This window comes from Pantoea sp. OXWO6B1, assembly GCF_001641135.1.
In the GTDB taxonomy this organism is placed as follows: Bacteria; Pseudomonadota; Gammaproteobacteria; order Enterobacterales; family Enterobacteriaceae; genus Pantoea; species Pantoea allii.
In genome coordinates this window covers 2,209,819-2,266,471 of the sequence record NZ_LWLR01000001.1, presented here as the reverse complement: position 1 = coordinate 2,266,471, position 56,653 = coordinate 2,209,819, and the positions used below count along the sequence as shown (strand labels likewise).

The window sequence follows — 56,653 nt, the reverse complement described above, 5'->3', positions numbered from 1 at the left end:
ATGCCAAACAACCCGCGTGCGGGTGGGATTTCACGTCGGATTGAAGGTGATGACCGTACCGAGCTGAAAGAAGCCTTGTCGGCACTGGAACTCCCGGATGGCATGGGGCTGATTGTTCGTACCGCTGGCGTCGGCAAATCTGCCGAATCCCTGCAGTGGGATCTCAGTTTCCGCCTGAAGCACTGGGAAGCCATCAAAAAAGCCGCTGACAGCCGCGCTGCGCCTTTCCTGATTCATCAGGAAAGCAACGTAATCGTGCGCGCGTTCCGCGATTATTTACGTCAGGATATCGGTGAGATTCTTATCGATAACCCGAAAGTCCTGGAGCTAGCTCGTCAGCATATCGCTGCCCTGGGTCGTCCGGACTTTACCAGCAAGATTAAGCTCTACACCGGTGAGATCCCGCTGTTCAGCCATTATCAAATCGAATCGCAAATTGAATCCGCTTTCCAGCGCGAAGTCCGCTTGCCTTCCGGCGGGTCGATCGTTATCGACAGTACCGAAGCGCTGACTGCCATCGATATCAACTCCGCACGTGCGACTCGCGGCGGTGATATTGAGGAAACCGCCTTTAATACCAATCTTGAAGCCGCCGATGAGATTGCCCGTCAGTTGCGTCTGCGCGATCTCGGCGGTCTGATCGTTATCGACTTTATTGATATGACGCCCGTTCGTCACCAGCGCGCGGTTGAAAACCGTCTGCGTGAAGCCGTACGTCAGGATCGCGCTCGTATTCAAATCAGCCATATTTCACGTTTTGGCCTGCTGGAAATGTCCCGCCAGCGTCTCAGCCCATCGCTGGGCGAGTCCAGCCATCACGTCTGTCCGCGCTGTAGCGGCACCGGCACCATTCGTGATAACGAATCCCTGTCATTGTCTATTCTGCGCCTGATTGAAGAAGAAGCGCTGAAGGACAACACCAAAGAAGTGCATGCCATTGTGCCGGTTCCGGTTGCCTCTTATCTGCTGAACGAAAAACGTGAAGCAGTGAATGCTATCGAGAAACGTCAGGGCGGCGTGCGTGCGGTCATCGTTCCTGACGACAGAATGGAAACGCCGCACTACTCCGTTTTACGCGTGCGTAAAGGTGAGGAAACCCAGACGCTGAGCTACCACCTGCCGAAGCTGCATGAAGCTGAGATGGCGATGCCATCAGAAGAGGAACATGCCGAACGTCGCCGTCCGGAGCAACCTGCGCTGGCAGCGTTTGTGATGCCTGATGCGCCGCCGGCACCTGCGGAAGCCTCTCCGGATGTGGTTACCGCTGCTCCAGCGTCGGTTACTGAGACCGCCCCTGCTGCTTCGGCAGCACCTGCCAGTGCGGGCCTGGTAAGCCGTTTGTTAGGTGGATTGAAAAAACTGTTTGCTAGCGAACCTGCTCCAGCTGCTGCCGAGCCTGTTGCTGAGGTTTCTGAACCGCAGAAAGCCAGCGAAGAAGAAAATGGCAATCAGCGTGGCGATCGTCGTAACAACCGCCGCAACAACAATCGTCGCGAGCGTACGCCACGTAATGGCGACAGCACGCAGCAGCGTGAATCCCGTGATAACCGCGAATCTCGTGACAACCGTGACGCTCGTGATAACCGCGAGCCTCGCGACAGCCGCGAACCGCGTGAAGACAATCGCCGCAACAAGCGTCAGGCACAGCCGAATGAAGCGCGTGACGATCGTCCGGTACTGAGCGACGAAGCCCGTCAGCAACGTGATGAGCAGCAGCAACAGCGCCGCGAACAGCGTGCTGAACGTCAGCGTCGCCGTCAGGAAGAGAAACGCGCCCAGCAGGATGTCAGCACCACGGTTGAAGAAGCCGTTGAGGTTGTAGCCCCGGTCGCTGTGGATGCGCAGGAAGATGAGCGCGTGCAGGTAATGCCACGCCGCAAACCACGTCAACTGACGCAGAAAATCCGCGTTGGCGAAAACACTGACCAGCCTCAGGTGGCGGCTATTGAGTCAGCTGAACCTGTTGAAGCTCGTCAGGTTCAGCCTGTTGTTGAAACCTCGCAGGTTGAGGAGACGGAGGAACATGACGGTCGCGATAATGCCAATATGCCGCGCCGTTCACGCCGTTCGCCTCGTCATCTGCGTGTCAGTGGTCAGCGTCGCCGTCGTTACCGTGATGAGCGTTACCCGACGCAGTCCGCCATGCCGTTAGAAGCCGCCTCGGCTTCTCCTGAAATGGCCTCGGGCAAAGTCTGGGTTCGTTATCCGGTCGCGCAAACGAATGAAGAGCAAACCCTTCAGGACACAGCGAAAACGACGCCAGATTACCACCGCGAAGAAACGGCACCAGCCATTGCACTGCCTGTCGTGACTGATGAAGCCCCTGCTTCCCAGGCTGCACCGGTGCAAATTGCTGAACCGCAGGCTGAAACTCCGGTTACTGTGGTGAATACTGATGATACCCACGCGATTGATGCGCCGGTGAATCATGAACCCGCGGTAATTCCAGCGGCCGTTGAAGCCCGTGCTGAAGAGATTGCGCAACAGGCACAGCCTGCTGACGTTGCCGAAGAACCTGAGGTTAACGCACCAACCGCAGTAGCATCCGCCGCAGTAGAAACGGCGCAATCTGCAACGGCAGAACATGCCGGCACCGACGTGAGCGCAGCGACCGAAGCCCAGGTGGAAGAGGTCTTAAACGCGCCTGTCGCCGCTGAGGAAACCCTCACTCCGGTTAGCGAACCTCATGCGCCGGTTGCCGCACGCGATGTTCCTGTAGAGGCGGTTAACGCCAATGTCGAAACGCGCTGGAAGCATTTTGCCTCTGCGCCGATGACTAAGGCACCTGCACCTGCATGGCAACCCGAGCCTGCGCCTCAGAGTGACTGGCAGCGTCCTTCTTTCCAGTTTGATGGCAGAGGATCGGCGGGCGGCCATAGCGCCACCCATCAGGCCACTGCACCTGCTACCAAGCCGTAAGGCCAGGTAACGGTATCGACAAACCCGGCTCCGGCCGGGTTTTTTATTGCCTGTTGTCTGCTGTATTACGAAGAGAAAGCCACTTTTGTGCCCTGGCGACTGCATGTGGAAACTCCGGGCTTTGTCGCCAGACAGTCAACCCCTCTGCCAGCCTTCGTAGCCGTCCATTGCCTGTCCCCTGCTAGCAGCCTTACCTCTTCATCGTCGGCGAGCCAGCTTTCCCCCTTATCCCACCACCAGCGTGTCGTTATGCCGGGCAGAGGATTTAGCCTCAGCCCTGACTGATACGCCACCGGACGCATCAATACCGACCTCCGTGAAAGGGCGAATATCCAGGCAAAAAAAATCCCACCATCCCTTATCGGGAAGGTGGGAAAAACTAAGCGCACCCGGTTAAAGTACGCCCAAATTTCGTTTTATGAATTTAACTGAAACAGTGACATCTGAGACATATCGGTAAAGGTCTTGTAAGAAGCCTGCAGCGCCTGCTGTTGCATGGTGTAGCTGGAGATCGCCTGGGTGTAATCAACGTCCACCAGGCTGCTCATCTGGGAATCATAAATTACCTTGCGATCGTCCCCCTGTGCATTCAACGTATCTAACTCTTTCAGCTGGGTACCGATCTCGGAACGGACGCTGAGCACGTTGTTAAGCGAGTTGCTCAGGCCACGGCTGGTTTTATCCATTGCCGCAGAAAACGTGGCTTTCGTCGCATCGTCCGCGCCGTTTTGCGGCACTTTCAGCGCACTGATGGCGCTGTCCAGCATGTTAAACACGTTCGTTTCACTGGTACCGCCGTTAGGCTCTTTCACCGCATTGCTGGTAATCGACATCACGATGCTGTTGCCGGTGTGACCGATGGTCATCGTACGGTCAGTGTCCACTTTCTGGGTAATCGCATCGGTTCCGCCCTGATAAGTGACGCCGCCCGCACCATCCACAAACGGTGGGCTATCCGTTTTGTAACCTGCAAAGATATAACGTCCGTTGGCATCTTTGCTGTTTACCTGATTGAGTAACTGCGCACGAACCCCTTCCAGCTGCGTGGCATAAGAAGCACGGTCGTCGTCGCTTAAGGAACCATTAGCGGAGGCCACAATCATCGACTGCGCGCTCATGATGCTGTTCGTGACGCCATTAAGGGTGTTTTCTTCCAGCGATAATCCCTGGTCGGCAAAGGTACGCGCGACAGAATACTGGCTTGCCTGCGCCTGCGTTTGCGACAGCACGACCGCACGAGACGCGGCAATCGGGTCGTCTGAAGGATTAGACACTCTGAGTCCGGTGGAAAGCTGTTTTCCCGCATTTAACCAAGAGGACTGCGCATCGCTAACGCCGCGAACCTGCTGGTCAAAAATCATATTTGTACTGAGTCGCATGATGTCCTCTGCTTTTAGTTGATGCTAAGCAGGGCGTCAAAAACGGTGCTGGCCGTTTTTAAAACCTGCGCATTCGCCATGTAATATTGTTGGTATTTCGTCAGGTTCGCGTACTCTTCATCCAGGTTCACGCCAGAAACAGATTGCTGGCGGTTGGTTAGCTGCGTCACCACGTTTTGCTGCGTCGTGCTGGCGGTTTTGAGTGCCTGGGTTTTGTTGCCGACGGTACTCACCATCGCGCCGTAAGCCTGGGAAATCGTCGCGTTGCCGTTAACGACTTTGGCATCCTGCAATGCCAGCAGCTTTTGCGCATTGCGGTTATCACTCTCACCGCCGGTCGCGGCCGCCGCGGCGATTTGTGATCCGCTGGTAATAGCAACCGACATGCCGTTAACCACGTTCTGAACCGGTTTCACCAGGAAACTGTCTTTGGCGTTTGGCGTGCCGTTGACCGTCAGGCTCATCCCATCCAGGTTAAGCGTCGTAGCGCCGCCCGAGGTAGTGGGTGTGAGCGTGGTTTTGGTGTTATCTGACAAACGTGTCGCTGACCAGTTTGTCCCGTCATAGCTGACGGTATAGTTTGATGCCTGCAGGGCACTGGTGTCAGTCCACGCTGCCGTCAGGGTGGCAGAAGAGGTATTTTTGCTGTTCCCCTGCACCGTAGGACTGCCGATATTAAAGAAGTCGACGCCCTGATTACCGTTGCTGTCGAAGCCTTGCTTGTGCACGGTGTTAAAACTGGTCGTAAAGGCAGCCGCTAACTGGCCCAGTTGGTTTTGTGCCAGGTCCAGATCCTGCGAACGGAAGCTCAGCATACCGCCCAGCGACCCCGTGGTCAGAGACGATTCCGGAATCTCCACGTTGCCAGCCTGAGGGTCGACATAACCTACTGTGGTGCGCGTCAGGTCACTGCTGGACGGCATGGCCACCAGCTTGGTGGACTGAAAACCATTCACCAGTGACGTGCCGTTCGCCATCGAAACCGTATAGCTGCCGTCTTGCTGTGACACTGTCACACCAACGATATTATTCAGGCCGTTCACTAACTGATCGCGCTGATCAAGCAAATCATTCGGTGTTGCACCGTTAGCCGTGCTTAGTTTGGCAATTTGCTGGTTAAGATTCGAGATCTGCGTGGTGAAGGTATTAATCTGATCGACGTTAGAGGCAATATTGGTGTTCACGCTGTTTTGCATGTTGGTCAGGTACTGCGCCTGAGTCTGGAACTGGTTAACCAGCCCCTGCGAGTTGCTGAGCATCGACTGGCGCGCCGCCGGATCGTTGGCGTTACTGACCACGTTTTGCATGTTGCTGAAGAAGCCCTGAATCGCCGTTGACAGGTTAGTGGTCGACGTCGACATCAGATCATCAATATTAGATACCTGCGAATACTGGGTATTCGCCGCATTATAATTGGCCGACGATCCGCGCAGCTGAGCGGCGATAAAACCGTCATATTCACGCTGAACACCGGTGACGTTAACACCATTGCCGTAATAGCTTTTCCCCTGCAGGGTACTGTTTGCTTCGGCCAGAATGGTGGTCTGACGCGAGTAGCCCGCGACAGTGTAATTACTGATATTGTTACTGGTCGTGCTTAAGGCGGCCTGTGCGGCACTGAGCCCGCTCATTGCGGAGTTAATTATGCTGGACATCTCGGTTCCTTACATTCCCCCGTTGGACGGGTCGCTGTCATCAGTGTGGTCGCCAACGTACGCTGGCGCGCCTGGCTCTTGCTGTTATTATCGGCATGCTTAAGTGAAACTTGAGGCCGAATAATCAGAACAGGGTGCTTAAATCCTGGCTATACGCTTTAACCACTTTTTCACCCATGCTCTTGAATTGCTGAATCATTCCAACCAGTTTCTGTGCATATTTTGGATCGGTCGCATAACCGGCAGCCTGCAATGCCTGTGCGCCCTGCTCCGCGCTCTGCGCATTTGTTACGGCCGCATAACGTGGATTGTTTGAAATCAGTTTGACGTAGTCATTCAACGCTTCGAAATACGATCCGTAAACGCGGAAGCTGGCGCGCACTTTTTTTGCTTCGCCATGCTCGTATTCCGTGGTCATGATATCGGTTGTTTCACCCTTCCAGTTGGCGCTGGCTTTAATGCCGAAGACGTTGTAACTCGGCTTACCGTCACGGGTCAGGATTTGACGTTGCCCCCAGCCGGACTCCAGCGCAGCCTGCGCCAGAATCAGGTGGTGCGGAATCCCGCTCTGCTGGCTGGCAGCCTGAGCAGGCTGCGTCAGTTGGGCAATAAAATCGCGGCTGTCGCCGGGCAGTCCCGTTGGCGAGGCTGGCGGCAGACGCGGCATGGCTTTGCGCACCATCTGCTCCAGTGGCGTTGCCCCGATATTGCTCATAATGAAACTGTTATCCAGTTTCATCGGAACGGTGCCGGCGGTCTCATCCGGGGCTTTGGCGGGTTCCATCTGTTTCACGATGATATCCGCCAGGCCCAGGCCACGTTTTCCGATGTCTTGCGCAATCTGCTGATCGTACATTGAAGTAAAAAGTTTGGTCTGTTCATTGCTGAGTACGCCGTCCTGCGGTAACGCATCGCGCATACTCTTTAGCATCATCTGAACAAACATCCCTTCGACCTGCTGTGCCACCTGCAGCGCTTTTCCTTTCGGATCGGCGGTGACCTGGCGTTTAAGGTCGTTCAGTGAGCGGCTGTCAAAAGCCGCATTCATCAGCGATTGCGCATCATTCATCAGATAATTTCCAGTTTAGCGCGCAGGCAACCCGCGCTCTGCATTGACTGCAAAATAGACATCAGCTCGATAGGCGATGCGCCCAGGGCATTCAGTGCACGTACCACGCTGTTCAGGTTGGCGCTGGAATTCACCCGTTGCAGGGCACCGCCGCTCTGACGCAGGTCGATCTGTGTATTGGTGGTTGCCACGGTTTGTCCACCCGCCAGCGGTGTATCAGGCTGGCTGACGTTCTGCTGCTGATTAACCGTCACAGACAAGTTGCCCTGCGCCACTGCACAGGTGTTCAGTTTCACTTCACGATTCATCACGACAGAGCCGGTACGCGAGTTGATAATGACTTTGGCATCTTCAACCGGGACAGACACATCGATGTTCTGAATCTCGGCCAGCAAGCGAACCTGTGCACCGTTGTTAGGTGATACGCGTACCTGAACGGTGCGGGCATCCAGCGGCTGCGCAGAGCCGTAGCCGCCACGTCCATTGATCGCATCCGCAATACGTTGCGCCATAGAGAAATCGGCGGTGTTGAGCTGCAGGTTAATGGTGTTTTGCGAGCCAAAGTTGCTCTGCAATTCACGCTCAACCGTCGCGCCTTCGGTAATACGTCCGCCGTTCAGTTGGTTAACCTGAACACTACTTCCCCCGGCAGAAGCACCCGCACCACCGACCAGGATATTCCCCTGAGCCAGGGCATAAACCTGGTTATCCACGCCTTTCATCGGCGTCATTAATAACGTCCCGCCGCGCAGGCTTTTGGCATTACCCATGGATGAGACAACCACATCCAGCGTCTGTCCCTGACGGGCAAACGAGGGCAATTTAGCCGTGACCATTACAGCCGCTACGTTTTTGAGCTGCATGTTAGTGCCGGGCGGCACGGTGATGCCCAACTGGGACAACATGTTGCTGACAGTCTGCGTCGTAAAGGGTGTCTGAGTGGTCTGGTCACCCGTACCATCCAGACCCACCACCAGCCCATAGCCCAGCAGTTGGTTGTCGCGCACACCTTGTACGGTGGTTAAATCGCGGATCAGATCGGCGTGAGCCATCAGACTTACGCCTAACAGTAACCACAGACCGACACGCCATAATGCTAACTTTTTCATTGAAACCTCTTAGAACGGCGAGATGTTCAGGAAGAAACGCTGCAGCCAACCCATGGTTTGCGCTTCATTGATATAACCATTTCCGATGTACTCAATACGTGCATCGGCGACGGCCGTTGACAACACCGCGTTACTGGCACTAATGGTGCGTGGGTTAACCACGCCCGAGAAGCGGATAAACTCGGTGCCCTGATTAATGGCAATCTGTTTTTCACCGACCACGTGCAGGTTGCCGTTCGACAGAACCTGATCCACGGTCACGGTGATGGTGCCGGTAAAGGTGTTGTTGGCAGACGCGCCGCCTTTACCTGCGAAATCATTTTTGCCACCTGCCGCAAAGTTGGCTTTTTCACCTGCAGCGCCTGCCAGACCGGCAAGGCCCGTAGGTACGGCGGTAATGCCCAGGCTACCGCTGCCGTTTCGGCTGGCGTTAGAGGACGAACTTTTGCTGGCGCTGACGTTTTCTTGCAGCGTGATGGTCAGCGTATCGCCGATATTACGTGGGCGACGATCCTCAAACAGCGGCTGATAACCGTAGTTGAGCGGCGCGACGCCCTGAAAAATTGAACCGTTCACCACCGGTGGTGCAGATGGCAACGGCTGAGCCGTGGTCGCCCCTTGCACCAACGGCGTGCGCGGTACCAGTGCACAACCGTTAAGAGTGAGTAGCAGGCTTGCTACTAACCAATGTCCAGGCTTGAGAATATGTTGCATCGCCACGGAGTCACGACCTTATAAATGACTATTCTTCAGGCCAGCCTGAGCCGGCCCTGTTCGCATTACAGCTGAGTTAACTTCGCCAGCATCTGATCGGAGGTGCTGATCGCTTTGCTGTTAATTTCATAGGCGCGCTGCGTCTGGATCATGGTGACCAGTTCTTCAGCAACGTTAACGTTGGAGGTTTCGGCATAACCCTGATACAGCAGACCTGCGCCGTTCTGGCCAGGCGTGCTGTCAGTCGGTGCACCGGATGCCTGGGTTTCTTTGTAAAGGTTTTCACCTACGCTATCGAGACCGGCGTTGTTGATAAAGGTGCTCAGGGTTAACTGCCCGACCTGCGCGGCCTGAGTTTGCCCCTGCTGCGTGACACTGACGACACCATCACGCGACACAGTAATGCTGGTGGCGTTGGCTGGAATCGTAATGCCTGGCTGTACCGGGAAACCGGAGTTGGTCACTAACTGACCATTCTGATCCACCTGGAACGAACCATCACGGGTGTAAGCAGACGTACCATCTGGCATCTGGATTTGGAAAAAACCCTGCCCGTTAATGGCAATATCTTTCGAGTTGTTGGTCTGCGACAGGTTGCCCTGTGTATGCAAACGCTCAGTCGTCACCGGACGCACACCGGTACCAATTTGCAAACCTGATGGCAGCGTGGTTTGTTCTGATGACTGGGTACCCGGTTGACGCATTGTCTGGTACATCAGATCTTCAAATACCGCACGTGAACGCTTAAAGCCATTAGTACTGACGTTTGCCAGGTTGTTGGCGATAACGTCCATGTTCATCTGCTGTGCATCAAGACCGGTTTTCGCGATCCATAAAGAACGAATCATGTATTTATCCTCGTGCCTTAGCTGCCGATGCTCAGCAACTGATTGGCTTTTTGTTCGTTTTCGTTGACGTTAGAAATGACCTTCATCTGCATCTCAAAACGTCGGGCATTGGCGATCATATCGACCATGGTCTCGACCGGTTTAACGTTACTGCCTTCCAGAACGCCAGGCATCACCTGCATGGTGGGATCGGCCTGCAGCGCCGCGCCGCGTGTAGCCTGCGTCGCGGCGGTTGGACGGAACATGCCATCATCCCCGCGCTGTAACTCTTTACCTGTTGCCTGAACCAGCTTCAGACGACCCAACTGCACCGTGGCATTCGGTGAGTCGCCTGCGTTAAGTCCGGTAATAGAACCGTCAGCCGCAATGGTGACCTCTGTGCCTTGTGGGATCACAATCGGACCACCGTCGCCCATGACGGGATTGCCCTGCACCGTCAGCGTGCCGTCCGAACGGATTTGCATATTACCGTTGCGGGTATAGGCTTCGCTGCCGTCTGCCGTTCGTAGTGCAAGCCAGCCGTCCTGCTGCATCGCCACATCCAACGGACGTTCGGTGTAGTCCATTGCACCCTGACTCATATCGGCGCCCGGCGTGGACGCCGTTACCAGCGTACGCGTTGGCAGCGACCAGCCAGTAACCGGTACAGCACGCAACGCGTTCAACTGCGCCCGGAAACCGGGCGTTGATGCGTTGGCGAGGTTGCTGGCGGTAACCGCCTGCTGATCCAGTGTCTGACTGGCCGCGCCCATCGCGGTATATATCGCGTGATCCATAGAGCAATCCCGTTAGCGAATTAACGTAAGTTGACCAGGGTGTTAAGGATCTGGTCCTGCGTTTTGATGGTCTGCGCGTTCGCCTGGTAGTTGCGTTGCGCGACGATCATGTTGACCAGCTCTTTACTCATATCAACGTTCGAGGACTCCAGCGCACCGGCGGTCAGTGAACCAAATGTTCCGGTGTTCGCCAGGCCAACTGCAGCCTGTCCAGACGCATTCGTTTCCGACCAGACGTTGTCACCCTGAGATTTCAGGCCTTCCGGGTTAGAGAAGCTCGCCAGAACGATTTGTCCCAGCAACTGAGTACGTTGGTTGGAATAACTGCCGGTGATGGTGCCGTCATTATTAATGGCGTAGCTGGTCAGGTCGCCTGGGGCATAACCGTTTTGCGTGGCGTTACCAAAGGTGGTCGCACCGGTGTTTTGCTGCAGGCTGCCCACAAAGTTCAAGGCCACGGTCGTGCCATTTGCGCCATTGACACCAGGAATGGTGATACTGGCTGTGCTTGGCGTGGTTGAACCCGCGACAACGGCGCCTGTCGCATCCAGGCTGGACACACCGGTCATTTGACCGTTGGCATCGTAGGACATCTGGTAGTTACCCACAGCGGAACCCGCGGTTGAGTCAATGCCATGAATCTTCCAGGTGTTGTTTGCCGTCTTAACAAAATACATGTCAAGCGAGTGGGCGTTACCCTGCGTGTCGTACATGGTAATTGTGTTTTTAGCACTGTACGTCGTCGGGTCAGTGGCTGAAAACTTGGTGTCATCCAGCGTTGCAGACGTTGAGTTCAGCTTTGCCACCTGGTTAGCCGTGGTGGTCGCGTTCGCAGACATCTGCGTGGTTGGGATTTTAATCGCAACCGGGTTAGCACCGCTTTGAATCGTTGGCGGCACGCCTGATGCCGGATAACCGGTTACATTCAGACCCTGGGTATTCACCAGGTTACGGTTCTGATCGAGTGTGAACTGGCCGTTACGTGAATAGGAAACCGCGCCCGCAGAGTTGGTCAAACGGAAAAAACCGTTTCCGCTCAGCGCAACATCCAGTCCACGGCTGGTGGTGGTGGTTGAACCATCGTTAAAGTTCTGGATAACGGCGGCAACTTTTGTACCCAGACCTACGTTAGAGCCGGCGAACATGTCGGCAAACGCGATGGTACTGGATTTGAAGCCCGCTGTGGCGGAGTTAGCGATGTTGTTACCGATAACATCCAGGTTACTTGAGGCAGCGCCGAGACCGCTGACCGCTTGTGAAAATGACATTTAAACCTCTCCTGTCTACAGGTGAATCAGAGAATCTGACGTACGTCGTCAAGGGTGGCGGAGCCCATGGTGCCGAGATCCAGTGTTGCGGTATTACCCGCCGTGCTTACGCCATTGACGTAGGCATAATTAAGTGGCTGTGCTACCTGTTGACCGCTGCTGTTACTGGCAGCAATCGCAACTTTGTATTTACCATCTGGCGCAACGCTGCCATCAGGTAATTTTCCGTCCCACGAAAAGGTGTGAACGCCCGCAGTGAGTGAACCCAAGTCCTGGGTACTGACCACATTGCCTTGTGCGTCACTGATCGTCGCCGTGGCGGTGGTCGCTGCGTTAGTCAGCTCAACGCCAAACGGTGTCGTGGTGCCTTTGCCTACCAGGATCTGGGAGCCATTGACCATCACCCCATGTCCAATCAGCGTGGAGCTCTGCAGAGACTGGCTGGTGCTGATCTGGCCGGAAATCGATCCCAGCGTGGTATTCAGTTTTTCAATACCGCTCAGGGTGTTGATCTGTGCCAGCTGCGTCGTCAGCTGACTGTTATCCATTGGATTTGTCGGGTCCTGGTTTTGTAACTGTGTGACCAGCATGGTCAGGAACTGGTTTTGCAGGTCCTGAGAACTGTTCCCCGTGCCGGTGCTGGACGAACTCAGTACCGTGGGGTCCAGCTTTTCATTAACGCCTACCGAGATAGCCATTATTTTTCTCCGTTACTGACCCAGGGTCAGCGTTTTCATCATCATCGACTTCACGGTGTTCAGTACCTCGACGTTAGCCTGGTAGCTGCGTGACGCCGACATGGTGTTCACCGTTTCGGCTACCACATCCACGTTAGGCATTTTCACGTAACCTTTGTTGTCTGCCATTGGGTTACCTGGGTCATAGACCAGTTTTGCCGGCGTAGGATCGTCCACGACCTGCGCCACTTTCACACCACCTGTCGCAGCACCGGGAGCAGCATCGGTCTGAAAAACGACCTGTTTTGCCACATACGGCTGTCCGTCCGGGCCGGTCACGCTGTCGGCGTTAGCCAGGTTACTGGCGCTGACGTTTAATCGCTGTGATTGCGCGGTCATTGCTGAGCCGGCAATGTCAAAAATATTAAGCAAGGCCATAATTATTGCCCTTGTAACACGCTCATCATGCCTTTGATTTGGCTACTGATAAGCGTGAGGTCGGTTTGATATTTCAGGCTGTTATCCGCGAACTGCGTACGTTCGCGGTCCATATCCACGGTGTTACCGTCGGCAGATGGCTGATCCGGAATGCGATACAGCATATTCATTGACGGTGCCGAGTTCGTCTGCGCTTCAATGTGACGCGACGAAGTGACTTTGAGCGCCAGGCTACTGCCTTCAGCACGTCCATTCGCCATTGCCCGATTCAGCTCGCTGGCAAAGTCGATATCCCTGGCCTGATAGCCCGGGGTGTCGGCGTTGGCAATGTTAGATGCCAGAATCTCCTGACGTTGAGCTCGCAGGTTAAGGGCTTCGGTACCGAAATGTAGCGCCGCATCGAGTTTGTCGAGCATGCTTCCTCCGCAAATGAGAATTTCGAGTTGGCAGCTTAATCGGGAAAAAGCAAGAGTCATCGTCTGAATAACGCCTCAAATCGTCGCTATTTTTGCTCTTGAGTTTTTTTTTAAGCGCGTACACTCGTTGACATCATCAGTGAGGAAAAGCACATGCGTGGATATCCAGCCCTGTTAGCCGGCCTGCTGGCCCTGTTTGCCTTACCCGTTATGGCAGGCGATTTCAGTGCCCAACTGAACCAGTTTTTTAAGGCGCGTGATCCCCAACACGCGGCAGGCATGAATGTGGTTATCCGCACGCCGCAGACGCAGTGGCCAGCGTGTGACGCACCACAATTTACCCTGCCGGGCAACAGCCGGGCATGGGGCAACATGAGTGTGGCGGCTAACTGCGGTGAGAATCGCCGTTATATTCAGGTGCAGGTACAGGTCACTGGGGCGTATCTGGTCGCTAAAAACGCCATTCCCCGTGGCAATACCGTTAGCAAAGATGATTTCCGCATTGAAAACGGACGTCTGGATACGTTGCCTCCGCGCACGTTGCTCAACGATGAGTCAGTAGCGGATGCGGTGGTCTTGCGTGATATCCAACCGGGGCAACCTGTAAGTCAGTCTATGTTGCGCCAGCCATGGCGCGTTAAAGCAGGCCAGGATGTGATGGTCGTGGCCAGCGGAGACGGGTTTGACGCTAGCGGTGAGGGCAAAGCGTTGAACAATGGCACGATATCGCAGTGGGTTCGGGTGCGTATGGGAAATGGTCAGGTTGTGAGTGGTCGTGTGAGCGATGATGGGAAAATTCTTATAACACTATAAAACATTAAAGAAGCCTGTTTATCTGCCGATAGAAGAATCAGCTAAGCGATTACGCTATTATGATTCAGGTGGCAGACTCCCCTGACCTCACAGGAGCCCGAATATGAGCATCGACAGAACACAACCGTCTAAGCCCGCAAGCACCGTGCAAACACGTGACAGCAGCGAGCAACAAACTGCCCGAGTGCGTCAGAGCAGCAGTACAACTGCAACCACGCCTGCAGCCGCCCAGGTTAACCTGAGCAGTGCACAAGCACAGCTTATGCAGCCCAGCAGCCAGGACATTAATGTCCAGCGCGTAGAACAATTGAAAACCGCCATTCGTAATGGCGAGTTGAAGATGGATACTGGCAAAATCGCCGATGCGCTAATTGCCGACACTAAGGCGTATTTAGAGGGTAAATAATCCCCATGAGTAATTTGCTGACCACGTTAGATAAGATGCAGGAAGTGCTGGTGTCTCTGGCCACCGTGCTGGATGAAGAGCAACAACAGCTGTCGTCTGGAATGATCAACAGCAACAACTTGCAGCGCATTACAGAAGATAAAAGTGCGCTACTGAGTACGTTGAATTATTTAGACGAGATGCGTCGTAGTAACGAGAAAAGCCTGGGTACATCTGCCCCTTATCGTGGTCAGAGTGACATGGCGCGCCGCTGGGAAGGTATCCAGCAGCACACGCGTCGGTTACACAATGCAAATACTCACAACGGTATTTTGTTGCAGCATCAAATTACCTTTACCCATGACGCTTTAGACGTTCTGAAACCTCACCAGACGCAGGCGTTTTATGGCCCGGACGGGAAAGGACAAGGGCAGGCAACGCTGAGCCGTAAAGGCTGACCGGTGTTGCTGTCACTCCCCAGAGACAACCTGTTGTCTCTGCTGGGTGATGACAAACCTTAAGTCATCCGTCTTGAAAAAACCGTCATCTCACAGGGATGACGGTTTTTTTTATATCCCAACGCCCGGGTCTGAACGCGCCTGCGCGCTGCCGTATCGATTCTTTCGGCGCGGGCGCCTCGCCATTTATGAAATTGCAGACTGATATCAGGCTTGCCTGAGACGTGGCAATAAACACAGGCAATTCCGTCTGATCATGGCGGCTTCACCCGCCATGTCCTTCGCGCTGGAGATAATAGCCGCTTAAGCCTGACGTGCATCTCACCCAACGAGAAGACACGCATTCCGTCAGTCACTCTTGCTCCTGCTTAAAAGGCCTCCCAGTTTTCATGTCCGACGTCAGGCACAGTCAATACTGCGTCAACGGATTTGGCTACCGCAGAGAAAGGGGGAAGGGAATGGGTTACAGAGTGGTTTTCGATTTTGAAAACTGAAACGGCCTGGGTCAGTTTATCGGCCTGATCTTCGAGCGAAGCCGCCGCCGCCGAGGCCTGTTCAACCAACGACGCATTCTGCTGTGTCACAGCATCCATTTCGGTAACAGCCTGACTAACCTGCTGAATGCCCTTGCTTTGTTCATCGGAGGCCGCCGCGATTTCAGAAATAATGTCATTCACCCGGCGAAAGGACTCAACTGTTGCCATCATAGTACTGCCCGCGTCGCTGACAAGCGCAGTGCCGCCGTTAATCAGCCCGACAGAAGCCGAAATCAGTGTTTCGATTTCTTTTGCCGCCTGCGCGCTGCGCTGCGCCAGGTTGCGCACTTCACTGGCAACAACGGCAAAACCACGGCCCTGTTCCCCTGCCCGCGCGGCTTCTACCGCCGCATTCAGCGCGAGAATATTGGTCTGGAAAGCAATGCTGTTAATAACACTGGTGATTTCTGCAATCTTTTTCGAGCTGCCGGAAATGTCGTCCATCGTTTTTACAACGCGGTTCACAATGTCGCCGCCCGTCTGGACTTTACCCGACGCGTCAGATGCCATCTGACACGCATGATGAGCATTGTCTGCGTTTTGCTTCACCGTCGCAGTCAGTTGCTCCATGCTCGCCGCCGTCTGTTCCAGTGATGCGGCTTGCTGTTCTGTCCGGGACGAAAGATCGCTATTGCCGGAAGAAATTTCTCCCGCACTCTGGAGAATCGCGATTGCGCCAGTGCGCACCGAGCCGACCGTATTCGACAAGGAGGACTGCATCAGTTGAAGACTGGACAACAGCCGGCCCGGCTCGTTGCGTCCACAGGCGGAAGGCCTGGCGGTCAGGTCGCCATGGGCGATCAGGTCAATACGGAACAGAGACTGCCGTAACGGGGTAATCACCACCCTTTTGAGTAACACAAAAGCGAGTAGCACAACCAAAACTGACGACACAAAAGCCGCTAACATGGTGATATAACCTGTCTTAACCTGCTCTACGGCCTGCTGTTTTATATCCTGAGAGCGCTGATTCCGCATCTGAATCGCTTTCATCAGCACATCTTTATAGGCCCTGTCGAGGGTGTCGGCCTCGGTTTCATCTGCAATGATCTCTTCAAAACTGCCCTGTTTGGCCGCCTCGATCATCGGCAGCAGTCCCTTATGAAGATAATCGTTAAATCGGGACTGAAGCTGCGCATCAAGATCGATCCCGGCTTGCGTCTTAACGGCGCGGCTAAGATAAATGTTGAGTCCTTTCTCGGCCTTCTTAACGCTGGCATCGGTGGCGAGTAAAAACGCGTTATATTTGTCGGTGTCCGCAATGCGCGTGGCAGCACCCGCCTGAATGATATTCAGCCTTGCTGAACGCATGTGCGTTGAACTGTCAAGCAGCCCCTGCCGGACCTCAATTTCATCAGTCGAAACGTCAAGCGAATGCCTGCCCTGGCTCAGAAACCAGGCGGAAATACTGCTGCTTAATACGAACAGAAATAAGATGCTGCCGAAGATCAGACTGAACAATGGAATAAGCTTGAGGTTGTGCCAGAGACTTAGCTTTTCGTTTTCAGTGGCGTTGGTGTGCATTTCCCTTCTCTCCTGTTGATGATTGACTGACTGTATTCATCGGCAGGACAGGAAAGGGTTTTATGCAAAAATCTACTTTTGAATCAATTTATTACAACATTAGCATTTTCACGATCCCGCTTTTCCAGATACGAAAGATCAACGAATAAACCGTGAATTATTGATGACAAATCTCAGTGAAACGCTTTTTTCTCGCTACATCACAGGTTTTACCTTCATCACAACGCTTTATTCATCAACCCTTGCCATAACGTGAGCCGGTATCACCTGCGCTTTATAGCGCAACCAGGAGCGTTGCATCATGGCTGTCATTGAGTGAGGCCGAGGGAACGCCGTACCTCACCCTGCTCTGCGCCTGGGCAGTAAAAAGCCGCAACGCGATCCGTTGCGGCTTGCATAAAGGGTTAACACATCACGCCACGCTCAAGGCATTTTTACATTCAGACGGTCGTGCGTCGCGCATAATCGCGCAGGCGAAAGCCCATCAGCCCAAGCGCCAGGAAGTAAGCGCCACCGCCAACGGCACAGACCAACGCCAGCCGCAGCAAACGCCACAGCATGTTGCCCTGCTCCCAGACAGGCATCCAGTAGAGCATCGCAAACAGCGCGGCAGCCATTATCACGACGGCCACCAATAAACGCAGTAAAAAACCTACCCATCCCGGTTGCGGCTGGAAGATCTTCTTTTTACGCAGTTGCCAGTAAAGCAGCGCGGCATTCAGACAGGCACCCAAACCAATTGAGAGCGCCAGCCCGGCATGCTTAAGAGGGCCGATAAAGGCCAGGTTCATAAGCTGAGTCACAATCAGCGTTACAATAGCAATCTTGACCGGAGTTTTAATGTCCTGACGTGAATAGAATCCCGGTGCCAGTACTTTCACCACAATCAGGCCCATCAGGCCGACGGAATAGGCGATCAGGGCGCGCTGGGTCATCGCCGCATCAAAAGCGGTAAACTTGCCATACTGGAACAACGCGATAGTCAGAGGCCCGGACAACATGCCTAACGCCACCGCACTGGGTAACGCCAGCAAAAAGCATAAGCGCAGGCCCCAGTCCATTAAGCGCGAATATTCATCATGATTGCCACTGGAGAAACTTTTCGCCAGTGACGGCAACAAAATGGTTCCCAGCGCAACACCCAGTACGCCGGAAGGAAACTCCATCAGGCGGTCAGCATAATACATCCAGGAAACGGAACCAGACACCAAAAAAGAAGCAAAAATGGTGTTGATGATGAGCGAGATTTGACTGACCGACACGCCCAGAATCGCGGGCCCCATTTGACGCATAACGCGCCATACACCGGCATCACGCAGGTTGAGACGCGGCAGGACCAGCATCCCCAGTTTTTTGAGATGGGGTAACTGGTAGCCCAGTTGTAACACGCCGCCCACCACTACGGCCCACGCCAGTGCCATAACCGGCGGATGAAAGTGCGGTGCGGCAAAAAGGGCAAAACCAATCATGCTGACATTCAGCAAGGTTGGCGCAAATGCGGGAACGGAGAAACGGTTCCAGGTGTTCAGTATCGCCCCGGCCAGGGACGCCAGGGAGATCAGCAGAATATACGGAAAGGTTACGCGCAACAGCGCGCTGGTGAGGGCGAATTTATCTGCGGTGTCCGCAAACCCCGGCGCGGTCACCAGAATAACCCAGGGCGCGGCAACCATTCCTGCCACGGTCACCAGGGCCAGTGCCAGGGTAAGCAGCCCCGATACGTAGGCCACAAACAACCGGGTGGCTTCTTCTCCCTGCTTACTTTTGTATTCCGCCAGAATGGGGACAAAAGCCTGCGAGAACGCGCCTTCAGCAAAAATACGTCGCAGCAAATTGGGCAGTTTAAACGCCACAAAGAAGGCGTCAGTGGCCATGCCGGCACCGAATACACGCGCTACAATGGCATCACGGGCGAAGCCCAGCACGCGGGAAAACAGAGTCATAGAACTGACCGCTGCCAGCGATTTCAACAAATTCATAATTGATGGGGCATCCTGAAAAGAATCGGCTAAATGCGTGACTTAGCACGGGTTAGGTCACAGCTCGGGCGATAGTCTACTGCCATCGTGCGAAATGACCAGCGATGAGTGTTACAAGGCATTATTCCCGTTCGGCATCGCGCCACATCGATTCGACCACGCGTTGCGCCAGCAGGGCCTGCTCGCCGCTGGTCTCCGGCTTTGTCTGATTTTCGACACATTGAATAAAATGTTCTGCCGCCCCGACAAAACCGCGTTGGGCAAGATGGCTCTGCCATGGCGCAGGCGGTGTCATGATCACGCCCGCCCCGCGCTCCTCCTGCCAGTCGCGCATATCCAGAATATCAATGCACTTGCCATCCCCTACCGCGCTGATGCGTTCACGCTGGCTTCCTGCGCGACGATGCATGCTGGTGGTCACCTGCACCTGGCCGGCATTGAAATGGTGCTCAGCATAGAGCATTTGTCCCTGTTCATTGGTGGCGATATGTCCCTGGCGGGGAAGCGTGCGCCCTCCGGCCAGCCACAGCGCGGTGTCGACGACATGAAGGTAATCATCCAGTAAGGTGAAGCGCAGATCATGCGGCCCTACGCTGTCGCCGCGATGTTTCTCAATACGCAGTGAGGCAACGGCGTCCATCTCCGCCTTGAGCTGCTGATAGCGGGGCGCAAAACGGCGGTTAAAGGCCACCATCAACCGGCGCTGTTTCTTTTCGGCCAGCGTCACCAGCATTTCAGCCTGGTTAAGGGTTTCCGCCAGCGGTTTATCTACACACACATCCTTTCCTGCCAGCAGCAGCGCATGCACCACTTCGTAGTGGCTGGCGGTACTGGTATGAACAAACACGGCATCACAGGCGGCAGCAAGGTCATTCAAAGACCCGAAACACGGAATACGATAACGTTCACAGACGACCTGCGCTTTTGCCTGATTAGGGGAAAAGGCACCGACCAACTGCCAGGATTGAGCCTGAGACAGAACCGGCAGCCAGGCCTTTTGTGCAATACCACCCATCCCGACTAAACCAATGCGAATCGTCATCTATTGTTCTCTTTCCAGTAAAAGCGCCAGTTGCGCCTGTAAGTCTGCAACAGACTGCTCCAGCAACGTCACGCGTTCCAGTAGCGCAGCATCATCCGGGACGGCATCAGCCTGAGAGGGTACTTGCTCCACGTCGCCGGCAAACAGGTGCATAAAACGGCTTTCACGTTTGCCGGGTTCGCGGGCCAGGCGCACCACCATTGCACCGTCTTCGCGTGATGCCAACGCTTCCAGGGTCTGTTCAACCTCGGTGACATCTGCAAACTCATGCAGGCGACCACTTCGCGTGCGCAGTTCGCCCGGGGTTTGCGCCCCGCGCAGGAACAGTAATGTGAGCACGGCGACTTCTGCACGACTCAGTTGCAAATGACCAAAAGCTGAATTACAGAAACGCTGTTCGTATTTAACGACCCGTTGACCGAAGCCGCTGTTAGACGTGACCAGGTGTTTTTTTACCAGTAGATCGAGTTCAGCCTGCACGTCGCTTTCGCTCAGCGCCATAACCGGTTCGCGGTTTGATTTCTGATTACAGGCGGTCACTACGCCGTTTAATGAGAGCGGATACTGTTCCGGTGTAGTGATTTGCTTTTCCAGCAGGCAACCCAGAACGCGCAGGGCCTGCGCTGATAAGGCCATCTTCATTCAGCATTCCTCTTCTTACCCACGACGATTAGGTGTCCATTCTTTGCAGGTTAACGCCGTGAGGACATGATCCTGCCACTGGCCGTTAATCATTAAATAATTTTTAGCATATCCCTCTTTTTCAAAGCCCAGGCGCGCCAGCAGATCACCACTGCGCTGGTTGTGCGGCATATAGTTAGCCATGATGCGATGAATATATTGTTGCCGCTGCATGTACGGGATCGCCGACTGCAGTGCCTCAAACATCATGCCCTGCCCCTGCCACTTCTCGCCGAGGGAATAGCCGAGATAGCAGGCATGAAACGCCCCACGCAGGACATTGCTAAAGTTCGCCACGCCGCGGACTTCCGTTTCGTTGCTGTCCATCAAAACAAAGTAGAAAGCTGAACCCTGTTTGTGCATCTCTGCAATCAGGCCCAGCCGGGCCTGCCAGCCAGACGGATAGCAGTGGCTGTCATCGCGTACCGGTTCCCAGGGTCTGAGAAAATCGCGATTTTCAGCATAGTAGTCCGCTAATCGCCACGCATCGCGTTCGTGAACCAGTCTTACCACCAGCCGCTCGGTAGTGAGTCGCACCCTCAGCGCGGCAGAACGATAGCCAAACATCATCTCTCCTGAAATCCATGGCGGGAAGGAAATGCCAGTCTTTGATAACATTCACTATAACCGCCGCCAGGTCTGCGGTAAAACGTTACACACACAATGGCCGCCGGGCTGTTTGTTTATCATCCGACACGCTGACCGTGAAGGTGATCGGAATGGTTTTACGCTGACCGGCATGATAAAGGCCGCGTCTGATGTCGCCGTGGTTTTCATCCCTTCCTTGCTTCGCCTTGACGGCATCAGCCCCTGAAGAAGCCGCCTGACTTGCGCCAGAAGGCACATTTACCGGACAAGATCAGGCTGTGCATTTATGCCTGTGGGATCTCCAGCGCCCTTGCTGAAAGGCACATACGGCAACGCCATCTCAGCCCATTCCTGATGACAGACTGCCTGCATTCAGGCAGGCTATGGCGTGATCTACTTTTTCATTTAAATGAGGGAAATATGAAGAAGGCTTTTTACGGGCTGATTGCCCTGTTTTTAGCGGTGTTGCTGAGCGGCTGTAATCAGTTAACCCAATACACCATCAGCGAACAGGACGTGAATCAGGCACTGCAAAAACACAATAATTTCGAAAAAGACATTGGTGTGTCGGGACTGGTTAATGCCCATATCGTGCTGAACAACCTCACCAGTCAGATTGGTCGTGAGGAGCCGGGTAAGGTCACGTTATCGGGTAATGCCAAGATCAATGTGTCCTCGCTGTTTGGCCCACAGCAGGCCGATATGCAGCTCAAGATGCGCGCCCAACCTGTGTTCGACCAACAGCAAGGTGCCGTCTACCTGCGTGATATGGAAATCGTGGATGCGCAGGTTCAGCCAGACAAGATGGCTTCTATCATGAAAACGCTGACGCCCTACCTGAATCAGTCGCTAAAAAGCTATTTTGACCAGCAGCCTGCGTATGTGCTGAGCGCCGACCGCAGTAAAGCTGAATCGCTGGCGAAAAAATTTGCTAAAGGTCTGGAAGTTAAACCTGGCGAACTGGTGATTCCGTTCACCGATTAATGCTTTACCGATGTCTTGATCCCGCTTCAACTCCGCGCTTTTCGGCGCGGATTTTTTTTGAGATGCAAAAACAGGTGCAAACGGTTGCCTGAGTCCTTATGCTTATAACCCGGCCCAAACACGCCATTCGTTTATCCTTCATGCCGGAGCCGTATTAATGACCGCACAACCTCAGCAACTTACTATCCGCCGCCCAGATGACTGGCATATCCATCTTCGTGATGACGATATGCTTAAAACCGTGCTGCCTTATACCAGCGCGGTCAATGGTCGTGCCATCGTCATGCCTAATCTGGTTCCGCCGGTGATAAGCGTCGCAGCGGGCGAAGCTTATCGCGATCGCATTCTGGCCGCGTTGCCTGATGGTCATGCTTTTACGCCGCTGATGACCTGCTATCTCACTGACTCGTTAGATCCTGAAGAACTGACACGCGGCTTCCGTTCCGGGTTGTTCACGGCAGCCAAGCTCTATCCTGCTCATGCGACCACCAATTCCAGTCATGGCGTCACCAATATTCAGTCAATTGCCTCGGTGCTGGAGCGGATGCAAACGCTGGGCATGCCGCTGTTGGTGCACGGTGAAGTCACCGACGCGCATATTGATATCTTCGATCGCGAAGCCCGCTTTATTGAAACGGTGATGGAGCCGCTGCGTCAGCAATTTCCTGCGCTGAAAGTCGTGATGGAGCACATTACCACTAAAGACGCGGCGGAATATGTGGAAAGCGCCAATGAAAATCTGGCCGCCACCATCACCCCTCAACACCTGATGTTCAATCGTAACCATATGCTGGTCGGCGGGATTCGTCCTCATCTTTACTGCCTGCCGATCCTGAAGCGCAATACACATCAGCAGGCTCTGCGTAAGGTGGTAGCCAGCGGTCATCCACGCGTCTTCCTGGGGACCGACACGGCACCGCACTTAAGTCATCTGAAAGAGAGCAGTTGCGGCTGTGCAGGCGTCTTTAATGCGCCAACCTCCCTGCCCGCTTATGCGACGGTATTTGAAGAGCTCGATGCCCTGCAGCATTTTGAAGCGTTCTGTTCTGAGAATGGTCCACGCTTCTATGGCCTGCCGCTTAATCAGGACCAGATCACGCTGGTGCGTGAGCCGTGGACAGTGGCAGAAACCATTGAGATGGGTTCACATCAGCTGGTGCCTTTCCTTGCCGGTGAAACGCTGAACTGGCGCGTAAAATAATTTCACTTGCCTCCCGATTAATAATACTGTAGTTATATACAGTATCTTATACGGAGGCTTTTATGCGTGTTGAAATTACCGTTGCCAAGACCCAACCTCTTCCCGCTGGCGCGATGGAAGCCCTGAGCCAGGAGCTGTCGCGCCGCATTGATGAACACTTTCCGCAATTCACGAACCACGTCAAGGTGCGTTACGCCACGGCTAACCAGTTAAGCGTTCTGGGTGGTGATAAAGATACGCGTGATCAAATCAGCGAAATCCTGCAACAAACATGGGAAAGCGCTGACGACTGGTTTACTACCGATTAACCGCTACTGTGCTGTTTTTTGCCGGGTTTCGCCGCCCGGTTTTTTTATCTTCATTTAAAGTCTGACTAACCGCTCGCCCCATCTGGACTCCGAATGATCAATGCCCTATGCTGGCGCTGATCATGCATAAAAGGAGTTGCATCCCATGACTACAGACAAACCAGAAGAAGCGATGACCTTTGGCGAGCTGTTAACGCTTATCGGTGAACAGCAGCGTCGTTTAACGGTGCTGGAAAATGCATTCTCCAGCCTGATTTTCTGTCTTGATGACCGGGCCAGTCAGTTACTGGTGCATAATCTTTCTCTTGAAGCGCAAAATCAAAACCATGATGAGCAGCTGCAGCAGCAGTTTGCCCGCCTGGCAGAGACGTTACAAAAGCGCAGCGGCACGACAGGCGCTGAAACCTCGCTTATCTGACGTGGTGTCAACGAGGGATAATAAGCCATTTTTATTGTTCAATTAGGACGATTACTGCCCCAGCATTCAGGTATTATATCTTCTCAGCCTTACCGTTTTAGAAACAAATATTCTGCTTTCAGGCGTTCCGTGATACGTTTAATCAGTAAATCGCTATTTTGCTGTTATAATTGTTTCGCAGTGGAAATTAAAAAGCCGCATTGAACCTCATCATGCACTTCGTTTAACGAGTAATAAGGAGGTTATAATGGACAGTCGCAAAGATGTAATTCAGACCCATCCACTGGTGGGCTGGGATATTAGTACTGTTGACAGCTATGATGCGATGATGATCCGTCTGCACTCCCTTTCGTCGCAAGATCAAACTGAAGAAGACGCAGACGTTGGCCCTACCTACTGGCTGACGACTGATGTAGCAAAGCAGTTCATCTCCATTCTTGAAGCGGGTATCGCTAAGATTGAATCTGCCGAGCAGATAGAACGACTACTAAAGAAGCATTAATACTGCTGCATCAGCAAGGCACCCTCCAGGGTGCCTTTTTTATTGGGCTTTCTGGTATGCTGTTGATTATGTAACCCTTTCAGGAGTTCCATTTTCATGATTTACGATCTTATTGTGGTCGGTAGCGGTTCCGTTGGCGCAGCCGCAGGCTATTACGCCACACAAGCGGGCCTCTCCGTGCTGATGATTGACAGCGCACATCCGCCCCATACTCAAGGCGCTCACCACGGCGAAAGCCGCCTCATCCGTCATGCTTACGGAGAAGGCGAACGCTATGTCCCTTTGGTTTTGCGGGCACAAGCATTATGGGATGCGCTGGAACAGCAGGCTGCCGAACGCATCATGCACCGTTGCGGCGTCTTAAATATCGCGCCCGCGCATTCCGAATTTATCCAAAACGTCATCAATAGCGCAAAAACCTGGCAGCTTGCTGTCGAGGTATTACAGGCCGAGGAAGTCCGAAAACGCTGGCCACAGTTTACCGTTCCCGATGGTTATCTGGGTGTCTTTGAACCTCAGTCCGGCTTTTTAAAAAGCGAACAGGCCGTACGAAGCTGGATTCAGCTGGCCGAAAAACAGGGCTGCGCGCAGCTGTTTAACTGCCCGGTGACGCAAATCAGCCGCGAAGGCGATTTACAGCAGGTCACCACTCTTGACGGCATTTATCGCGGTCGCAAGATGCTGGTGAGCGCAGGCACATGGGTGAGCAAACTGATACCTGACCTGCCGGTATCACCAACACGTAAAGTCTTTGCCTGGTATCAGGCGGATGGGCGCTACAGTGAAAACAATGCGTTTCCGGGGTTCACCTGTGAAATGGCCGATGGCAGCCAGTATTACGGCTTCCCCGCCGATAACAACGCCCTGAAGGTAGGCCGCCATGACGGTGGTCAGCTGATGACCCAACCGGAAGATCGCAAACCTTTCGGCAGCCTTGCCGCCGATGGCAGTGAAACATTTCGCTTTTTACGCCAGTTCTTGCCCGGCGTGGGCGTATGTCTGCACGGCGAAGCCTGTAGCTATGATTTCAGTCCCGATGAAGATTTTATTATCGATACCTTGCCGGGCGAACCCAATCGTCTGGTGATAACCGGCTTAAGCGGCCACGGATTTAAATTTGCCAGCGTGTTAGGTGAGCTCGCCAGTCAGTTTGCTCAGAACCAGCCTTTTGAATTTGATCTTTCGCCGTTCAGGCTGTCACGTTTTCATTAAAAACGGTGCGGCGAACGGGATTAACCTGGCGCCGCGCTGACATAAATTTACAGTCAGCGGTTTTTTTGCGTTTTATTCCCTTGTTATCTCTCCGTTACCGGCCTGTTTTGTCCCCTTTTTGCCTTTTTCATCCATTCTGGAATTTTCTCATTCAATAATATTGTGCTTACCCGATTCACTTCGCGAGTCGATTTCATCAGTACACAAGATATTTATAGAAAAGTAAGCATTATTGCTTTTGTGTTTCATTCTGTAGATTCTTATTTCCACTTATTCTTAAGATGCCGCTGCAAAATGTCGCTAAATAATTCATCCAGCCATTATGGATTGCTCTCTGTTTTCTTACACTGGTCAATGGCATTGGTCATTTATGCCATGTTCGCACTGGGTTTATGGATGGTCGGTCTGAGCTATTACGATACCTGGTATCACAATGCGCCAGAGATCCATAAAAGCATTGGTGTCATGCTGATGCTGGCCCTGATTATTCGTCTCCTGTGGCGCGTGATTTCCCCGCCGCCCAAACCCCTGAGCAGCTACTCTACCGCCGTGCGTATCAGCGCGGTCGTCGCGCATTGGTTACTTTACAGCCTGCTTATCGCCATTTTGTTCAGCGGTTATTTAATCTCTACCGCCGACGGCAAACCCATTTCCGTATTCGGGTGGTTTTCCCTGCCTGCTCTACTGACCGGCGCGGGCGAACAGGCAGATTTAGCGGGAGATATTCATTTATGGCTGGCATGGAGCATTGTGATCCTTTCGGGCTTACATGGCCTGGCCGCGTTAAAACACCACTTTATCGATCGCGATATCACCCTGAAAAGGATGCTGGGTCTGCGCATCCGATCAACCTCTGAAAAGGAAAAGTAATATGTTTAAGAAAACGCTTCTGGCCATCACAAGCGCCGGTTTACTGCTGGGTTCACTGACCGCCAACGCGGCGGATTACAAAATTGATAAAGAAGGCCAGCACGCCTTTGTTCAGTTCCGTATTCAGCATTTAGGCTACAGCTGGCTGTACGGCACCTTTAAAGACTTTGATGGCTCATTCAGCTTTGATGCCAATAACCCCTCGGCGGATAAAGTGGATGTCACCATTAACACCAACAGCGTGGACACCAACCATGCCGAGCGTGACAAACACATTCGTGGCCCGGAATTCCTGAATGTCGCAAAACATCCGACGGCGACATTTAAGTCCACGGCAGTGAAAAAAGAGGGCGACAAGCTGGCCGTAACGGGTGATTTAACGCTGAACGGCGTGACAAAACCGGTGACGCTGGAAGCCAAAATGATGGGCGAAGGTAAGGACCCATGGGGCGGCTATCGTGCCGGCTTTGAAGCCGAAGGCGAGATAGCGCTGAAAGACTTTAACATTACCCAGGATTTGGGCCCTGCTTCTCAGAAGGTTGAGTTAATCATCTCAGTGGAAGGCGTGCGTAAGTAATAACAAGCCGCCTGAAGCCAGGCTTCAGGCGGCGGCGACTATTTGCGGGTTGGCGCTGGAATAGTCATATTCAACAAACCACGCGACTTATTGAAGATTTTATTCCCGTTCTCACGTCCGGCGCGGCGGGCACGTTGTTCTTCAGGTGACAGGCGCGCTTCCTCCTGGCACAGCGGGCTACAGCAGTGCTCGTACTTTTCCGCACAACTTTCACACTGGATGAACAACAGGTGGCAACCGTCATTGACGCAGTTTACGTGGGTGTCACAAGGCGTACCGCACTGATGGCAGTTAGATAACACATCATCTGAAATGCGCTCACCCATACGTTCATCAAAAACAAAGTTTTTACCTTTGAAGCGTACCGGTAAATTTTGTTCACGTGCACGGCGGGCATATTCAATAATGCCGCCCTCGACATGGTAGACATCCTCAAAACCGTTATGCCGCATCCAGGCGCTGGCTTTTTCACAGCGAATTCCGCCCGTGCAATACATCACGATTTTTTTATCTTTCTTGTCCTTGAGCATGTCAACAGCCATGGGCAGTTGCTCGCGGAACGTATCGGCGGGCACCTCAAGCGCATTGTCAAAACGCCCCACTTCATACTCGTAGTGATTTCGCATATCGACGAAGACCGCATCAGGATCGTCGAGCATGGCGTTCACGTCTGCCGCCTTCAAATAGTTGCCAACATCGCTGGCATCAAAGGTCTCGTCATCGATGCCATCGGCAACAATGCGGTCACGCACTTTCAACCGCAGTACCCAGAATGATTTGCCATCGTCGTCGAGCGCAATATTCATTCGCAGGTTATTCAACGCCGGATCAAAGCCGTACAGAAAAGCTCTCATCGCCTCGTACTGGCTGGCGGGAACGCTGAGCTGTGCATTGATACCTTCGTGCGCGACGTAAATACGGCCAAACACCTTTAACGCGGTTAAACCGAGGTACAGTTCGTCACGAAACGCTTTTGGATCGGCAATAGTGAAATACTTGTAAAAAGAGACTGTGGTGCGCGGCTCGGTTTCAGCCAACATACGCGCCTTCAGCTCTTTATTGGAAACAAGGTTATGTAACACTGGCATGGTGTTCGTTCCTGTTATCAATAGAAGAAATTTAGCGCGCACATGATACCTGAATTGATAAAAATGCGAAGCGTATAAGAAAAATTGATAGTTAAACCTGTACATTTTCGGTGGCCCGAGTACTTATATCTCTCTTTTTTCACTCCCGGCAACAATCTGCGAAATGTTGTAACATTTCAGCAGTGGGAAAAAAAATGGCACAATAACCGCAACTGACGAAAAACAGCACCGCTGGTGCACGACGCAGGATAATAATATTTAAGATGACCCAATTGCCTCAATTTTCACGTGCGCTTCTTCATCCCCGCTATTGGTTTACCTGGCTGGGTGTCGTTTTACTGTATATCCTGGTATTGCTGCCCTATCCGCTGCTCTATGCGCTGGGTAGCGGCATTGGTCGCCTTGCCAGACGATTTATGAAACGACGCGTTGCCATTGCTCGCCGTAATCTTGAACTCAGCTTCCCGGATATGCCCGATGTCGATCGCGAAGCCATGATCAAGCATAACTTTGAATCGGTGGGCATGGGACTGATTGAAACCGGCATGGCCTGGTTCTGGCCCGACTGGCGGATTCACAAATGGCACAAACCTTCTGGTCTGGAACACATCCAGCAGGCGCATGACACCCAGCGTGGCGTGTTGTTAATTGGCATGCATTTTTTAACGCTGGAGATCGGCGCACGGATGTTTGGCATCCACAATCCCGGCATCGGCGTTTATCGGCCCAACGACAACAAACTCATCGACTGGCTGCAGACGCGAGGCCGCATGCGATCAAACAAAGGGATGTTAGATCGCAAGGATCTTAAAGGCATGATTCGGGCGTTGAAGCGTGGCGATATTATCTGGTACGCACCCGATCATGATTATGGCCCGCGCAGCAGCGTATTTGTGCCCTTCTTTGGCGTCGAAAAGGCGGCAACCACCGTGGGTACGCATATGCTCATTCGTACCGGTAAACCGGCGGTTATTCCCTTTGTACCGCGTCGTCTGCCTGAAGGGCGCGGCTACGAGTTGATTATTTTGCCTGACGTGAGCGCTGACTTTCCGCTGACCAGCGATGAAGACACCGCACGGCGCATGAATAAGGTGGTGGAAGACGGTGTGCTACTGGCACCTGAGCAGTACATGTGGCTACACCGTCGTTTTAAAACCCGTCCAGAGGGGGAACCCTCCCGCTATTGAGTCCACTGCGGCGTCGCAGCCGATGACGATGACGATGATAAACGACAGTGACATAAGAGTGACATCAGCCCCAAGGGTTGTGTACGCTCTGATTCAGCAGTAGAGATCGTGTTAGCATCCTTAAGCATGGTGTTCCACCGGAAACCACGCTGATAACACCGCGAGCGCTGCCGCTTAACTGATTCATTACGGAAAAATTCATGCTCTGGCTTATCTCGAAATATGCGATCACCGCCCTGATGGTGGTGATTATTTCTGAAGCGGCCAGGCGCAGCGATCGCCTGGGTGGACTGCTGGCGGCGCTGCCGCTTGTCACTATCCTTGTGCTGATCTGGATGAAAATTGAAGGACAGACCCAGGCGAAAATTGCCGCTCATGCCTGGTATACGTTTTGGTATGTGGTTCCGACCCTGCCGATGTTTATCCTGTTTCCTTTTCTGTACCAACGCACCGGCTTCTGGCTCACGCTGGGACTCAGTTGCCTGATCACCCTCGTCCTGTTCGTGCTGTGGGCGTTATGCCTGAAAAGGTTTGGTATCGACCTGCTTTAGCCCGTCGTTCCCATCTGGTACTCAACCCAGCAGGCTTGCATACAGAGCCGTTATTCAGCCAGTAAACGCCTCTTATGGTGCAGTTTATGGCCCGAATTTCTGACCTGCGCAGCGTCCTGACTTTCCCTCCTGAAATTTTGGTCTATTCTTCACTGAAATCACGTTAATCAGGCAAGGAGAGAAGCATGAGTATGTTCACTACACTGGAAGAAGCGATTGAGGCTGCACGTGAAGAATTTCTCGTCAGTCATCCGGATATTGAGCAAGACGATGCCTCAATCAACCAGTTTGGCCTGCAAAAATATGTGATGCAGGATGGCGACATCATGTGGCAGGCAGAGTTTTTTGAAGATGAAGGGGATTCTGGCGAGTGTTTACCGGTGCGCAGTGGTGAAGCCGCTCAGGCTATTTTCGACGGCGATTTCGATGAAATTGAACTGCGTCAGGAGTGGTTAGCGGAGAATACACTGCATGAATGGGATGACGGTGAGTTCCAGCTTGAGCCCCCGCTGGACAGCGAGGAAGGTAAAGCCGCTGCACAGGAATGGGAAGACGACAACAGCGACTCTGACCGCAGTTACTCATAAGGTCCGTGGCTGGCATCCACCGGTATCAGTAAAGTATCGACCACCAGCGACAGCGGCAGGTCGAGAATCGTGATCACCCGCCATGCGCCATCCCGGATATCCCACTTTACGCCAGAATAAAACTGATTACCGTGTCCCTGTCCGGGCACGGTACGGCTGATAATACTGCCGCAGCCGCTCAGGGTGACAACAGCCAGGGATAACGCGGTTAATTTAGCGAATTTATTCACAGTTGTGACCCAGATTAAACAGCCGCTATTTTAATCACGAGTGAGGCTGGGTTGCCATCCCATTTCGGTAAAAGTGCAAAATAATGTTGCTGTCTGTAACCTGACGACAGGCATAAAAAAAGCGGCATCTCTGCCGCTTTTTAAGTATTACGCCTGATGCGGTAGCGCATCGGGGTTGAGAGGGAGTTTTTGATAACTCTCTACCCACTGATGATACTTCTCACCGTTTTCCCACAAGCGAGTATGCACACGAGCCAGCACCACCGGATCGCTGATCAGCTGCAGACGCTGCTCCCGACTCAGTTTTTCCGGTGCATCACTCAATGCCTGATCAACCCGGCGATCGCGCGCATAATCCAGCAACTGACTCTGCTTATGACGTGAGGTGGCCAGTGCCGTCGCCAGGGCGTTAAACGCCGGATGGAACAGCGCATGCATAAAGCCATTTTTCAGCGCACGTTGACGGTTCAGCTCCACATAGCGGTCTGTGTCTAACAGCTCCTTCGGCGGATCGTACTCCTCCGGTATCAGGAACAGCTTCGCGTTCTTACTCTTAATGCCAAGGCCTGAGCGGCTCGACATCACCGATACAAAAGGTGACAGAATAAGCGAGAACACGATAGGTGCCAGCCACCACAGGAAGTTGAGATCCAGCCAGCCCATGCCGGCGGCCCAGACGATACCTAATGCCATTTGTGAACCGTGGCGCTTAAAGGCTTCGCTCCATGGCGTCGCATCATCGTCACGCTGTGGCGAGTTCCACACCACTTCCCAGCCCAGGAACGCGCTGACCACAAAGACGGTGTGGAACAGCATACGTACCGGCGCCAGCAGTACCGAGAACAGCATTTCCAGCAGCAGAGACACGAACAGACGCAGTGCACCACCGTAAGGTTTCGCCCCTTTGCACCAGATCAGCACGACGCTCAGCAGTTTCGGCAGGAACAACAGTACCAGCGTGGTTGAGAACAGGGCTATCGCCAGTTCAGGACGCCACTGCGGCCACACCGGGAACAGCTGTCTTGGCTGCAGGAAGTAGGTCGGCTCCATCAGCGTATGTACCACCTGAAGCGCGGTGGACAGTGCCAGGAACAGAAACCACAACGGTGCTGACAGATAGGACATCACGCCCGTCAGGAAGACGGCACGGTGAACCGGATGCATTCCTTTCACCAGGAACAGGCGGAAGTTCATCAGGTTACCATGACACCAGCGGCGGTCACGTTTAAGCTCGTCCAGCAGGTTTGGCGGAAGCTCCTCATAGGAGCCCGGCAAATCATAAGCGATCCAGACGCCCCAACCGGCACGGCGCATCAAGGCCGCTTCAACGAAGTCATGCGACAGGATGGAACCGGCAAACGAACCTTCGCCAGGCAACGGTGCCAGCGCGCAGTGCTCGATAAAGGGTTTCACACGGATGATGGCGTTATGGCCCCAGTAGTGCGACTCACCCAACTGCCAGAAGTGCAGACCGGCGGTAAATAACGGCCCATAAACCCGGGTAGCAAACTGCTGGCAACGCGCATACAGCGTATCCATGCCCGACGCTTTTGGCGATGACTGAATAATACCGGCATTAGGATTCGCATCCATCATGCGCACCAGCCCCGTCAGACATTCCCCGCTCATGACGCTATCGGCATCCAGCACCACCATATAGCTGTAGTTGCTGCCCCAGCGGCGGCAGAAGTCATCAATGTTGCCGCTTTTACGCTTCACACGACGACGACGACGACGGTAGAAAATCTTGCCTGCGCCACCAACATCACGGACCAGTTCCATCCAGGCTTTCTGCTCAGCAATGGCGATGTCGGCATCATAGCTGTCGCTCAGGATGTAAACATCAAAGTGCTCAGCATTACCCGTGCGTACCACGGATTCCCAGGTCGCCCGTAAACCGGCGAAAACGCGTCCCACGTCTTCGTTACAGATCGGCATGATCAGTGCGGTACGGTGCTCAGGATTAAGCGGTTCATCCCCGACGGTAGAGTAAGAAATACTGTATTTATCCCGGCCAATGAGCAGTTGCAGAAAGCCCATCAATGCCGTCCAGAAGCCCGCCGAAACCCAACAGAACAGAATCGCAAACAGGAACAAAATCCCGGTCTGCAACACATAAGGCAGGATCTGCATGACAGACTGCTGCCAGTTCTGGTTGATCATGTCCATGGGGTCCAGCAACGTCCAGCCCTGGTAAGGCAAAATGGTTTTCATATACCAGGTGGCGACCACGGTCTGCATGATGGTGAGGATCAACAGGATATAGCGGCGAATGGAGCCAACGTGACGCCACTTTTCTTCGGCGCGCTGCTCTTCGACCGTCGCATAACGGGGCACAGACTTATGGCCACGTAATGAGTCCCAGGCACGTGCCAGCGGGTTTGTTCGCCAGGCTTCGGGGAACATCAATGAACGCTTCACTTTCGGCATCGCCTTAAGCGTGGTGCGATCAAGATAATCCTTGCCCAACTGCTGGCCGTCAGCGAGGGAATCGGACCAGGCCATTTCCACGCGTGACGATACCGACTTTAAGGGTGCATCGTCAGGACGATCGCTGGCAGCCACATCCCGGCCCAGCGATTCGTGTAACTGGTGAAACGTCTGCGCGTTTTGCAGTGACGCAGCCAGACGCATTTTTCCTGCCGCATCCAGCGGCAGGGCTTCTACATAACGTTGAGGTGTAAAAGTCAGATTATTCATTGGCAGGTAACTGATAGCTCCAGGTTTCCGTCAATGTTTTGTCACCGCTCACCAGCGCTGCGCGCATCTCCGTGGCCTGCTTGTTATCTTTAACACGCAGACGCAGTACCAGACGCCAGCCTTTGGTCACCGGATTGTAGCGAACGCTTTGTTCCACCACTTCACCGTTTTTACCTACGCTGACCTGCGGTGCAACCTGGCTGTCGGCAGGCATTTCACTCATGTCTTTCCCAACGAAATCGATGGTGAAGGCCACGGTGCCATCCGGTTGACGGACTAAATTTGACTGCTTCACGTCGCCGGCTGAACGCAGAGTATCTTTCACCCAGGCAACATCGTCAGAATGCAGTTTGTTTTCATTACGGCCAAAGTGCAGACGATAGTTGAAATCCATCGCTTTGCCCGGTTCTGGCAGGTTTTCCGGTGTCCAGAAAGCCACGATGTTATCGTTCGTCTCGTCGGCGGTTGGAATCTCCACCAGCTCAACGCGCCCTTTGCCCCAGTCACCGAGTGGCTCAACCCAGCCGCTCGGGCGCAGGTCGTAACGGTCATCCAGATCCTGATAGTTATTGAAATCACGGCCGCGCTGTAACAGCCCGAAGCCTTTAGGATTTTCAATCGTATAGGTGCTCACGGCCAGATGGCGTGGGTTATTCAGCGGACGCCAGATCCACTCACCGTTGCCGCTGTGAATCGACAGACCGTCTGAATCATGCAGTTCAGGGCGGAAATTAGACACTGGCGATGGCTGGTTGCGGCCAAACAGGAACATACTGGTTAACGGTGCAATGCCCAGTTTACCGACGCTGTCGCGTAAATAGACTTTGGTCTGCACATCCACCGTGGACTCCTGGCCCGGGTGAATCGTAAAGCGGTAAGCACCGGTTGCGCGTGGCGAATCCAGCAGCGCATAGATTACCAGCTGCTTGTCCTGCGGTTTTGGACGCTCAATCCAGAACTCTTTAAAACGCGGGAACTCTTCGCCTGAGGGCAGCGCAGTATCGATTGCCAGACCACGGGCAGACAGACCATAGACCTGGCCTGCACCAATCACGCGGAAATAGCTGGCGCCGAGGAAGCTGGCGATTTCGTCATCTTTCTTGTTCTTACTGTTCAACGGATACAGGACTTTGAAACCGGCAAAGCCAAGGTTTTTAACCGCATCGGCATCGTGTTTCACATTGCCGAAGTTGAAATAATCAGGACTGTATTTGATTTCACGTACCGTATTGGCGGTGATCTCGTTAATTTTCACCGGCAGATCGAAGTACATCCCCTGATGATAGAATTCGAGTTTGAACGGCGTACGCAGTTTGCCCCAATACGCTTTATCGTGGTTGAACTGAATCTGCTGGTAGTCAGCAAATTTCATATCACGAAATTGAGAGGGTAAATTACTTTTTGGCGCTTCGAAGCTTTTTCCAGACAGATCTTTGGCTTGTTTAGCCACATCATCAAAGTTAAACGCCCAACTGTTGTTGGCATACAAAGCCAGCAGGACTGCCGCGCCAATCCAGCGCATTTTCGTCAGCCCAACATTATTTTTTACTTTAGTCAGCACATCCCCCCCTTTCGTGTGCTTAATACAAACCCGCTTATCTTAATGGATAATTCGGCTTTCCGACAGCTTATGCGCAACAATGTTCCCGATAATCCGCTACTCAGGGGGTGATTTTAGGACAATTAAACGTTACGGGCTCAACTGAGATTCAACTGATAGTAAACTCTGTTATCTGCAGCTAGAATTTCCTTCCGACATAATACGGTTTCAGGGCGAAACCGGCTAAAACGTACTAACGAACTGGAACTTTATGAGTACAATAAAAACTGAGCGTGAATATTTTCTCGACTCCATTCGGGCCTGTTTGATGTTATTGGGCGTGCCGTTTCACGTTTCCCTGATCTATTCGTCACAGAAGTGGGCCGTTAACAGCAGCGAAGCCTCGCTCTGGCTCACCACCCTCAATGATTTTATTCATGCGTTCCGCATGCAGGTCTTTTTTGTCATCTCCGGCTACTTTTCTTACATGCTCTATCTGCGCTATCAGCCTCAGCGCTTTCTGAAAGTGCGTTTAGAGCGGGTTGGCATCCCGATGCTGACAGCAGTGCCACTCATCACGCTTCCGCAGTTTTTTATGCTTAAGGCATGGACAACAAAGTACGCGGACTGGGGCACGCTTCCCCTTTACGACAAATTCAACAACCTGATGTGGGAGCTGATCTCGCACCTGTGGTTTTTACTGGTGCTGTTGATTCTTACCACATTGGGGATGATAACCTTCCGCTGGCTGCGCGATCAGAAGCGTAACATTGATTATCAGCATGTGGGCTGGAGTAAGCTGGCGCTCGGCCTGGTGGTCTGGTGTCTTCTCTGGGGCGGCTTTCGTCGTATTGTGTTTTACACTCACCCTGCGCTGTTAAGCGACGCACTGTTTAATTTTGTCGTGATGCAGACCCTGTTTTACCTGCCCTTTTTCATGTTGGGTGCGCTCAGTTGGAAACATCAGGCATTAAAACAGCTGTTTGTGCGAGTGAATCCGGTGCTGTTTATCGGCGCTGTGCTGCTGCTGGTGGCTTATATCGTCAACCAGCGGACGAGCAGCGGTGAGGGCTGGTTGTATGAGCTGGACGCGTTAATCAGCAGCATGATGGGCCTGTGTATGCTGAACGTCTGTTACAGCCTGGGGCATAAACTGCTTAACTCGCATTCTCCACGCATCATGTACCTGGTGAACGCTTCGCTGTTTATTTACCTGGTGCACCATCCCCTGACGCTGTTATACGGGATCTACGTTACGCCAGTGCTGCATAATAATACGCTGGGCTTTCTGCTGGGCCTGGTGATGGTGTTTGGTGTCTCATTTACGTTGTATGAGTTGCACCTGCGTGTTCCTGTACTGCGCTTTCTGTTTTCCGGTAAACCACAGAAGCGATAACAAAATAAGGCGATCGCTGACGATCGCCTTATTTTAGAGCAGCCACTCGATAGGTAAGCGCCACACGAGTCGAACTTGTAAACGCTGCCACCATGAGCAGCCCGGTTCATGCTTGTGAATCACCTGCTGCGCCTCGCCTGGGTACTCCAGCCAGTTCACCCTGCCCCACTTATCCAGTTGTAAGGTCCAGGCGCGATCGCGCATCGAGTCGCTAAACCGCTGGTGCGTGTCGGCGGCCAGCTTTTCACTTTCGATCACCAGTCCCATTTCGGTATTGAGCACTGCGGAGCGCGGATCGAAGTTAAACGACCCGATAAACAGTATCTTTTCATCTACCGAGAACGTCTTCGCATGCAGGCTTGAACCGGAGTTACCGGTTAAGCCGCGATCGTGCGGCGCGTCGTTCAGCCCGGCCTGAGGTTTTAACTCGAACAGCGAGATACCGTGCCGCAGCAGCTTTTTCCGCCATTTCGCATAGCCCGCATGCACAATGGATACGTCGTTTGCCGCCAGCGAGTTGGTTAAAATAGCAATCTTCACACCTTTGCGCTTTAGGGCCAGCAACTGGGCAACGCCGGCGCGGGTTGGCACAAAGTAGGCGGAAATAATGTCAAACTGACGCTGGGGCGTGCCGATCACTTCCAGCATACGCTGTGGCAGGAGTGACCTACGGCGGGCTTTCCCTAGTCCTTTGCGTGGATCATCGCTTAACAATCGCGTCTTTGCCCAGACAAAGGGTAAGGTGTCCTGCGTCAGTTGGTTAATCAGCGAAGAGTGATCCAGCCGGTCAAGATAATGCTGTACTGCCTCGCTGTCTCGCCATTCCGGTGGCAGCACCACGTCAGGATGCTCTGTTGCCTGCTGTTCCAGTACCTCGTTTAGCGGCGAAACCGGTTTACTGTTCCAGTACCGTTCAAAGTCGTCTGCCACCTCGTTAACCACTGAACCGATAGCCAGCACGTCGAGATCGGCAAAAAGCGGCTCATTACCTGTACCAAAATATTCGTCGCCAATATTGCGTCCTCCCACGACCGTGGTGACGCCATCTGCTGTGAAGCTTTTGTTATGCATACGCCGGTTAAGGCGAGCAAAGTCAGTGAGATAACCCAGGGCACGTAAGGTACGAAAGGAGAACGGATTGAACAGCCGGACGGTAATATTGGGATGATGATTAAGCTGGGCCAGGGTATCGTCCAGCCCCGGCGTATTGTTATCGTCCAGCAACAACCGCACGGTGACACCGCGATTCGCGGCCTCCAGCATGGCGCTAAACAGCAGCCTGCCAGACATATCGTTTTGCCAGATATAGTATTGTATATCCAGCGTCTTCGCGGCTTTCTCCATCAGGAGAAAACGGGCGGCAAAAGCATCGAGTCCGTCGCTGAGCGGATGAATACCGCTCAACCCCGGATGCTGCTGACAAAGTGGAACAAGCCGTTGTTCAAGCCAGCTCTGCTGTGATGGGCTCTGGGGCAGTTCAAACGCTTCGGTCATGGATATTCCCTAAATCATCCTGTCATTTATTATTATTCCTCCGCGCGACAGCGTATGCCAGCGTCGGTTGCACATCAGGCATGCTGATGGCAGCGTTTTTTAGTCTAGACTTAGTCGAACGATCTGTGACTGAGATTTGTCTGGCAGGAGAGGAATATGAGTAACCCGCCCTTAACTGACGACCGATTACGCCATCATCCCCGCCTGTTCCAGAGTTTTTTTCAGGGCAGCTTCCCCTGTTCCACCGCCTGCCGTACACCGGGCAAACGGCTGGATATGGTGATCAGCAGTGGGCACGATATGCTGCTCAGGAAAGACTATGCCGCGCTGGTCGACCTGCGTGTGTTAACCGCGCGGGACGGCGCACGCTGGCACCTGATTGAAAAAACACCCAACCAGTATGACTGGAGTAGCTTTCTGCCCATGGTCGAAGCGGCTCGGGATAATCAGTTACAGGTTATCTGGGAACTGGCCCACTTTGGCTATCCCGACCACATTAATATCTGGAAAGCGGGCTTTGTCGACCACTTCGAACGTTATGCCCGGGAAATGGCAAGGGTGATTCTCGATCAGGGCATCCAGCAGCCTTTTTTCACCCCCATTAACCAGATCTCATTCTGGTCATGGGCAGGCGCAGACGTTGCCTGGTTTAATCCGCATGCCAGCCAGCGCGGTAAAGAGCTGAAGCGGCAACTGGTTCGCGCGTCCCTGGCCGCCATCCAGGCTATTCGCGAAGTGATCCCTGATGCCCGTTTTGTGCTTACCGATCCACTGGTACAAATTGCCCATCATCCTGACAATCCAGACAGCAAACCCGGGGCTGATGCACAGCACCAGGCGCAGTTTGAAGCCTGGGATATGTTAGCCGGTCGGCTTGATAAGGAACTGGGTGGGCGCGAAGATTGCCTGGATATTCTGGGGCTGAATTACTATCCCGATAACCACTGGTTCTTCCCCGATCAGCCGATGGATAAAGACGATCCCGTACGCGCCCCGCTTCATCTTCTCCTGGCCCAGTACTGGCAACGTTACCAACGCCCGATGCTGATAGCCGAAACCGGTGCCGAAGGCGAAGCCCGCGCGAGCTGGTTACAGGAAGTCAGTGAAAACGTTGCCGTCGCGCTGGACCAGGGCATTGCTATGGAAGGGATTTCGCTTTACCCTGTGGTGGAATACCCGTCATGGGCAGATGACAGGCGTTCGCCGGGTTCACTGTTGGGCCTGGCCGATCCCAATGGCAACCGCACCGTGCATGAGAACCTGGCACTGGTGCTGCGGAGCCAGCAGATAAAATTCAGTAAGCGCGATCAGACCTGACGCGACGGGGGTTTGGGATAGCAGGTCTGTGTGTCAACGCCTTCCAGCGGTGGGGCCTGATGGCTGTCGTTTAGCCACGTCACCACAAACAAGAAAGTGACACCGATCAGGCAAGCCGTCAGCAAGCCAATAATTGCAATCAGTTTATCATCTCTCGATTCCATCCCTCACTCCTTTCAGGTCCGGTTGATAAACACTAGCTCATCCAGAGCGTGACGATCAGAACAAAAATGATCAGCGTTACTGACGTCACCGCAAGCACCACAATCGCAAAGTGAGCATCGGCAAGCGGCTGAACCACGGGTTCATCGTGCTCTTCTGGTGGGCTGGGTAACAACATGCTCTTCCTGGTTAACACGTGACTCAAGGCTACATTTGCGGGTTACAGTGTAGAGCAATCTTATTCAGTAATCCGTTCTTTTACAAACCTACGCAGAGGAGACGATACGGCCAAAATACGTTGACCGCTAATCACTGCTTCACCGGCTCGCGCGAAGCCGCGTTTTCAGCAGACCAGCCGCCGCCCAATGCGCGATACAGCTCAATTTGCGCCTGCAACAGATTATTTTTGACCGTGACCAGATTCAACTGGGTTGCAAACAGGGTACGTTGTGCATCCAGTTCATCCAGATAAGAGGCATAACCGTTTTGGTAACGGTTAGTCGCAATGCGCAGCGCCTCGGCAACAAACTGTTCCTGCTTCTGCAGCGCCGCCTGCTGAGCTTCCCCCTGACGGATCGCATCCAGTGCATTATTCACCTCGGAAAACGCGTTACGCACCACTTTCTCATAGCTGTACAGGGCCTGATTCCGCGAGGCCATGGAAACATCGACCTGAGCGGTCAAGGCTTCACGATTCAGTAACGGCGCCAGAATACTGCCCCCTACACTCCACAGGCGGAAGGGATCGTCCACCAGCTGGTGCAACACGGAACTCTGCAGCGTGCCGGATGCAGTCAGGTTAATCCCCGGCAGCAGCTTCGCTTTGGAAGAAGCCAGCGTGGCATCGGCGGCCAGTAGCTGACGCTGCGCCTGCACAATATCAGGACGGCGATTCAGCAAGGCAGAAGGCAGCACACCCGGCATGACCTGCGGCATAATGGCAGTGAATTCGCGCTGGCGAGCGATTTCTCGTGGGTTCATGCCCACCAGGATGCTGAGCGCATTTTCCTGTTGCGCAATTTGGTGCTGGAGCTGCGGCACCTGGGCTTTGGCAGATTCATATTCTGATGACGCCTGCATCCACTCAAGCCGTGACGTGTAGCCCGTTTCGAACTGGCGTTGCGCCAGCCTGAGCGAGTGACTCCGCGTTGCCAGTGTGTCCTCGGTAACGCGCAGCTGCTCATCAAGCGCGCACAGCGTCATATAACCCGATGCAACGGAACTGGCGATGGTCAGTTCGGCTGCAGAGGCGGCGGCCTGTTGTGCTTCCAGCGCCGCCTGCGCCGCATCGATCGAACGGCTGCGTGCGCCCCACAAATCCACATTGTAGCTGGCCTGCAACTGTCCCTGAAAAACGGAGGTGTCATTAGGCTGACCGGTTGCCGCGGACAGCGCACGCTGACGCGTTGCAGCCACGCCCCCGCTCAGCGTCGGGAAGTCGTCCCCCTGGGCTGCACGCAACTGGGCCCGGTATTGATCAACCCGCGAGCGGGCAATCAATATGTCTGGATTATTGCGTAATGCCTGACTTACTAACCGATTGAGGTCTGGATCGCCAAACGCCTGCCACCATGCCGCTTCCGGCGGCGCAGAAGGCCCAACCTGCTCACGCCATTGTGGCGGAATCGGCAAAGATGCCGGGGCTTTGTCGACCTGGGTACTGCATCCCGCAAGGACGATCGCCAGCAGGCCTGCGGCTACGCGATAGCCCATCATGGCGTTTTTTCTCCGTCTGCGCTTGCAGCCGTATCAATACTGACTTCAACCGACATGCCGGGACGAAGCTGCTGCTGAACCTCCGGCGCGACATCAATACGTACCGGAATACGCTGCGCAATTTTGACGAAGTTGCCGGTCGCGTTGTCCGGCGAGATGGCGCTAAATTCTGATCCCGCTGCGGGTGAGAGATATTCGACGTGACCGTGGAATGTTTTACCGTCCAGCGCATCAACACGAATCGTCACCGGCAATCCGGCACGAATATGGGCCAGTTGGGTTTCTTTGTAATTGGCGATAATCCATTTATGGTTCGGCACCACCGACGTCAGGCGCGTCCCGGCCGTCACGTAGGCACCTTTACGCACCGATAACTGCCCCAGCTGTCCTTCATCAGGTGACGTAATGCGCGTGTTATCCAGATCGATCTCTGCCAGTTCCAGCGCCGCGTTTGCACTGGCCACATCCGCCTCCAGCGAGGCGCGGTTAACAATGACCGTTTGTAAGTTCTGCTGGGCGACGGCAACCTGTGCTTCGGCCTGATGCAACTGCGCCAGGCCCTGTGCATTTGCCGCCCGCGCCGCATCGCGCTCGCGAACCGAGAGCGAACCGTCAGCAGCCAGATTTTCGACACGTTTAAGGTCCAGGCCGCTTTTCACCGCCTGTGCTTTGGCGTTTTCCAGCGCCGCTTTATTACTTTGAATGGTTGCCTGCGCGCTGATACGCTGCTGCTGATTATTACTCAGCGCCGCCTGCTTCATTGCCAGTTGGGCCTGGGCCTGGTGCAGGCGCTGACGATAAATACGGTCGTCAATCGTCATCAGTAACTGGCCTTTTTTTACCGGCTGCAGGTCAACCACATTCACGGCCGTCAGATAACCGCTGACCTGCGGGCTGATAAACGTGACCTGCCCTCGGACATAGGCGTTTTCCGTGCTCTGCACGGAACTGGTGAAGGGCCAGAGCTGCCAGGCATACAGAATCACCAGCACGCCAATCACCACAATACCGCTGCCTAAGGCAATGGAGAGAATACGACGGCGATTTGCCCGGTCGCGCTCTGCTGCCTGAAGTTCATCCTGCTGACTCATTATTGCTCCGTTCGTTCTTGTGCGGCGGCAAGCTGACGCTGCTCTGCCAGATTGAATGTGGCCTGTCGCCAGTCGAGATAGCGCCGGCGGGTTAAGCGCCACAGCACCCACATCAGGGTGATCAGCGCCAGCGCGGCCGTCAGCAGATAGGTGTCGTTATAGGCCAGCACGTTGGCCTGTAAGGTTGCGACTGACTGAAGCTGGCTGATGCTTTGCGCACTCAGCAGCGCACTGTCGCTGATTTGACTGTTAAACAAAGCACCATATTGATTAAGCCGTTCGCTGACATTGGGGTCCAGTAACGATAATTGATCGCCGAGCAGGCTGGAGTGATATTTTTCACGCCACGTCTGAAAGGTCCCCAGAATAGCCGAGCCGATTAAGCCGCCCAGGTTTTGGCTCATGCCGAACAGCACCACAAAACTGACCAGGTTTTTAGGCTGGGTCACTACGCTGCCGATCCCCATCAACATCGCCGGGGCCATAAAAAAGGCGCTACCAAATCCCAGTAAAAACTGACTCAAGTACATGTTATTGGCACGAGTGACCGGACTGGACTGCGCATCCATCAGAGAGGCGATGATCATCACGATGAGCGACACCACAATCGGCCAGTTAAGATGGGTAGGTTTAATGGTCAGCGCACTGGCTGCAATCCCGGCAATGACACCGGCGATAATGGCAAAGGCCAGGCCGTGCATCTGATCATTCTGTAGACCCATCTGCTGTAAAAAACCTATCGCACCGGTATTCTGCTCCGCCAGCACGATACGAATCATGATCATCACAATGCCTAAACGCACGATCGACCCGTTGCTGAGCCAGCGCGTGTTGATCAGGGGATTGCGGCGGTTATGCTCAATCACAAATGCGGAGACGATCAGCACTAATGCCAGCGCAGCGCATATCCCCAGCCACGGTGTGCTAAACCACCATTCAATGCGGCCAAGCGACAACACGCCGCACAACAGCGCCATGCCCGGAGCCAGCAGCATAAAGGTGACGAAATCCATCTTTTCGAACGCCTTGATGCGATCGCCCGGCGGCAACTTAACCACCAGCACTGCGCCCAGGGCAATCAGGGCTAAGCCCAGCTCAAACAGGTAAAGCCCGCGCCACTCGTCAAGCTGGAGCAATTCGCTGGAAAAGAGCCGGGCCAGCGGAATCGCTAACTGAGAAACGGTCAGGCCGATGACCAGCGCTTTCAGGCGATGTTTCGCCGGCCACGCCTGGACCTGATAATAGATGCCCAGCGAACTCAAAGCGGCCCCCACCATGCCATGTGCCGTGCGCACAATAATCGCCGAGCTGAGATCGTTGGCAAAAAGATGGAAAAAGGCGACGAGCACATAAAGCACCAGAAAAGCTTCGGTAAACACCCGCAGTCCGAACTGCTGGCGAAATTTCACCAGCAGCAGGTTGATGGAGATATTCCCCATCACATACACCGCCGGTAGCCAGGCGATTTCATTCGAATAAGCCGCAAAGGTGCCCTGCAGATTCGTCAGATTGGCGCTGACCAGCGCATTGCTTAAGGCACCTGTCAGGGAGATCAACAGGCCGATTAAGCCAAATGCCAGGCGTTTAGGCGTTGAATGCAGCGGGGTGGAAGGTGACCCCGGCAGCATGGGTTTTTCATGTGGCAACCATTCACGCGCAGCGTAGGGATTGCGCCGGGCCATAATTACATCGTTCCCATTCGGGTCAGAAGCGTCTCTAACACGCGCTCAACAATCACCAGCTCCTGAGGATCGATATCAGCCAGCAATTCAGTACGCAATGCATCGGCGTGCGTTTTGACATTCATAAAGGCTTCGTTGCCCTTTTCAGTCAGAACCAGATGGCGTTTGCGACGATCTTCAACGGGCTGCACGCGCATCAGCAGATCCTGTTTCACCAGGCGGTCTATTAGCGGCACCATGCTGGCATCCTCCAGCCCCATCCGCTGCGCCAGCTCAGTTTGCGTAAGCCGCTGAGGCTCGCTGGCGATCAATCCTATCGCCATCCAGCTGCTGGTGCTTAATCCGCTGTCTTTTAAGTGACGATCAACGGCCAGGCGCCAGGCATGGGCGGTAAGATGCAGTAAATGCGTAAAGGTACGGTTAGATGACATTTAAGTAGCAACCTAATGATTAGAGATCTAATTAGTTGAATAAGTTATTATACGCAAAGCAAATTGCGAATGAAAAGTGCCTAATCTGTTAAATAATGGATAATCGCGGCAGAATGTTCAGGTTGATACTCTCGTAAAAGTCCTCTGGAGTAAAATACGTGTGAAAGATTCATCAGACAGCTGGGTTGATTTACGTCGCGACCCGAACAGCGGCATTGAATCCATACGGGCGCATTTTACCGGCCATGCCTACGATCCTCACTGGCATGACAGCTATTTAATTGGCGTGACGGAACAAGGGGTGCAGCAGTTCCATTCACGACGTCAACGTCACCAAAGTCGCCCCGGCACTGTCTTTATGTTGGAACCTGAAGAGCTTCACGATGGCGATGCGATTGATGCGCAGGGCTTTACCTACCGTATGCTGTATCTGTCACCTCATCATCTGCATCAGCATCTTGCGCCCGCCTGTCTTGATGGCCCGCCTTGCGGAGAACTGCGTTTTGCCACCACGCTGCAGGATGATGGTCAACTTTCCTGGGCAGTCTGGCATGCGTTTGAAGCGCTGTGGCACGATCATCCCCAACTTATTAAAGATGCGGCGCTGGACCGTTTATTCCGGCAACTTCGTCACTATCCTGTCTGGCATGGTGCGAAAACGGATGCGGCTCTGTCGCTGGCGCATCAGGCTCGCGACTGGTTGATCGCTTATCACGCGGACAATCCCGGGATTGCACAGCTGGCACAGGCCCTCAACGTTGATCGCTTTCGTCTTTCCCGGCTGTTTCAGCAGCAATGGGGCTTACCGCCGCACGCCTGGTTAGTACAGTGGCGGCTCAGCCAGGCACGACGTCGGCTGGCTATCGGTGAATCGCCTGCACAGGTTGCAGCCGAACTGGGTTTTGCCGACCAAAGTCATCTGGGCCGCTGGTTTAAGCGTGCCTGCCAACTGACTCCCGCCCGTTACCAGCAGCTGTGCACAAATCTTCCAGACGCCTGAAAAGAGCCTTGCCACAATGGCTTTTTGTCTCAGGAGAAGAACATGACAGAATCACGATGTGTAATGATATTGAACAGCGCGCTACCCACAGGCAAAGCGGCAAATGCCGCAGCCGTCATCGCCCTGACGGTGGGCCAGCGTCATCCCTCTCTGACAGGTGAAGCCCTTGAGGATGCCGCCACGCGGCGCTTTCCCGGTCTGATTCCCGTAGGTATTCCCGTGCTGGCTGCAGATGTACACCAGCTTAGTGCCTTATGGCATCAGGCTGAAGAGGCGGAATGCGACATTGTGGTATTCCCGGAAGAAGGTCAGTCGACCACGGATTACGGCGCGCTCACGGCCGCAATGAAGACACTGCCGGCGGCAGAATGGCGTTTACTGGGTATCGCGGTAGTCGGTGACAAGAAAAAGGTGCGTAAGCTGACGGCAAAACTCAATCTGTTTGGTTAACGCTGTCGGGGAATGCTGTTTTCGTGAAGAAATTGTTAGTTTGTACACATTTTGTTGTACACATTGCCTGCAAAAAAATTATCTAACCTATTAATTAATAGGCGTTAGCATTTTTTGTCTAATAATTTACTTGTACAATTAAAGTTTCATTGTATAACTTTACAGCCAACGAGTTGTGATCACGACTCTGTAACGAATGATGCATCTGCGTCGCCTCTGAAGGTGTAATGGATTTCCACCCTCAGAGGTTTCTTTTTTGACCATCTGGACCTGTTTACGGCGTTGGGTTCCATTGTATTTTATGCGATGGCTTTTAGGTCTGTTTGTCCTGCTGTCCGCCCGGATAGCTGGCTATTTGAAAGGCTAACACATGCAAAACACACTGCCCCAAACTGATAAAGAGATTGCTGAATATTTTACCGTTGCGGCACATAAGCCTGACAGTGATATGGAAATTCTTGGAATGGTGGTCGCAGAAATTCTGCAGTCAGGGATGGCCGTTAATAACAAAGCGATTATTTCTAAACTGATTCATCGTCTTGAACTGGAACGTGACGAAGTTTCACTCGATGTTTATCGTCACCTGCTGGAGCTGGTGGTCTACAAAACACCTGACGACTTAACGGTATAATCCCTGCTCCATGGATGGAGTCATTTCTCTTTCTCTGGCTTCTTCGTTTATCGATCGGTAACATCTGCCCCTCATTATATCCAGTCTGCCTTGCCTTTCGCGCAAGATGAAAATAAAAGAGCCTGCACAACATTATGATTCAACAAAATGATGTCGCCACCGCTGCGGTTGTGGAAAACGATATCAGTGTGAGGCGCGTATTGCGTTCGCCTGCACTGCTTACCCGAGAATGTCTGGCTGGCGTGATTACCGCCCTGGCATTGATCCCGGAAGTCATCTCGTTTTCTGTTATCGCGGGTGTCGATCCTAAAGTCAGCCTGTTCGCCTCGGTGGTGCTTTGCCTGACGCTGTCCATTCTTGGCGGCCGCCCTGCCATGGTGACCGCGGCAGCGGGATCGGTGGCGCTGGTGATTGGCCCGATGGTACATGTACATGGCGTGGCCTATATCCTGCCTGCGGTGGTGATGGCCGGACTGATTCAGATTCTGTTTGGTGTGACAGGCATGTCCCGGGCGATGCGCTACATTCCACGTTCCGTGATGATAGGTTTTGTTAATGCCCTTGGGGTTTTGATTTTCTTTGCCCAGGTGCCTCATGTCTGGGGCCAGTCACCCTTGGTATGGGCGCTCTTCGCCGTCACTCTGGCGATTGTGCTGCTACTGCCACGCGTGCTTAAAAGTGTTCCTTCTCCTCTGGTCGCCATTGTTGTCGTAACTGGCGTGGCGCTGTTGATGGGCTATCGCGTACCTGATGTGGGAGATGAAGGCCCGATGAGTGCCGGGCTGCCCGATTTCACGACCTTAGCCGTACCGCTCGATCTGCACACGCTGCAGATCATCTGGCCCACCGCCCTGAGTATTGCGTTTGTCGGTCTGATGGAATCGCTGCTAACGGCCAAGTTAGTTGATGACCTTACAGACACGCCTTCCAGCAAACGCCGTGAATCATGGGGACTGGGCATTGGTAATATTCTTGCTGGCTTTTACGGCGGAATCGCGGGATGTGCGATGATCGGGCAGACGATCGTTAACGTGGAATTAGGCAAAGCGCGCAGCCGGGTTTCGACGGTGGCTGCAGGCCTGGTCCTGTTACTTCTGGTCACCGGTCTGAGCCATGTTATGGCTAAAATCCCCATGGTGGTGCTGGCCGGAATCATGATGGTCGTCGCCGTGAAAACCGTCAACTGGCATAGCCTGCAACCTGCGACGCTGAAACGGATGCCCTGGTCGGAAACCCTGGTGATGGTGTTGACGGTCGGCATAACGGTGTTGACGGGTAATTTGGCTCTCGGGGTGCTGGCTGGCGTTATCGTTGCGATGCTGTTATTTGCACGCCGCGTGGCGCATGTAATCCATGCCGAAAGACAGCTAAGCGAAGATGGGCAATCAGTGCGCTACTTCGTGCGCGGACCACTGTTTTTTGCCAGCAGCAACGACCTGTTTGAGCACTTTGATTACGCGCACGACCCGCAATCTGTCACCATCGATTTAACCCATGCACAAATCTGGGATGCATCGACCGTGGCGGCACTTGACGGCATCGAATACCGTTACCAGCGCTATGGCACCCAGGTCACAATTGAAGGCCTGGATATGCGTAGCAGCGACTTTCATCGGCGCTTAACCGGCAATCTGGGCTAAGTGCCTGGCCTGCTGCTTCCGGGCAGCAGGCCGACGGTCAGGCTTGCTGCCGCCGTGCTCTGTAGCGGGCAACCATGGTGATCAGCGCCTGATAAAGCAGCCCGGCATAAAGACTCATTAAAATCGCCAGCCCAATCTCTTTACCCTGCTGCTGCCATGACATAAACCACATGAAGACGCCCCACAGAACCGAAAAAATCAGCCAGCCTCGGACGAATTTCAAAATGCCATTCATAACATCACTCCTCTTTATTGATGCGCTACCTTAGCGGGAGTTGTGGCAAAAAACCGGATCACTGTCGCGAGATGAGAAGTATCTCAAAAAACAAACAAATGGGCTTCGTCGCTTCGCTTTTATCCCCAGCCACCCTATTTTTAATAACGGTCATCTACAATTAGCTTACTGTTAATTTCATAAGGGAAATAGCATGAATCGTCGTCTGACCTTTTTTGCTGCTGTTTTTGTAACATCCACGCTCACCGCCTGCGCGCCACCGCCGCCAGGTCCGGGTTGCGCTGCACCGCCACCACCACCGCACGATCGTCGTCCTCCGCCACCGCCTCCTGCACCGCCAGGACAGGCATTCGCACCGCCGCCACCCGGACAAGCTGAAGCGCCACCGCCGCCACCGCCTACCACGGGTCAACAGACGCCACCGCCGCCAGCGCGCACCTGGTAATCCGGCAGCAAACCATCACACAATTTATCTCTAAATCACGCATAGCCTGACCGCAGCGTAAAACCATACGGTCAGGCTGATTTGCCTGAAGAGAAGTGTTCAGGCTGAGGAAAACGGCCTTAAATCATTCCTGATTTACTGACTGTGAGCGATAAACGCGCCTGACGTGGACGAGTTCCGCCAGGGTTATCGCCGGACGTAACAGCAACTGAAGACTGCCGACCACAAATAACCAGGTGCCGCCGGTCATCAGCGAATCGAAGAAAAAAAGAATGCTCCCCGTCAGAAACCAGATGGCGATAAAAAGATCGTTGAGTGCGCCAAGGGCGCGGTAGCGACGTTCTATTATGATGTGGTCTGAACCGAAATCGATTTCTGCTTGATGTCCGGGCACGGCCTGTCCTTATCTTTTACTGGTAAAAACGACTTATGATAAGGTTAGTGCATCGAAAGCCACAATAAATGCATCATTCCCAATATCTGCATCTTACCTTGGTAAACAGAAACCTTCGCTCGTGAAAAGTAAAGATAAGCAGCCCCCACACTCCCCTATTCTGATCTGAAAATCAGCATGAGATTGACCTGAATTTTATGTCGTTCATCATAAATAGGGAAAACTCCTGTAAAGAAACGATTAGCAGACGCATTCGAAAATGCGTCTTAAGATAGTCTCTCATAAGGAGGAAAATCTGTTCTTTACTGAATTTTATCCGCCTGAATGGTCACAGTGCCTGTATTATCCGCACAGTTGTTATCGCCAATATAAGCGATGAGATAATAATTACTTCCAGCCACGTTGATCTGTTGTGAAGTGCTGCTGATCGAAGAACCCCACCTTGCCGTGCTCATTCCACCAGCCATGTTTACGTGGTCAATCTGACAAGACGTGCCAGAAGCACAATTGGCGCTGTTTGAGGTCAGGTAAATGTTATATGTACCCGCATCAAGATTGAATTTCAGTGGTGAACCGCTTTGAACTTTGCTGTTAACAGCTTCAGGATCAAAGCAGTTGTTTTTTGCATCTACGACAAAAGATGCAGCCTGACTACCAAACGACAGTGATACTAAACTTAATGCGATGAGAGTTTTGAATTTCATTGTTGTGACTCCAGTTTAATTTGACGTGAATGCCTGAGCACTGTTTGGTCTGCATTACACGGACCTTGCGCTCCATTTCATACTGCATTCAGGCTTATGCGATTGCCACGGACATACGTCCGGCTATCGATAGCACGTCACTGGGATTGGCAGGCATGACGCAAAGTACCAACCTCACGCTTCTTCTAGTGGGTTTGTTTGCGGCTTTTTTAAACCGGTTTCGGCGCTACATTACGTGGTGAAGAAATTATGTCAGGCAGGTGTTGTAAGGTCAGGCGTTGATCCGATCAACTTTCGTTTCCATTGGATGATTTAACGATAAGCATAACGTGGAGTGAAACCTGAATGACTGAGATGTGAACGCGCAACGGCAATCGAAAAACGTAATACCAATAATAAAACAGGGAATGGATAGGCGATCCTGCCGCTGTACTGCAATTGAAGCATTTGCGTTATTAGCAGAAAATTGTCACGACCTGATTAGCACGCCAGGAACAGCTGAGGGCCGGTCCACAGACCTCGGCGTAACGCTCCACAATGCGAACGTGATGAGTGTACTGAAACATACATCAGAATCAGATTTTTTTAGACAGAAAGAGAAATGGCGTCAAGAGGGGATGTCGGGACTCAGGGGCTCAGGGACTCAGGGGCTCAGGGGCTCAGGGGCTCAGGGGCTCAGGGGCTCAGGGTGATACTTGAGGCACATATCCATAGCAAAACAACTTGAAATTATAGGAAATAGTTAAAATCATCGTCATCTCGCGTTTTATTATGGTCTGAGGCTTAAGATTTCAACGTTCCTGCCGATAATCAAAATGTAATTGATAGTACCTTATATTTATAGCCCGTTTCGCTATGCCCACATCCGAGTGGGCTTTTTTATGCCTGCCGCATGCACATCGTGCCTTTTACTGATCAAAAGTCATTCAGTTATATCTAAAAGACAGGATCACTGTATGCTTGCACAGTCAGTCGAGACTGACTGCTGGATTTTCCCTTGTAACAGTTTCTGCCTGTGTAACGCAGGCCTTTTTAATTTATTGCCTTGCCTGCTCTGACAAATTCAGCTGCCATTCTGTAGACCTCAGCCTGAAGCGGATTAGTTTCCTTTTCCATCCACTCTTCAAGTATTTCAGCAAGTTCCAAATCAAAAAAATTATCTTGCACATCAAGCAGTTCTAGTACGGCTTTACCGATAGCGGTGAAGATGACATAGGGCCGTTCATCATAGTCGTCCATGTGTGCCTAAGTTGTGAAACGGATGTGCATCATAGCATATTAAATGAACAATTAATTTTATTCCTGGCATCACGGCTGCTGTGCTTTTCTGGTTCACTCCTGCTGACGCTAAACGTTGTCGTTTATGCATCTGGCTTTATCCTTAACGCCTCGCACCAGTGTCTTCCGTTTCCGTTCCGGCACAGCCTGACTAAGCCTTCCACCGCGACATTTCCATGCAGCAGACCATTTACGAACGGCTCTGTGATCGATACCAAAGCGCTTTGCCGTAACCTTATGCCCTTCCACGCCGTGAAGATAATGCTGTGCGACCTGAACCTTAACGCTGAGAACCTACTTGCTCATAAAAAACTGCACCTTACTCAGTTGGGTGTCAAACTGTTGGGGTGCAGTTCACGTCTAAACCCTGGTTTAATTCTTGTATCTTTTTCGATGTTCTTTGCATACGTCGATCACTGTCCCCATAGACTTCCCAGAATAAGGATGATCTCTTACTTCAGTCTGAAACCCGCCATCTTTAGGGGGCACCAGGTGATCAACGGTAATGTTTTCCAGCTTCGTCCACATAGGCAGGCTTAACCCATCATGCTCAATAATGGCCTCGATAAACGCGACAGCAAACACAATCTCACCAGCTTCGTCCTGAATGATTTCGTACTTGAAGTATTTATCGTCCACATTGTTGATGTAGATAGTTTTAGCAACAGATAAACAAGTCATGAGCGCCTCATTTCATAAAAAAAATTAATAGATTAGCTCAACATCCATGACATGGTGAGCCTTGAACCTATCTTTTGAACTTTTTTTTATAAAAAATGTGAAAAATCACTAATGTGTATCAGTTCATAGCCAATATCGTTTCTGTAGCGCTATCTGATGGTTTTAACAGCTCTGGCTTAAAGCCAGGCAAGAAGCAAAAGCTGCTTTTCCTGGACCAGATTTCAATTTCACTTTTCGTGACTTACAAGCAAAAGGTATATCGCATCTCGATGGCAACATTTATACCAAACAGGAAATTTCAGGGCATAAGAACGTGAAACAAACCGCACGTTACAACAGGAAGAACGTGTTTTGCTGGTTGTCGGAGGTCAGAAACAGGATTGATATATTATGAAGACATATTAGGACGTGGGACTTTAAAAACAAAAAACCGCCCAAAGAGGCGGCTTAAACGACATTGCTACTACTTGATTTTATTGGTGTTTCAATATGGTGCCCGGGCGGGACTTAAACCCGCACGACCTTGCGATCGAGGGATTTTAAAAGCTATTGAGGCTTCTTATCAATCATAATCTCATGATACATAGCGACTTTTAACGTAACTATGCCAGCGCATTACTGCTACATAATTTGTTTTTACCGCCACGAAAATCACCAGTCGCCAGGGCTTTCATCGTATATTTTTCGCACGGCAAACTTAAAGATATAGTACCCAATAACCAGCCCCATTAAACTCGCTACGGCAAGGTAATATTTGTATACGTTATGAGAAAAAAACAAATACCAACCCACATAGATGAGCGATAGACCACATATGCCGATACCGATGCCTTGAACAATGCGAGATATAGCAGCAAGCAGAAAATTTTTCATATTTTTACTTTCTCAAAAAAAAAGCAGCACGTTTGGTGAAATTTTTTTCTATCTGTTACCCAAAGCTGTGCAGCGTCTTCAAAGGGTCTGGTTTTATCAGCCACTAAAAAATAAAGGAGATCCATATCACCCATGCGCCTTAAGGTGTCATAGATTGAAGGGTTTCTTCGTTGTAAATCTCTCGATACGTAAATCGCACGCGACATTGCAGCCCCTAGAGACATGATACTGCCGATAGTTAGCCCGGAGGCAATACGAGGAATTAAACGTGAAGAGAAAAGATAACCCATGTTGGCAGTAGCCAATTGGTTGAATGTCATGCGGCCAACAAAATTCCCGCCTCCCTTAGCGGAAATCTCTTTCATCTTAGTGAAATCAACGTGTTGAAAAAAATTATCCATAAAAATTTTAATAACTTTTTCAAGATTATGCCTAGACGCCATCCCATGCTTTACTAATCGTATAAGTCTTTCTTTATCAAGAGAATTTACATATCGATCATCAGTATGGAAGAAATCATTGCCCAGGTAATAAAAATCGACGGGCAAGCTCATAAATCCCTGTATAAACCCCCGAAACATGTTGCTGTCCAAGTGAATAGCTTCTGCCATTTGATCAGCCAGCTTTCGCGAACTTATCATCGTTACCTCCATGTTTCCGACATAAATGACTATCTTCAAAGAAGATTATCTTAACTTTTTTATTAATAGTTTTCACACTTACGCTGACTATAAAATCATTAAAACTATAAACGCTGCTTGTTAAGCATAACCTAATGAAATATAAATTATTTTTCCTTTGAATACATCAGCGTTTGGCTAGCATGGCTCATTCGAGGTTTGTTAGCTCGAATCAAATACGTGCGCTGTAAAATTACAACCACCTCGATCCGTATTGTGCAAAAGATTGCAATGTTCTTATCATCTTTCTTATGCACCCTAGCCTCCCGCTTTTGGGCCGGAGACACAAACATCTGTAAATTATAAAGCCGCCTGCGTCAGTCAGATCCTTACGGTAATCATTTAGATCATTTTTACATCATAAGTTTATCTGCTCAGTTTACTGACGCTCGGACGCTGACTTTTGCAAACGCTTGTAAAACTGTCTAACCGTCTAAAGACAGATTATAAAAATGCCATCGCCAAGTCATCGCCATTTTGCTGCCACTGCCGAATTTCAGGCACAAAAAAACCGCCCAAAGAGGCGGCTTAAACGACATTGCTACTACTTGATTTTATTGGTGTTTCAATATGGTGCCCGGGGCGGGACTTGAACCCGCACGACCTTGCGATCGAGGGATTTTAAATCCCTTGTGTCTACCGATTTCACCACCCGGGCGAGGTATAACTGGAGGCGCGTCCCGGAGTCGAACCGAGGTACACGGATTTGCAATCCGCTGCATAGCCACTCTGCCAACGCGCCTAAAACTGATATGCTGCCAGGTTGTCCTGACCTGCTAATTTGGAGCGGGAAACGAGACTCGAACTCGCGACCCCGACCTTGGCAAGGTCGTGCTCTACCAACTGAGCTATTCCCGCATCATCTCACCATTCAGTTTGCTGCCTGCTGAAGGGGTCGATTTTTACTACGTTTCATCGAACTTACTGATTTTTCTTAGCTTCTGCAGCAGTGCTGCCGTTCGATGCGATGCATTCTACTGAGATGACGCGATGAGTCAATAAAATTATCCCCACATTGCGTCCGTTTGCTGCTTTTTAAATCGTATCGATCACGGTTCGAGCAAATCCCCACGCGCGGCACTCAAATACTGGAACATTGACCAGAAAGTCAGCACTGCAGCAATGTATAACGCAACAACACCTACGCCGACGACCATGCTGTCCGGACGCCACAGCAAGGCAAAAAGTGAGAACATCTGGGCCGTCGTTTTCACTTTACCAATCCAGGATACGGCGACGCTGCTGCGTTTGCCAATTTCCGCCATCCACTCGCGCAGCGCAGAGATAATGATCTCTCGCGCAATCATCGTTGCAGCCGGCAGGGTGATCCACCAGGCGTGAAAGTACTCCGCAACCAGCACCAGAGCAATGGCTACCATAACTTTATCGGCAACAGGATCGAGAAACGCACCAAAGCGCGTGGTCTGCTTCCAGCGGCGCGCCAGAAAGCCGTCGAACCAGTCAGTTACGGCTGCGACAATAAAGATTAACGCGGTAACCAATGGCGCCCAGTGGAACGGCAGATAGAAAGCCAGCACAAAGAACGGAATAAGAACGACGCGAAACAGGGTAAGACAGGTCGGAATGTTAAATTGCATATGCTGGTAACTGTCTGGATTGGGTGGTGTTTGGCATATGTTCCTACATTGCCCACCCTGTTTCAATGCTAGTGTTTCAACGAGTAGTAGATTTTTTCTGCCAGGGCATGCGATATGCCCGGTACATTTGCGATCTCCTCCACCGATGCATTCATCAGTGGCTGCAGGCCGCCCATGTACTTGAGCAGCTGCTGACGTCGTTTTGGCCCCACACCTTCAATGCTTTCCAGCGCACTGGTGTTTTTGACTTTAGCTCGTTTTTTGCGGTGGCCCGAAATTGCATGATTGTGAGCATCATCACGAATATGCTGGATCACGTGCAGGGCTGGTGCGTCGGGTGACAGCGAAACGCCCTCACCTTCTGCCTCAAAAAATAACGTTTCAAGTCCGGCTTTACGATCGCTGCCTTTTGCCACGCCCAGTAAAATCGGACGTGTTTTGTCCCAGGAAACGTCCAGTTCGGCAAACACCTGCTTTGCCTGGGCCAGTTGACCTTTTCCGCCGTCAATGAGAATCACATCGGGAATCTTGTCCTCCTCGATAGCTTTTCCATAACGACGACGCAGCACCTGATTCATCGCGGCATAGTCATCCCCGGGCGTAATGCCGGTAATGTTGTAGCGGCGATAGTCGGCGCGCAGGGGGCCGTTTTGATCAAATACGACACAGGACGCGATGGTCTGCTCTCCCATGGTATGACTAATATCAAAACACTCCATCCGGCTAATCTTATCCAGCTCCAGAAACTCGGCTAACGCCGTCAGACGCTGATGAATCGTCGAGTGCTGGGACAGCCGCGTTTTTAATGCCGAACCGGCATTGGTTCGTGCCAGCTTGAGATAGCGTGCACGATCACCGCGAGGCTTACTTTGAATATTCACTCTACGCCCGGCTAATTCCGTCAGTGACTCGGACAGCAGTTCGCGCTCAGGTAAGGTGAAATCAAGCAAAATCTCGCTGGGCAACGAGCGCATCTCACTCCCCTGCAAATAAAACTGCCCGACAAACGTTTGCACGACTTCCGCCAGATCGGTATCGGCAGGAACCTTGGGAAAATAGCTTCGGCTACCCAGCACTTTACCCTGACGGATAAACAACACATGCAAACAGGCCATCCCGGCGTCATAAGCCACGCCAATCACATCCAGATCGTCGCCTTGGTTTGACACAAACTGCTTCTCGGTGACGCGCCTGACGGCCTGAATCTGGTCGCGCAGACGGGCCGCTTCTTCAAACCGTAGGTCGTTGCTGGCATCTTCCATGCGGTTGACCAGTAAATTCAGCACCTGATCGTCTTTGCCTGCCAGAAACAGCCGCACGTAATCCGTCTGCTGTGCGTACTCTTCCTCGCTGACCAGCCCGGCTACACAAGGCCCAAGGCAGCGACCAATTTGGTATTGCAGACAGGGACGTGTACGGTTGCGGTAGACGCTGTTCTCGCATTGGCGAATCGGAAAGACTTTTTGCAGTAATGCCAGCGTTTCACGCACGGCATAGCCATTGGGAAAAGGACCGAAGTACTCCCC

Annotated in this window: 58 protein-coding genes, 3 tRNA genes and 1 pseudogene (2 of these 62 running past the window's edge); 23 read left to right on the top strand and 39 right to left on the bottom strand. The window is 52.6% G+C overall.

The features are described from left to right. Positions 1–2,919, top strand: the 3' portion of a protein-coding gene (gene rne, locus A6A26_RS12795; RefSeq protein WP_063879073.1) for a ribonuclease E. 387 nt of this gene lie to the left of the window's left edge; 2,919 of the gene's 3,306 nt are visible here — the last part of the coding sequence; the start codon falls outside the window, past its left edge; the stop codon is at positions 2,917–2,919. Between the two features lie 416 nt (positions 2,920–3,335). Here the strand turns inward: rne and flgL are convergent, their stop codons facing one another. The 11 genes from flgL to flgB form a co-directional block, all read right to left on the bottom strand. Further along, positions 3,336–4,298 (bottom strand): flagellar hook-associated protein FlgL, encoded by a 963-nt coding sequence (gene flgL / locus A6A26_RS12790; RefSeq protein WP_063879072.1) that lies wholly within the window; start codon positions 4,296–4,298, stop codon positions 3,336–3,338. A 14-nt stretch (positions 4,299–4,312) separates the two neighbouring features. Next, a complete protein-coding gene (gene flgK, locus A6A26_RS12785; protein ID WP_063879071.1) occupies positions 4,313–5,953 on the bottom strand; it encodes a flagellar hook-associated protein FlgK in 1,641 nt (546 codons plus the stop codon). Positions 5,954–6,077: 124 nt separating this feature from the next. Continuing rightward, a complete protein-coding gene (flgJ, locus tag A6A26_RS12780) occupies positions 6,078–7,022 on the bottom strand; it encodes a flagellar assembly peptidoglycan hydrolase FlgJ (RefSeq protein ID WP_063879070.1) in 945 nt (314 codons plus the stop codon). Continuing rightward, positions 7,022–8,131, bottom strand: coding sequence for a flagellar basal body P-ring protein FlgI (locus A6A26_RS12775; protein ID WP_063879069.1), 1,110 nt, complete (start codon positions 8,129–8,131; stop codon positions 7,022–7,024). The genes flgJ and A6A26_RS12775 overlap by 1 nt, the downstream gene beginning before the upstream one ends. A gap of 9 nt (positions 8,132–8,140) precedes the next feature. Beyond that, entirely contained in the window at positions 8,141–8,845 is a 705-nt protein-coding gene (locus A6A26_RS12770; RefSeq protein ID WP_172823921.1) for a flagellar basal body L-ring protein FlgH, read from the bottom strand. Between the two features lie 65 nt (positions 8,846–8,910). Further along, on the bottom strand, positions 8,911–9,693 hold the full coding sequence (gene flgG / locus A6A26_RS12765; protein ID WP_063879066.1) for a flagellar basal-body rod protein FlgG: 783 nt from the start codon (positions 9,691–9,693) through the stop codon (positions 8,911–8,913). 17 nt (positions 9,694–9,710) lie between these two features. Further along, a complete protein-coding gene (locus A6A26_RS12760) occupies positions 9,711–10,469 on the bottom strand; it encodes a flagellar basal body rod protein FlgF (RefSeq protein ID WP_063879065.1) in 759 nt (252 codons plus the stop codon). A gap of 20 nt (positions 10,470–10,489) precedes the next feature. Then, entirely contained in the window at positions 10,490–11,737 is a 1,248-nt protein-coding gene (gene flgE / locus A6A26_RS12755; protein WP_063879063.1) for a flagellar hook protein FlgE, read from the bottom strand. 26 nt (positions 11,738–11,763) lie between these two features. After that, on the bottom strand, positions 11,764–12,435 hold the full coding sequence (gene flgD / locus A6A26_RS12750; protein WP_063879061.1) for a flagellar hook assembly protein FlgD: 672 nt from the start codon (positions 12,433–12,435) through the stop codon (positions 11,764–11,766). A 12-nt stretch (positions 12,436–12,447) separates the two neighbouring features. After that, positions 12,448–12,852, bottom strand: coding sequence for a flagellar basal body rod protein FlgC (flgC, locus tag A6A26_RS12745; RefSeq protein WP_063879059.1), 405 nt, complete (start codon positions 12,850–12,852; stop codon positions 12,448–12,450). Positions 12,853–12,854: 2 nt separating this feature from the next. Then, positions 12,855–13,268, bottom strand: a complete 414-nt coding sequence (flgB, locus tag A6A26_RS12740; protein WP_063879057.1) for a flagellar basal body rod protein FlgB — start codon at positions 13,266–13,268, stop codon at positions 12,855–12,857. Between the two features lie 153 nt (positions 13,269–13,421). Here flgB and flgA point away from each other — a divergent pair, with 153 nt between their 5' ends. From flgA to flgN, 3 genes are all read left to right on the top strand, one after another. Further along, positions 13,422–14,081, top strand: a complete 660-nt coding sequence (gene flgA / locus A6A26_RS12735; protein WP_063879055.1) for a flagellar basal body P-ring formation chaperone FlgA — start codon at positions 13,422–13,424, stop codon at positions 14,079–14,081. 103 nt (positions 14,082–14,184) lie between these two features. Then, positions 14,185–14,487, top strand: coding sequence for a flagellar biosynthesis anti-sigma factor FlgM (flgM, locus tag A6A26_RS12730; protein ID WP_063879053.1), 303 nt, complete (start codon positions 14,185–14,187; stop codon positions 14,485–14,487). A 5-nt stretch (positions 14,488–14,492) separates the two neighbouring features. Next, positions 14,493–14,924, top strand: coding sequence for a flagellar export chaperone FlgN (gene flgN / locus A6A26_RS12725; protein ID WP_063879051.1), 432 nt, complete (start codon positions 14,493–14,495; stop codon positions 14,922–14,924). Positions 14,925–15,292: 368 nt separating this feature from the next. Here the strand turns inward: flgN and A6A26_RS12720 are convergent, their stop codons facing one another. The 5 genes from A6A26_RS12720 to rimJ form a co-directional block, all read right to left on the bottom strand. Continuing rightward, entirely contained in the window at positions 15,293–16,984 is a 1,692-nt protein-coding gene (locus A6A26_RS12720; protein WP_063879049.1) for a methyl-accepting chemotaxis protein, read from the bottom strand. 440 nt (positions 16,985–17,424) lie between these two features. Continuing rightward, complete coding sequence (gene murJ, locus A6A26_RS12715; RefSeq protein ID WP_063879048.1) at positions 17,425–18,963, bottom strand: murein biosynthesis integral membrane protein MurJ; 1,539 nt, start codon at positions 18,961–18,963, stop codon at positions 17,425–17,427. A 121-nt stretch (positions 18,964–19,084) separates the two neighbouring features. Continuing rightward, complete coding sequence (locus tag A6A26_RS12710; protein WP_063879047.1) at positions 19,085–20,005, bottom strand: Gfo/Idh/MocA family protein; 921 nt, start codon at positions 20,003–20,005, stop codon at positions 19,085–19,087. Then, on the bottom strand, positions 20,006–20,647 hold the full coding sequence (locus A6A26_RS12705) for a DUF480 domain-containing protein (RefSeq protein WP_063879046.1): 642 nt from the start codon (positions 20,645–20,647) through the stop codon (positions 20,006–20,008). Between the two features lie 15 nt (positions 20,648–20,662). Continuing rightward, a complete protein-coding gene (gene rimJ, locus A6A26_RS12700; RefSeq protein WP_063879045.1) occupies positions 20,663–21,253 on the bottom strand; it encodes a ribosomal protein S5-alanine N-acetyltransferase in 591 nt (196 codons plus the stop codon). A gap of 441 nt (positions 21,254–21,694) precedes the next feature. On the opposite strand from rimJ, the gene A6A26_RS12690 reads away from it, so the two are divergent. The 8 genes from A6A26_RS12690 to A6A26_RS12655 all read left to right on the top strand — a co-directional run bounded on the left by A6A26_RS12690 (position 21,695) and on the right by A6A26_RS12655 (position 27,346). Continuing rightward, positions 21,695–22,258, top strand: coding sequence for a lipoprotein (locus tag A6A26_RS12690; protein WP_063879043.1), 564 nt, complete (start codon positions 21,695–21,697; stop codon positions 22,256–22,258). 157 nt (positions 22,259–22,415) lie between these two features. Further along, the gene (gene pyrC / locus A6A26_RS12685; protein WP_063879042.1) at positions 22,416–23,459 is read left to right on the top strand and encodes a dihydroorotase; all 1,044 of its coding nucleotides are present in this window, start codon (positions 22,416–22,418) and stop codon (positions 23,457–23,459) included. Between the two features lie 62 nt (positions 23,460–23,521). After that, on the top strand, positions 23,522–23,767 hold the full coding sequence (gene dinI, locus A6A26_RS12680; protein WP_063879041.1) for a DNA damage-inducible protein I: 246 nt from the start codon (positions 23,522–23,524) through the stop codon (positions 23,765–23,767). A 145-nt stretch (positions 23,768–23,912) separates the two neighbouring features. Beyond that, the gene (locus A6A26_RS12675; protein WP_063879040.1) at positions 23,913–24,185 is read left to right on the top strand and encodes a hypothetical protein; all 273 of its coding nucleotides are present in this window, start codon (positions 23,913–23,915) and stop codon (positions 24,183–24,185) included. 247 nt (positions 24,186–24,432) lie between these two features. Then, a complete protein-coding gene (bssS, locus tag A6A26_RS12670; RefSeq protein WP_063879039.1) occupies positions 24,433–24,687 on the top strand; it encodes a biofilm formation regulator BssS in 255 nt (84 codons plus the stop codon). Positions 24,688–24,783: 96 nt separating this feature from the next. Next, the gene (gene solA, locus A6A26_RS12665) at positions 24,784–25,899 is read left to right on the top strand and encodes an N-methyl-L-tryptophan oxidase (RefSeq protein WP_063879038.1); all 1,116 of its coding nucleotides are present in this window, start codon (positions 24,784–24,786) and stop codon (positions 25,897–25,899) included. 294 nt (positions 25,900–26,193) lie between these two features. Further along, a complete protein-coding gene (locus A6A26_RS12660) occupies positions 26,194–26,769 on the top strand; it encodes a cytochrome b (RefSeq protein ID WP_063879037.1) in 576 nt (191 codons plus the stop codon). Position 26,770: 1 nt separating this feature from the next. Continuing rightward, on the top strand, positions 26,771–27,346 hold the full coding sequence (locus A6A26_RS12655; RefSeq protein ID WP_063879036.1) for a YceI family protein: 576 nt from the start codon (positions 26,771–26,773) through the stop codon (positions 27,344–27,346). A gap of 38 nt (positions 27,347–27,384) precedes the next feature. Here A6A26_RS12655 and A6A26_RS12650 read toward each other — a convergent pair whose 3' ends face one another. After that, positions 27,385–28,434 (bottom strand): oxygen-dependent tRNA uridine(34) hydroxylase TrhO, encoded by a 1,050-nt coding sequence (locus A6A26_RS12650; protein ID WP_063879035.1) that lies wholly within the window; start codon positions 28,432–28,434, stop codon positions 27,385–27,387. A gap of 263 nt (positions 28,435–28,697) precedes the next feature. On the opposite strand from A6A26_RS12650, the gene A6A26_RS12645 reads away from it, so the two are divergent. From A6A26_RS12645 to A6A26_RS12635, 3 genes are all read left to right on the top strand, one after another. Beyond that, positions 28,698–29,621, top strand: coding sequence for a Kdo(2)-lipid IV(A) acyltransferase (locus A6A26_RS12645; protein WP_063879034.1), 924 nt, complete (start codon positions 28,698–28,700; stop codon positions 29,619–29,621). Between the two features lie 200 nt (positions 29,622–29,821). After that, positions 29,822–30,172 carry a DUF3147 family protein gene (locus A6A26_RS12640; protein ID WP_063879033.1) on the top strand — a complete coding sequence of 117 codons (351 nt, stop codon included), beginning with the start codon at positions 29,822–29,824 and terminating at the stop codon, positions 30,170–30,172. A 185-nt stretch (positions 30,173–30,357) separates the two neighbouring features. Further along, positions 30,358–30,759, top strand: a complete 402-nt coding sequence (locus A6A26_RS12635) for a MysB family protein (RefSeq protein WP_063879032.1) — start codon at positions 30,358–30,360, stop codon at positions 30,757–30,759. On the opposite strand, the gene A6A26_RS12630 is transcribed toward A6A26_RS12635, so the two are convergent. From A6A26_RS12630 to A6A26_RS12620, 3 genes are all read right to left on the bottom strand, one after another. Further along, complete coding sequence (locus A6A26_RS12630; RefSeq protein WP_063879031.1) at positions 30,750–30,989, bottom strand: YceK/YidQ family lipoprotein; 240 nt, start codon at positions 30,987–30,989, stop codon at positions 30,750–30,752. The two genes, A6A26_RS12635 and A6A26_RS12630, sit on opposite strands and share 10 nt — an antisense overlap. Positions 30,990–31,136: 147 nt before the next feature. Then, complete coding sequence (mdoH, locus tag A6A26_RS12625; RefSeq protein ID WP_063879030.1) at positions 31,137–33,689, bottom strand: glucans biosynthesis glucosyltransferase MdoH; 2,553 nt, start codon at positions 33,687–33,689, stop codon at positions 31,137–31,139. After that, a complete protein-coding gene (locus A6A26_RS12620) occupies positions 33,682–35,220 on the bottom strand; it encodes a glucan biosynthesis protein G (protein WP_172823920.1) in 1,539 nt (512 codons plus the stop codon). The genes mdoH and A6A26_RS12620 overlap by 8 nt, the downstream gene beginning before the upstream one ends. 280 nt (positions 35,221–35,500) lie before the next feature. Between A6A26_RS12620 and mdoC the strand changes: the two genes are divergently transcribed. Continuing rightward, complete coding sequence (gene mdoC, locus A6A26_RS12615) at positions 35,501–36,625, top strand: glucans biosynthesis protein MdoC (protein ID WP_063879028.1); 1,125 nt, start codon at positions 35,501–35,503, stop codon at positions 36,623–36,625. Between the two features lie 33 nt (positions 36,626–36,658). Here the strand turns inward: mdoC and A6A26_RS12610 are convergent, their stop codons facing one another. Then, entirely contained in the window at positions 36,659–38,119 is a 1,461-nt protein-coding gene (locus A6A26_RS12610) for a phospholipase D family protein (protein WP_063879027.1), read from the bottom strand. A 156-nt stretch (positions 38,120–38,275) separates the two neighbouring features. Here A6A26_RS12610 and A6A26_RS12605 point away from each other — a divergent pair, with 156 nt between their 5' ends. Then, entirely contained in the window at positions 38,276–39,436 is a 1,161-nt protein-coding gene (locus tag A6A26_RS12605; protein WP_063879026.1) for a glycoside hydrolase family 1 protein, read from the top strand. On the opposite strand, the gene A6A26_RS25745 is transcribed toward A6A26_RS12605, so the two are convergent. From A6A26_RS25745 to A6A26_RS12585, 6 genes are all read right to left on the bottom strand, one after another. Further along, complete coding sequence (locus A6A26_RS25745) at positions 39,427–39,600, bottom strand: hypothetical protein (protein ID WP_164484302.1); 174 nt, start codon at positions 39,598–39,600, stop codon at positions 39,427–39,429. The two genes, A6A26_RS12605 and A6A26_RS25745, sit on opposite strands and share 10 nt — an antisense overlap. A gap of 32 nt (positions 39,601–39,632) precedes the next feature. Beyond that, positions 39,633–39,776, bottom strand: a complete 144-nt coding sequence (locus tag A6A26_RS25740) for a hypothetical protein (RefSeq protein ID WP_014606152.1) — start codon at positions 39,774–39,776, stop codon at positions 39,633–39,635. Between the two features lie 131 nt (positions 39,777–39,907). Beyond that, positions 39,908–41,314 carry an efflux transporter outer membrane subunit gene (locus A6A26_RS12600; protein WP_156506659.1) on the bottom strand — a complete coding sequence of 469 codons (1,407 nt, stop codon included), beginning with the start codon at positions 41,312–41,314 and terminating at the stop codon, positions 39,908–39,910. Continuing rightward, on the bottom strand, positions 41,311–42,405 hold the full coding sequence (locus A6A26_RS12595; RefSeq protein WP_063879025.1) for an HlyD family secretion protein: 1,095 nt from the start codon (positions 42,403–42,405) through the stop codon (positions 41,311–41,313). The genes A6A26_RS12600 and A6A26_RS12595 overlap by 4 nt, the downstream gene beginning before the upstream one ends. Then, complete coding sequence (locus tag A6A26_RS12590) at positions 42,405–44,087, bottom strand: MFS transporter (protein ID WP_063879024.1); 1,683 nt, start codon at positions 44,085–44,087, stop codon at positions 42,405–42,407. The genes A6A26_RS12595 and A6A26_RS12590 overlap by 1 nt, the downstream gene beginning before the upstream one ends. 2 nt (positions 44,088–44,089) lie before the next feature. Further along, positions 44,090–44,518, bottom strand: coding sequence for a MarR family winged helix-turn-helix transcriptional regulator (locus A6A26_RS12585; RefSeq protein ID WP_063879023.1), 429 nt, complete (start codon positions 44,516–44,518; stop codon positions 44,090–44,092). Between the two features lie 154 nt (positions 44,519–44,672). On the opposite strand from A6A26_RS12585, the gene A6A26_RS12580 reads away from it, so the two are divergent. From A6A26_RS12580 to A6A26_RS12565, 4 genes are all read left to right on the top strand, one after another. Continuing rightward, positions 44,673–45,518 carry an AraC family transcriptional regulator gene (locus A6A26_RS12580; RefSeq protein ID WP_063879022.1) on the top strand — a complete coding sequence of 282 codons (846 nt, stop codon included), beginning with the start codon at positions 44,673–44,675 and terminating at the stop codon, positions 45,516–45,518. Between the two features lie 42 nt (positions 45,519–45,560). After that, complete coding sequence (locus A6A26_RS12575) at positions 45,561–45,968, top strand: DUF2000 domain-containing protein (RefSeq protein WP_063879021.1); 408 nt, start codon at positions 45,561–45,563, stop codon at positions 45,966–45,968. Positions 45,969–46,338: 370 nt separating this feature from the next. Further along, the gene (locus A6A26_RS12570; protein ID WP_063879020.1) at positions 46,339–46,599 is read left to right on the top strand and encodes a biofilm/acid-resistance regulator YmgB/AriR; all 261 of its coding nucleotides are present in this window, start codon (positions 46,339–46,341) and stop codon (positions 46,597–46,599) included. A gap of 134 nt (positions 46,600–46,733) precedes the next feature. Further along, positions 46,734–48,239, top strand: coding sequence for a SulP family inorganic anion transporter (locus A6A26_RS12565; protein WP_063879019.1), 1,506 nt, complete (start codon positions 46,734–46,736; stop codon positions 48,237–48,239). A gap of 37 nt (positions 48,240–48,276) precedes the next feature. Here A6A26_RS12565 and A6A26_RS12560 read toward each other — a convergent pair whose 3' ends face one another. Next, positions 48,277–48,474, bottom strand: coding sequence for a DUF6404 family protein (locus A6A26_RS12560; RefSeq protein ID WP_063879018.1), 198 nt, complete (start codon positions 48,472–48,474; stop codon positions 48,277–48,279). A 193-nt stretch (positions 48,475–48,667) separates the two neighbouring features. On the opposite strand from A6A26_RS12560, the gene A6A26_RS25490 reads away from it, so the two are divergent. Further along, positions 48,668–48,919: a hypothetical protein gene (locus A6A26_RS25490; RefSeq protein WP_156506658.1), complete on the top strand. Its 252-nt coding sequence runs from the start codon at positions 48,668–48,670 to the stop codon at positions 48,917–48,919. A 124-nt stretch (positions 48,920–49,043) separates the two neighbouring features. On the opposite strand, the gene A6A26_RS12555 is transcribed toward A6A26_RS25490, so the two are convergent. From A6A26_RS12555 to A6A26_RS12540, 4 genes are all read right to left on the bottom strand, one after another. After that, on the bottom strand, positions 49,044–49,313 hold the full coding sequence (locus tag A6A26_RS12555) for a YrhK family protein (protein ID WP_063879017.1): 270 nt from the start codon (positions 49,311–49,313) through the stop codon (positions 49,044–49,046). A 302-nt stretch (positions 49,314–49,615) separates the two neighbouring features. Further along, entirely contained in the window at positions 49,616–50,017 is a 402-nt protein-coding gene (locus tag A6A26_RS12550; protein ID WP_063879016.1) for a hypothetical protein, read from the bottom strand. Positions 50,018–51,049: 1,032 nt separating this feature from the next. Then, positions 51,050–51,256 carry a hypothetical protein gene (locus A6A26_RS12545; protein ID WP_063879015.1) on the bottom strand — a complete coding sequence of 69 codons (207 nt, stop codon included), beginning with the start codon at positions 51,254–51,256 and terminating at the stop codon, positions 51,050–51,052. Positions 51,257–51,667: 411 nt separating this feature from the next. Continuing rightward, positions 51,668–51,976, bottom strand: coding sequence for a hypothetical protein (locus tag A6A26_RS12540; RefSeq protein WP_063879014.1), 309 nt, complete (start codon positions 51,974–51,976; stop codon positions 51,668–51,670). 155 nt (positions 51,977–52,131) lie between these two features. Between A6A26_RS12540 and A6A26_RS25985 the strand changes: the two are divergent. Beyond that, positions 52,132–52,360, top strand: a pseudogene (locus tag A6A26_RS25985) (integrase); the annotation flags it as partial. Positions 52,361–52,627: 267 nt separating this feature from the next. Here A6A26_RS25985 and A6A26_RS12535 read toward each other — a convergent pair. The 7 genes from A6A26_RS12535 to uvrC all read right to left on the bottom strand — a co-directional run. Next, complete coding sequence (locus tag A6A26_RS12535; RefSeq protein WP_063879013.1) at positions 52,628–52,849, bottom strand: hypothetical protein; 222 nt, start codon at positions 52,847–52,849, stop codon at positions 52,628–52,630. Continuing rightward, complete coding sequence (locus A6A26_RS12530) at positions 52,846–53,460, bottom strand: hypothetical protein (protein WP_082875231.1); 615 nt, start codon at positions 53,458–53,460, stop codon at positions 52,846–52,848. The genes A6A26_RS12535 and A6A26_RS12530 overlap by 4 nt, the downstream gene beginning before the upstream one ends. A gap of 640 nt (positions 53,461–54,100) precedes the next feature. Beyond that, positions 54,101–54,187: transfer RNA gene (locus A6A26_RS12520), tRNA-Leu, on the bottom strand. A 10-nt stretch (positions 54,188–54,197) separates the two neighbouring features. Next, a tRNA-Cys gene (locus A6A26_RS12515) sits at positions 54,198–54,271 on the bottom strand. Positions 54,272–54,311: 40 nt separating this feature from the next. Continuing rightward, positions 54,312–54,387 (bottom strand) — tRNA-Gly (locus tag A6A26_RS12510). 191 nt (positions 54,388–54,578) lie between these two features. Continuing rightward, positions 54,579–55,127, bottom strand: coding sequence for a CDP-diacylglycerol--glycerol-3-phosphate 3-phosphatidyltransferase (pgsA, locus tag A6A26_RS12505; RefSeq protein ID WP_063879010.1), 549 nt, complete (start codon positions 55,125–55,127; stop codon positions 54,579–54,581). 68 nt (positions 55,128–55,195) lie between these two features. Continuing rightward, positions 55,196–56,653, bottom strand: the 3' portion of a protein-coding gene (gene uvrC, locus A6A26_RS12500; RefSeq protein ID WP_063879009.1) for an excinuclease ABC subunit UvrC. Its footprint extends 375 nt past the window's final position; only the last 1,458 of its 1,833 coding nucleotides appear in the window; its start codon lies beyond the right edge, outside the window — the gene reads right to left on this strand; the stop codon is at positions 55,196–55,198.

What these genes read in the sequence shown, in the direction of transcription:
- flgL (WP_063879072.1), bottom strand. Translation starts at nt 4,298, where the DNA reads ATGCGACTCAGTACAAATATGATTTTTGACCAGCAGGTTCGCGGCGTT.
- flgK (WP_063879071.1), bottom strand. Translation starts at nt 5,953, where the DNA reads ATGTCCAGCATAATTAACTCCGCAATGAGCGGGCTCAGTGCCGCACAG.
- flgJ (WP_063879070.1), bottom strand. Translation starts at nt 7,022, where the DNA reads ATGAATGATGCGCAATCGCTGATGAATGCGGCTTTTGACAGCCGCTCA.
- A6A26_RS12775 (WP_063879069.1), bottom strand. Translation starts at nt 8,131, where the DNA reads ATGAAAAAGTTAGCATTATGGCGTGTCGGTCTGTGGTTACTGTTAGGC.
- A6A26_RS12770 (WP_172823921.1), bottom strand. Translation starts at nt 8,845, where the DNA reads ATGCAACATATTCTCAAGCCTGGACATTGGTTAGTAGCAAGCCTGCTA.
- flgG (WP_063879066.1), bottom strand. Translation starts at nt 9,693, where the DNA reads ATGATTCGTTCTTTATGGATCGCGAAAACCGGTCTTGATGCACAGCAG.
- A6A26_RS12760 (WP_063879065.1), bottom strand. Translation starts at nt 10,469, where the DNA reads ATGGATCACGCGATATATACCGCGATGGGCGCGGCCAGTCAGACACTG.
- flgE (WP_063879063.1), bottom strand. Translation starts at nt 11,737, where the DNA reads ATGTCATTTTCACAAGCGGTCAGCGGTCTCGGCGCTGCCTCAAGTAAC.
- flgD (WP_063879061.1), bottom strand. Translation starts at nt 12,435, where the DNA reads ATGGCTATCTCGGTAGGCGTTAATGAAAAGCTGGACCCCACGGTACTG.
- flgC (WP_063879059.1), bottom strand. Translation starts at nt 12,852, where the DNA reads ATGGCCTTGCTTAATATTTTTGACATTGCCGGCTCAGCAATGACCGCG.
- flgB (WP_063879057.1), bottom strand. Translation starts at nt 13,268, where the DNA reads ATGCTCGACAAACTCGATGCGGCGCTACATTTCGGTACCGAAGCCCTT.
- flgA (WP_063879055.1), top strand. Translation starts at nt 13,422, where the DNA reads ATGCGTGGATATCCAGCCCTGTTAGCCGGCCTGCTGGCCCTGTTTGCC.
- flgM (WP_063879053.1), top strand. Translation starts at nt 14,185, where the DNA reads ATGAGCATCGACAGAACACAACCGTCTAAGCCCGCAAGCACCGTGCAA.
- flgN (WP_063879051.1), top strand. Translation starts at nt 14,493, where the DNA reads ATGAGTAATTTGCTGACCACGTTAGATAAGATGCAGGAAGTGCTGGTG.
- A6A26_RS12720 (WP_063879049.1), bottom strand. Translation starts at nt 16,984, where the DNA reads ATGCACACCAACGCCACTGAAAACGAAAAGCTAAGTCTCTGGCACAAC.
- murJ (WP_063879048.1), bottom strand. Translation starts at nt 18,963, where the DNA reads ATGAATTTGTTGAAATCGCTGGCAGCGGTCAGTTCTATGACTCTGTTT.
- A6A26_RS12710 (WP_063879047.1), bottom strand. Translation starts at nt 20,005, where the DNA reads ATGACGATTCGCATTGGTTTAGTCGGGATGGGTGGTATTGCACAAAAG.
- A6A26_RS12705 (WP_063879046.1), bottom strand. Translation starts at nt 20,647, where the DNA reads ATGAAGATGGCCTTATCAGCGCAGGCCCTGCGCGTTCTGGGTTGCCTG.
- rimJ (WP_063879045.1), bottom strand. Translation starts at nt 21,253, where the DNA reads ATGTTTGGCTATCGTTCTGCCGCGCTGAGGGTGCGACTCACTACCGAG.
- A6A26_RS12690 (WP_063879043.1), top strand. Translation starts at nt 21,695, where the DNA reads ATGAAGAAGGCTTTTTACGGGCTGATTGCCCTGTTTTTAGCGGTGTTG.
- pyrC (WP_063879042.1), top strand. Translation starts at nt 22,416, where the DNA reads ATGACCGCACAACCTCAGCAACTTACTATCCGCCGCCCAGATGACTGG.
- dinI (WP_063879041.1), top strand. Translation starts at nt 23,522, where the DNA reads ATGCGTGTTGAAATTACCGTTGCCAAGACCCAACCTCTTCCCGCTGGC.
- A6A26_RS12675 (WP_063879040.1), top strand. Translation starts at nt 23,913, where the DNA reads ATGACTACAGACAAACCAGAAGAAGCGATGACCTTTGGCGAGCTGTTA.
- bssS (WP_063879039.1), top strand. Translation starts at nt 24,433, where the DNA reads ATGGACAGTCGCAAAGATGTAATTCAGACCCATCCACTGGTGGGCTGG.
- solA (WP_063879038.1), top strand. Translation starts at nt 24,784, where the DNA reads ATGATTTACGATCTTATTGTGGTCGGTAGCGGTTCCGTTGGCGCAGCC.
- A6A26_RS12660 (WP_063879037.1), top strand. Translation starts at nt 26,194, where the DNA reads ATGTCGCTAAATAATTCATCCAGCCATTATGGATTGCTCTCTGTTTTC.
- A6A26_RS12655 (WP_063879036.1), top strand. Translation starts at nt 26,771, where the DNA reads ATGTTTAAGAAAACGCTTCTGGCCATCACAAGCGCCGGTTTACTGCTG.
- A6A26_RS12650 (WP_063879035.1), bottom strand. Translation starts at nt 28,434, where the DNA reads ATGCCAGTGTTACATAACCTTGTTTCCAATAAAGAGCTGAAGGCGCGT.
- A6A26_RS12645 (WP_063879034.1), top strand. Translation starts at nt 28,698, where the DNA reads ATGACCCAATTGCCTCAATTTTCACGTGCGCTTCTTCATCCCCGCTAT.
- A6A26_RS12640 (WP_063879033.1), top strand. Translation starts at nt 29,822, where the DNA reads ATGCTCTGGCTTATCTCGAAATATGCGATCACCGCCCTGATGGTGGTG.
- A6A26_RS12635 (WP_063879032.1), top strand. Translation starts at nt 30,358, where the DNA reads ATGAGTATGTTCACTACACTGGAAGAAGCGATTGAGGCTGCACGTGAA.
- mdoH (WP_063879030.1), bottom strand. Translation starts at nt 33,689, where the DNA reads ATGAATAATCTGACTTTTACACCTCAACGTTATGTAGAAGCCCTGCCG.
- mdoC (WP_063879028.1), top strand. Translation starts at nt 35,501, where the DNA reads ATGAGTACAATAAAAACTGAGCGTGAATATTTTCTCGACTCCATTCGG.
- A6A26_RS12610 (WP_063879027.1), bottom strand. Translation starts at nt 38,119, where the DNA reads ATGACCGAAGCGTTTGAACTGCCCCAGAGCCCATCACAGCAGAGCTGG.
- A6A26_RS12605 (WP_063879026.1), top strand. Translation starts at nt 38,276, where the DNA reads ATGAGTAACCCGCCCTTAACTGACGACCGATTACGCCATCATCCCCGC.
- A6A26_RS25745 (WP_164484302.1), bottom strand. Translation starts at nt 39,600, where the DNA reads ATGGAATCGAGAGATGATAAACTGATTGCAATTATTGGCTTGCTGACG.
- A6A26_RS25740 (WP_014606152.1), bottom strand. Translation starts at nt 39,776, where the DNA reads ATGTTGTTACCCAGCCCACCAGAAGAGCACGATGAACCCGTGGTTCAG.
- A6A26_RS12600 (WP_156506659.1), bottom strand. Translation starts at nt 41,314, where the DNA reads ATGATGGGCTATCGCGTAGCCGCAGGCCTGCTGGCGATCGTCCTTGCG.
- A6A26_RS12595 (WP_063879025.1), bottom strand. Translation starts at nt 42,405, where the DNA reads ATGAGTCAGCAGGATGAACTTCAGGCAGCAGAGCGCGACCGGGCAAAT.
- A6A26_RS12590 (WP_063879024.1), bottom strand. Translation starts at nt 44,087, where the DNA reads ATGGCCCGGCGCAATCCCTACGCTGCGCGTGAATGGTTGCCACATGAA.
- A6A26_RS12585 (WP_063879023.1), bottom strand. Translation starts at nt 44,518, where the DNA reads ATGTCATCTAACCGTACCTTTACGCATTTACTGCATCTTACCGCCCAT.
- A6A26_RS12575 (WP_063879021.1), top strand. Translation starts at nt 45,561, where the DNA reads ATGACAGAATCACGATGTGTAATGATATTGAACAGCGCGCTACCCACA.
- A6A26_RS12570 (WP_063879020.1), top strand. Translation starts at nt 46,339, where the DNA reads ATGCAAAACACACTGCCCCAAACTGATAAAGAGATTGCTGAATATTTT.
- A6A26_RS12565 (WP_063879019.1), top strand. Translation starts at nt 46,734, where the DNA reads ATGATTCAACAAAATGATGTCGCCACCGCTGCGGTTGTGGAAAACGAT.
- A6A26_RS12560 (WP_063879018.1), bottom strand. Translation starts at nt 48,474, where the DNA reads ATGAATGGCATTTTGAAATTCGTCCGAGGCTGGCTGATTTTTTCGGTT.
- A6A26_RS25490 (WP_156506658.1), top strand. Translation starts at nt 48,668, where the DNA reads ATGAATCGTCGTCTGACCTTTTTTGCTGCTGTTTTTGTAACATCCACG.
- A6A26_RS12550 (WP_063879016.1), bottom strand. Translation starts at nt 50,017, where the DNA reads ATGAAATTCAAAACTCTCATCGCATTAAGTTTAGTATCACTGTCGTTT.
- A6A26_RS12545 (WP_063879015.1), bottom strand. Translation starts at nt 51,256, where the DNA reads ATGGACGACTATGATGAACGGCCCTATGTCATCTTCACCGCTATCGGT.
- A6A26_RS12540 (WP_063879014.1), bottom strand. Translation starts at nt 51,976, where the DNA reads ATGACTTGTTTATCTGTTGCTAAAACTATCTACATCAACAATGTGGAC.
- A6A26_RS12535 (WP_063879013.1), bottom strand. Translation starts at nt 52,849, where the DNA reads ATGAAAAATTTTCTGCTTGCTGCTATATCTCGCATTGTTCAAGGCATC.
- A6A26_RS12530 (WP_082875231.1), bottom strand. Translation starts at nt 53,460, where the DNA reads ATGGCAGAAGCTATTCACTTGGACAGCAACATGTTTCGGGGGTTTATA.
- pgsA (WP_063879010.1), bottom strand. Translation starts at nt 55,127, where the DNA reads ATGCAATTTAACATTCCGACCTGTCTTACCCTGTTTCGCGTCGTTCTT.